Source organism: Luteolibacter arcticus (genome assembly GCF_025950235.1).
GTDB lineage: Bacteria > Verrucomicrobiota > Verrucomicrobiia > Verrucomicrobiales > Akkermansiaceae > Haloferula > Haloferula arctica.
Map to the genome: position 1 here is coordinate 1 of NZ_JAPDDT010000016.1, position 57,671 is coordinate 57,671.

Annotated in this window: 34 protein-coding genes and 3 pseudogenes (1 of these 37 running past the window's edge); 24 read left to right on the forward strand and 13 right to left on the reverse strand. The window is 61.0% G+C overall.

Going from position 1 to position 57,671, the window contains the following annotated elements:
* Window positions 1–97: pseudogene (locus OKA05_RS24135) on the forward strand (IS5/IS1182 family transposase); the annotation flags it as partial.
* Between the two features lie 299 nt (window positions 98–396).
* Here OKA05_RS24135 and OKA05_RS29485 read toward each other — a convergent pair.
* The 8 genes and pseudogenes from OKA05_RS29485 to OKA05_RS24170 form a co-directional block, all read right to left on the reverse strand.
* Window positions 397–651 (reverse strand): annotated as a pseudogene (locus tag OKA05_RS29485) (OmpA family protein); the annotation flags it as partial.
* Window positions 652–926: 275 nt separating this feature from the next.
* On the reverse strand, window positions 927–1,313 hold the full coding sequence (locus tag OKA05_RS24140; protein ID WP_264489774.1) for a hypothetical protein: 387 nt from the start codon (window positions 1,311–1,313) through the stop codon (window positions 927–929).
* 404 nt (window positions 1,314–1,717) lie between these two features.
* The gene (locus OKA05_RS24145; RefSeq protein ID WP_264489775.1) at window positions 1,718–7,135 is read right to left on the reverse strand and encodes an endonuclease/exonuclease/phosphatase family protein; all 5,418 of its coding nucleotides are present in this window, start codon (window positions 7,133–7,135) and stop codon (window positions 1,718–1,720) included.
* 201 nt (window positions 7,136–7,336) lie between these two features.
* Window positions 7,337–8,356 carry a S1C family serine protease gene (locus OKA05_RS24150; protein WP_264489776.1) on the reverse strand — a complete coding sequence of 340 codons (1,020 nt, stop codon included), beginning with the start codon at window positions 8,354–8,356 and terminating at the stop codon, window positions 7,337–7,339.
* Window positions 8,357–8,394: 38 nt separating this feature from the next.
* Window positions 8,395–8,958, reverse strand: a complete 564-nt coding sequence (locus OKA05_RS24155) for a hypothetical protein (protein ID WP_264489777.1) — start codon at window positions 8,956–8,958, stop codon at window positions 8,395–8,397.
* Window positions 8,959–8,979: 21 nt separating this feature from the next.
* Window positions 8,980–9,654: a hypothetical protein gene (locus OKA05_RS24160; RefSeq protein WP_264489778.1), complete on the reverse strand. Its 675-nt coding sequence runs from the start codon at window positions 9,652–9,654 to the stop codon at window positions 8,980–8,982.
* 156 nt (window positions 9,655–9,810) lie between these two features.
* Window positions 9,811–14,103 (reverse strand): Ig-like domain-containing protein, encoded by a 4,293-nt coding sequence (locus OKA05_RS24165; protein WP_264489779.1) that lies wholly within the window; start codon window positions 14,101–14,103, stop codon window positions 9,811–9,813.
* A gap of 39 nt (window positions 14,104–14,142) precedes the next feature.
* Complete coding sequence (locus tag OKA05_RS24170; RefSeq protein WP_264489780.1) at window positions 14,143–14,985, reverse strand: tetratricopeptide repeat protein; 843 nt, start codon at window positions 14,983–14,985, stop codon at window positions 14,143–14,145.
* Between the two features lie 817 nt (window positions 14,986–15,802).
* On the opposite strand from OKA05_RS24170, the gene OKA05_RS24175 reads away from it, so the two are divergent.
* Together OKA05_RS24175 and OKA05_RS29490 are read left to right on the forward strand one after the other, a co-directional pair.
* The gene (locus OKA05_RS24175) at window positions 15,803–16,219 is read left to right on the forward strand and encodes a hypothetical protein (RefSeq protein WP_264489781.1); all 417 of its coding nucleotides are present in this window, start codon (window positions 15,803–15,805) and stop codon (window positions 16,217–16,219) included.
* A 27-nt stretch (window positions 16,220–16,246) separates the two neighbouring features.
* Window positions 16,247–16,630 carry a DUF4259 domain-containing protein gene (locus OKA05_RS29490; protein WP_369335614.1) on the forward strand — a complete coding sequence of 128 codons (384 nt, stop codon included), beginning with the start codon at window positions 16,247–16,249 and terminating at the stop codon, window positions 16,628–16,630.
* Here the strand turns inward: OKA05_RS29490 and OKA05_RS24180 are convergent.
* Complete coding sequence (locus tag OKA05_RS24180; RefSeq protein ID WP_264489782.1) at window positions 16,609–17,676, reverse strand: integrase core domain-containing protein; 1,068 nt, start codon at window positions 17,674–17,676, stop codon at window positions 16,609–16,611. The genes OKA05_RS29490 and OKA05_RS24180 overlap by 22 nt on opposite strands.
* 455 nt (window positions 17,677–18,131) lie before the next feature.
* On the opposite strand from OKA05_RS24180, the gene OKA05_RS24185 reads away from it, so the two are divergent.
* On the forward strand, window positions 18,132–22,733 hold the full coding sequence (locus OKA05_RS24185) for an outer membrane protein assembly factor BamB family protein (protein ID WP_264489783.1): 4,602 nt from the start codon (window positions 18,132–18,134) through the stop codon (window positions 22,731–22,733).
* Window positions 22,734–22,749: 16 nt separating this feature from the next.
* Here the strand turns inward: OKA05_RS24185 and OKA05_RS24190 are convergent, their stop codons facing one another.
* Together OKA05_RS24190 and OKA05_RS24195 are read right to left on the reverse strand one after the other, a co-directional pair.
* Entirely contained in the window at window positions 22,750–24,774 is a 2,025-nt protein-coding gene (locus tag OKA05_RS24190) for a TIR domain-containing protein (RefSeq protein ID WP_264489784.1), read from the reverse strand.
* A 435-nt stretch (window positions 24,775–25,209) separates the two neighbouring features.
* Window positions 25,210–28,197: a protein kinase domain-containing protein gene (locus tag OKA05_RS24195; RefSeq protein ID WP_264489785.1), complete on the reverse strand. Its 2,988-nt coding sequence runs from the start codon at window positions 28,195–28,197 to the stop codon at window positions 25,210–25,212.
* Between the two features lie 354 nt (window positions 28,198–28,551).
* Between OKA05_RS24195 and OKA05_RS24200 the strand changes: the two genes are divergently transcribed.
* Both OKA05_RS24200 and OKA05_RS24205 read left to right on the forward strand, forming a co-directional pair.
* Window positions 28,552–29,913 carry a hypothetical protein gene (locus tag OKA05_RS24200; protein ID WP_264489786.1) on the forward strand — a complete coding sequence of 454 codons (1,362 nt, stop codon included), beginning with the start codon at window positions 28,552–28,554 and terminating at the stop codon, window positions 29,911–29,913.
* Window positions 29,914–29,922: 9 nt separating this feature from the next.
* On the forward strand, window positions 29,923–30,603 hold the full coding sequence (locus tag OKA05_RS24205) for an immune inhibitor A (RefSeq protein ID WP_264489787.1): 681 nt from the start codon (window positions 29,923–29,925) through the stop codon (window positions 30,601–30,603).
* Window positions 30,604–31,088: 485 nt separating this feature from the next.
* On the opposite strand, the gene OKA05_RS24210 is transcribed toward OKA05_RS24205, so the two are convergent.
* Window positions 31,089–34,220, reverse strand: a complete 3,132-nt coding sequence (locus tag OKA05_RS24210) for a DNA polymerase III subunit alpha (RefSeq protein ID WP_264489788.1) — start codon at window positions 34,218–34,220, stop codon at window positions 31,089–31,091.
* 64 nt (window positions 34,221–34,284) lie between these two features.
* The gene (locus OKA05_RS24215; protein ID WP_264489789.1) at window positions 34,285–34,893 is read right to left on the reverse strand and encodes an SOS response-associated peptidase family protein; all 609 of its coding nucleotides are present in this window, start codon (window positions 34,891–34,893) and stop codon (window positions 34,285–34,287) included.
* 345 nt (window positions 34,894–35,238) lie between these two features.
* Between OKA05_RS24215 and OKA05_RS24220 the strand changes: the two genes are divergently transcribed.
* From OKA05_RS24220 to OKA05_RS24300, 18 genes and pseudogenes are all read left to right on the forward strand, one after another.
* Window positions 35,239–37,440 carry a sensor histidine kinase gene (locus tag OKA05_RS24220; protein ID WP_264489790.1) on the forward strand — a complete coding sequence of 734 codons (2,202 nt, stop codon included), beginning with the start codon at window positions 35,239–35,241 and terminating at the stop codon, window positions 37,438–37,440.
* Window positions 37,437–38,105, forward strand: a complete 669-nt coding sequence (locus tag OKA05_RS24225; protein WP_264489791.1) for a response regulator — start codon at window positions 37,437–37,439, stop codon at window positions 38,103–38,105. Before OKA05_RS24220 ends, OKA05_RS24225 begins: the two co-directional genes overlap by 4 nt.
* A gap of 231 nt (window positions 38,106–38,336) precedes the next feature.
* Window positions 38,337–41,006 (forward strand): beta strand repeat-containing protein, encoded by a 2,670-nt coding sequence (locus tag OKA05_RS24230; RefSeq protein ID WP_264489792.1) that lies wholly within the window; start codon window positions 38,337–38,339, stop codon window positions 41,004–41,006.
* Between the two features lie 9 nt (window positions 41,007–41,015).
* Window positions 41,016–41,771 (forward strand): PEP-CTERM sorting domain-containing protein, encoded by a 756-nt coding sequence (locus tag OKA05_RS24235; protein ID WP_264489793.1) that lies wholly within the window; start codon window positions 41,016–41,018, stop codon window positions 41,769–41,771.
* Window positions 41,772–41,875: 104 nt separating this feature from the next.
* A complete protein-coding gene (locus OKA05_RS24240; RefSeq protein ID WP_264489794.1) occupies window positions 41,876–46,093 on the forward strand; it encodes a DUF5703 domain-containing protein in 4,218 nt (1,405 codons plus the stop codon).
* 43 nt (window positions 46,094–46,136) lie between these two features.
* A complete protein-coding gene (locus tag OKA05_RS24245) occupies window positions 46,137–47,960 on the forward strand; it encodes a DUF5703 domain-containing protein (protein WP_264489795.1) in 1,824 nt (607 codons plus the stop codon).
* 45 nt (window positions 47,961–48,005) lie between these two features.
* Window positions 48,006–48,761: a discoidin domain-containing protein gene (locus OKA05_RS24250; RefSeq protein ID WP_264489796.1), complete on the forward strand. Its 756-nt coding sequence runs from the start codon at window positions 48,006–48,008 to the stop codon at window positions 48,759–48,761.
* 513 nt (window positions 48,762–49,274) lie between these two features.
* A complete protein-coding gene (locus tag OKA05_RS24255) occupies window positions 49,275–50,753 on the forward strand; it encodes a DUF1254 domain-containing protein (RefSeq protein WP_264489797.1) in 1,479 nt (492 codons plus the stop codon).
* A 39-nt stretch (window positions 50,754–50,792) separates the two neighbouring features.
* On the forward strand, window positions 50,793–52,361 hold the full coding sequence (locus OKA05_RS24260) for a DUF1254 domain-containing protein (RefSeq protein ID WP_264489798.1): 1,569 nt from the start codon (window positions 50,793–50,795) through the stop codon (window positions 52,359–52,361).
* Between the two features lie 43 nt (window positions 52,362–52,404).
* Window positions 52,405–53,010: a GFA family protein gene (locus OKA05_RS24265; RefSeq protein ID WP_264489799.1), complete on the forward strand. Its 606-nt coding sequence runs from the start codon at window positions 52,405–52,407 to the stop codon at window positions 53,008–53,010.
* A gap of 48 nt (window positions 53,011–53,058) precedes the next feature.
* A complete protein-coding gene (locus OKA05_RS24270; RefSeq protein WP_264489800.1) occupies window positions 53,059–54,600 on the forward strand; it encodes a DUF1254 domain-containing protein in 1,542 nt (513 codons plus the stop codon).
* 195 nt (window positions 54,601–54,795) lie between these two features.
* On the forward strand, window positions 54,796–55,527 hold the full coding sequence (locus OKA05_RS24275; protein ID WP_264489801.1) for a hypothetical protein: 732 nt from the start codon (window positions 54,796–54,798) through the stop codon (window positions 55,525–55,527).
* 9 nt (window positions 55,528–55,536) lie between these two features.
* Window positions 55,537–55,725, forward strand: coding sequence for a hypothetical protein (locus tag OKA05_RS24280; RefSeq protein WP_264489802.1), 189 nt, complete (start codon window positions 55,537–55,539; stop codon window positions 55,723–55,725).
* A 23-nt stretch (window positions 55,726–55,748) separates the two neighbouring features.
* Window positions 55,749–56,087 carry an Ig-like domain-containing protein gene (locus OKA05_RS24285; protein ID WP_264489803.1) on the forward strand — a complete coding sequence of 113 codons (339 nt, stop codon included), beginning with the start codon at window positions 55,749–55,751 and terminating at the stop codon, window positions 56,085–56,087.
* A 298-nt stretch (window positions 56,088–56,385) separates the two neighbouring features.
* Window positions 56,386–56,484 (forward strand): annotated as a pseudogene (locus tag OKA05_RS29495) (autotransporter-associated beta strand repeat-containing protein); the annotation flags it as partial.
* 4 nt (window positions 56,485–56,488) lie between these two features.
* Window positions 56,489–57,157 carry a hypothetical protein gene (locus tag OKA05_RS24290; protein ID WP_264489804.1) on the forward strand — a complete coding sequence of 223 codons (669 nt, stop codon included), beginning with the start codon at window positions 56,489–56,491 and terminating at the stop codon, window positions 57,155–57,157.
* Between the two features lie 69 nt (window positions 57,158–57,226).
* Entirely contained in the window at window positions 57,227–57,499 is a 273-nt protein-coding gene (locus OKA05_RS24295; RefSeq protein ID WP_264489805.1) for a hypothetical protein, read from the forward strand.
* A 117-nt stretch (window positions 57,500–57,616) separates the two neighbouring features.
* Window positions 57,617–57,671, forward strand: partial view of a hypothetical protein gene (locus tag OKA05_RS24300; protein ID WP_264489806.1) — the beginning only. 383 nt of this gene lie beyond the right edge of the window; only the first 55 of its 438 coding nucleotides appear in the window; the start codon lies at window positions 57,617–57,619; the stop codon falls past the right edge of the window.

Below are 57,671 nucleotides of genomic sequence, written 5' to 3' on the forward strand. Positions count from 1 at the left end.
ACCCGGACTTCGTGGCTTTGATGCGGGTAAGAAAATTACAGGAAGAAAGAGACACGTCCTGGTAGACACGCTGGGCTCCATCCTCGCGCTGAAGGTTTCCGTAGTGCCATGGAGTGCAACTCCCCCATGGTCGGCAATTTACCACCCACCCATCCGCCCCTCAAGGCGACGAGAAGAATTCCTGCATGGGAAGCCGTGGGAAATGAGTTCTCCTTCAACCAGGCTTTCGCCGACATCCGATAGATCGGGTCCCACAAGGTATCGACGTCCAAGGTCGAACTTAGGCGGCTGATTTGTTTCAGCTCGTCCGATAGTTGGTGCCGCGCGGCTATCACGCACGCGATTCCAACCGCAGCGTAGGCACCGATAAGGAAGGGGATCATAGGATAATGGCGGCTAGGGAATCACAAGCCACACCTCAGAGCGACGGTTGCGTGCCTTTCCGGCATCATTGTCATTTGCGTCGATCGGGAACTGATCTTCCAGCCCCGCGGTCTTGGCATCCAATCCCGAGGGCCGCAGGGAAGCTGCTACTGTCTCGGCGCGCCGCCGAGACAAGGGGAGATTGATCTCTGCCCCACCCGTGTTGTCGGTGAATCCCAGGATGACGACCTTCGCGGAAGCAAAGTCCTTGGCAATCTGTTGGGGAACGCGTTCGAGGTCGCCAAGCGCATTGAGATCAAACGTGTCTACCTGTCCAAGCTATGGCAGCAGTCTCCCGGGAATCCTTCCGTTCCCGCTTACTTCTCGATCGATGAGGATGATTACTACTTTCGCATGCGAGATGGTGTGAGAGTCCCCGCCCGGAAACTCGAAGCGGAGTTCGAATAGAGGGGGCTGATTCTCACTCTCTCCATTTCTCAATGGAGAGGCAGTGGATGTCGTAGACTTCCCGCGGCGTTAGCCGCCGGCTTGATGACTACGCCTTACTGGATTGGCGTCTTCCACCGACGCTGTCTCCACGCCAGCCAGCCCGCCCAGATGATTAGCACGATGATCGCCATCACAAGATCCGGCATCACGCGGACCTCCCCGCCAGCCTGCCTCCATCGCGCTGCCATCTCACCGACAGTTAAGACGTAATCATTGGGGTCTCGGCCCACGGAAAGCCCTTCGAAGTGCTTTCCGGGCCATCGCGTCAAGATAGTATGATGGTCGCGCCGCATGAGGGTCCACTCGTGCCAAGTGCCGCCGGAAACAAGTCGGCCGGAATCCCACGATGCCCAGCCGATGAACGCTAGAGAGAGGATTCCCAGCCAGAAGGAGATCGACTTCCAGAGATTACGCGGGCGCAAGTGTAAATGCAGGTTCATGGCAAATGGAAGAGCATCAAGAGGGGAACTGGGCTCCAAGTCTGTGGCAGAAGTCGCCGCAACGCTTTGATGCTTCACTACCGCGCCGCGAACGCAGGAGAAAAGCGAGAAGAACCGCCACCGGGTTCGCGGACGTAAAGTCCTGGGGTGCCGGTGCGCTCCCTTGGGTAGCACCCTGTTTCAGGGCGTTGCAGAGCTTGGCAGCTTGTCGTGGGTATCAGCCAAGCGAAAGTCATAAACCTCAAGTAAGTCAGGACCAACTTTTTTGGGGGCACGCCGCTGAATGGCGCGATTCGGTAAAGAAGGAGGTATAAGCCAGCCGCTCGAACAAGCCATGCGGAAGAAAAAAGGTCCGGTGTCCCTAGGAGAGCACCGGACCTGAAGAAACCGAAGAGGCAGTCCGTTTATTCGTCGGCGGTTTGGCGAAGGAACGCCTTTCCGATCGGCGGATTGAGCAGGCGAATGCGCAGCGTCTGCTTGTTGAAGTCAGCCGGGTCGATCACAGAGGAAAGCACCTCGTAATCCACTCCTTCGACAAGCGGGGTCCATGGGTTCGCCAGCGTCTCCGAGATCTGGAATCCGAAGTCGAGGTTCGCCCCACGATTGCGGCGGAAGACATACTCCAGCCCGCCCGGGCCCTTTTCCACCAAGGAAGGTGCCCCGTCGGACTTGTTCGGATCTCCGGCAAAGGCGAACTCGAAGAAGTTGTCGCCGCTGTCCGCATCCGGGTTCGCACTCTGGGCACTGTTCGAATCGCCCGGCAGGAAGTAGCGGTAGCTCTTCCACCAGGCATCGTAGCTGGTGAGTTCCGGCGCTTGGCCCTCGAGGTTGAGGTCGAGGTCCAGCCACACCGAGCGGTGATCGGAGGCATCCAGCAGGTAGACCGTCGCATGGTCGGTGCGCGGCCAGTGCACGCCGGACTGGTTCAGGTCGAAGCCCCATGCCGAAGGCAACGCGAAGTCCGCCCGCAGGTTGAAGCTCGAGGTCTTCGTGGACTCGTTGTTGAACGAAGCAGGCACCTGTTGCAGCGCGCCGGTGCTTTCCGGCGTGAGCGAGGTGTCAACCAAGGCACTGCCGAGCAGCGCGTTCGATCCCTCGAAGGACGAGTCGCCATCCACCGGATCGGCATTCAGGTCGCCCAGGATCACGAAGCGCTTGTTCGCACCGAGGCCGCCCGAGGGGATGCCGGTGTAGAGCTCATTACCCGCGGCATCCGCGCCGGTGACGGTGATCTGCGAGTCATCGTAGATGTAGTCGTCGTTCGCCGGATTCACGTAGTCCGCCCAGAAGCGGATCTCGTCGTTGTTGCGAAGGCCGTTCCAGTCCGCGAAGGTGGCGGGGGAGCCGGTCTTCACCATGTGGGTCAGCGTCTCGCCGTCGTCGAAGACCGGCGGCGTCGGGTGGCTGCACAGGAGATGGAGCGGCTGGCCGCGGACGATGACCGGGACATCCCAATGGCTCTTCGAGGAGAGGCGGAAGACCTTCAACTCATCGGCATTGTAGAAGCTCGCCGTGTTGCCGTTGCCATCCGTATCCGCCGGATCTTCCGGCAGCAGCGCACCCGGCATGTCCTTCCAGAGGAATTTCTGGAAGGTGCGGGCATTCGCTGCATCGATCGGATACTTGGAAAGTACGACGAAGCCGTATTTGCCGGGGAATTGGCCGAAGCCGAACGAATCGTCGCCGTAGCCCTGGTCGCCCGGGGTCGTGTCCGTCACGCCATCATTGCGCAGGTCGTAGCCGGCCTTGAGGCCGGTATTGGTGCCGCCGATGAATTCATACGGATACTGGACGCTGGTCAGCCCGGCCACCTGGGGCACGCCGAGGTAGTTCGTGCGCAGCAAATTCACCCGCGCCAGCGTGCCGGCCGCGTCGAAGTTCTGGCCGCTGTAGACGAGGTCGATTTCATTCAGCAGGACGATGTCAGGCCTGACCCGCTGGATGACCTCCGCGACCTTCTTGATCGAGGGGTGCGTGCCACTTGCGAGTGCTGTGCCCAATGCATTGGCATCGCCGGCGTTGCCATTGATGTCATCCGAGTTCATCGCGGTGTTGAAGGTCGCCACACGGATGTCGCCGTCCTGCGCCGGGATCACAAATTGGCCGAAGTTCACCGGCACGTTTTTGCTCACATTGACCGCTCCGCTCGCGCCGTCGGTTACGGTCAGCGTGGCGGAGTAGGTCGCGCCGTTCGGGTAGATGTGCTTCGGGCTCTGCGACGTGGACACCGGCGTCGCATCGCCGAAGGTCCACGAGTAGGTGTAGGGCTCCACGCCTCCGGTCACCGTCGGCGTGAAGGAGGCTTCCGCACCGGTCTGCGCGAAGGTGAAGTCCGCCGCGAGCGCACCGCCACCCTGCTTGATGCTGATATTGTCGACGCCGACTTGCTTCGCCCCATTGCTGCCGGTGCCGCTGGACTGGTAGCGGAAGGCGATGTGGACATTCCAGTTCGTGCCGGTCAGGCCGAGCGGGATGTTCGCCACCGAGCGCCAGGCATTGTTCACCGAGCCATCCAAGCCCGTAGGCGTGATGTCCGTCCACGTGGCGGTCGCCGGGTCGGTACCGTCCACGTAGTTGGTGGAGACGAGCACCGCCAGCGGCTTGCCTTGCGGGATGCTGCCGGTGTCGGCGAAGCGCTCGTGGTAATCGAAGGCCAACGCCATGTTGTCGAACACCGTCGCGAAGGAAGGAGTGATCAACCAGTCATTGGCCGCAACGTCCGCACCGAAGTTGTTGGCACGGGCACCATTGCGGCCGGCCATGTTGGCAACGGCCCAGTTCAGGCTGGAGGCGCTGTTATACGGCACCAGCGGTGCGAGGCCGGCCTCGATGTCCAGCTTTGACTCGCCAGCCACCTGGAGGTCGGTGATTTCCCAGTGACGGGCTGCATTCGATACCGAACCCGAGGACCGGTAGCGGAAGGCCACCGTGACCGCACCACCCGCATAAGAGGAGATATCGACATTCCCGGATGGCACTCCGCTCCCGAAGGCCGCGAAGTCGGAGTCAAAGGTTGCCTGCGGATTGAGCAGGGACCAAGTCGCTGTACCGGGATCGGTGTGGACCGCCGGATTGTAGTTGGTGGACACGAGCACGTCCAAACCAGTGTTGGCAGTTGGCGGGCCGCTTGGAGGCGTGGTCAGGCCGGTGTCGCCGAAACGTGCATCGGTGACGAAGCTGAGCGTCTCACCTGTGGTGAAGTGAGTATTGATCGGCGGCAGCAGCAGCCAATCATCGGAGGGGGTTCCGGCCGGCGCGCTGCCGAAGCCGTTGCCGTTCGCCACCTTGCCCAGAGCGCCGAAGGGACCGGCCACATACCAGTTCCGGTTGGCGGAGACGCTGACCGTCTTGACACCGGCGGTGGTGGTGAAGAGACCTGTCTGAGAGGAGTTCGGCGTGGACGAGAAATCCTCGAAGAAGATCACTGGCAGAGCGGTGGAGGTCGTGGTGCCATTGGCTGGCGCGGTGGTCGCACTCGCGCCGTACTGGTTCACCGCCCACAGGCGATAGCTGTAGGCACCTCCCGAGACCAGGCCGGTGTCGGTGATGCCGGTGAAGCTGCCCGGGATCTCATCCGCGACCACCTGCCAGGTGAGGTCGGTGGAAAGCTTGCGCTCCAGGCGGAAGAACTTCACTCCGGCCTGTGCGGTCCACGCGACATTGAGCGTGGTATCCGTGGGAGTGGAGACGGCCAGTCCGGCCGGTGTGGTCGGAGCCGTGCCCGCATCCGGGGATTTCTTCCACGCGAACAACTCGAGGTCCATCCGCAGATCGGAGCTGCTATTGTTCTCCTGGTGGACGGACACCGCGATGACGTTGCCGGACGGCTGCAGGTTCAGGCTCTCCTTGGGAATCGAAATCCGCTTCCAATCGCGCTCGGCCGGATCGTTCACCGTGCCGAAGGTGGTATTGGTCACCGCGGTACCGCGGTTCATGTTCGCGCGGGCGACCTCCGTGCCATTCACGTAGATCACCGCGCCATCGTCGTAGCGCATGTAGAGATCCAGAAGCAGCACGTCCGCCGGATTGGCGATGTCGAATTCCTTGCGGAAGTAAGACGCCGCCGCGCGCGGGGTCGGCGGCTGCACCACATCCGTGGCCAGCACTCCCGCCGCCTCGCCATAGCCAATCGGCGTGGGGGAGGCACCGATCGCCGTGCCTGCGGTGCTCTTGTTCCAGCTCGCATCGATCGCGAAGCCAAGGTTCTTCCAAGTGGCACCCGGATCGACGCCATCGACACGGAAGTTCCAGTTGTCACCCGAGGCCACCACCCGCTCGCGCATCAGGTCACTATCGCGGTTGGCGATGTTCAGCAGCACCAGTTGGCCGTGCTCGACCAACTCGGTCGGGCTGGGCAAACCGGTGGCCACGTGGACCTGCACGGAAGAGGCGAACCAGCCCTCGCCGAGCACGTCGCGCAAGCTGACGATGCCGGAGGCTTCCTCGTTGGTGGTGAGGAAGGCGGAGCCGCCATTGTAGAACTTTGACCCATCGTGATCGACGATCTCCTCAAGCTGGCCGGTGGTGATGTCGTATTCCCAGATCTTGCTCAGGCGCGCGTCGTCGCCCAGGTCTTCCTGGATGTAGAGCTTCGGCTGGCCGCCGACGGTGTCGAAGCACATGTTGTCCAGGCTGCCGAGGCGGTTCTCCGGACCGTCGAGCAGTTTCGTCAACGTACCACCGAGCGCTGGATTGGTGATGTCATTGAACTCAAGCTTCCACAGGCGGGTGACTGCAGTCAGGCCGCCGGAGCTGGTGCCCTTTGTCACGAAGTAGAAGGTATCTTCAAAGCCCGGACGCGTGTCCCAGGCACCATCCTCCGGACCGCCCATCTTCAGGCTCTCGAAGGTCTGTAGCGGATCAAGGGGGGTGATGGTGTCGGTGCCGCGGTCGTGCACGTCATTGCCGTCCACCGGGTAGTTGCCCGGCTGGCCGATCAGCTTCAGCGTGAAGGTTTCTGATTCGCCCACGGCATTGGCGATGACGTCGGCTTCCTCGTAAGGCTTGCCCACCACCGCGAGCGCATAAAGCTTGCCGCCCACCATGCCGGCCTTCTCCACCTCGGTGCCGGTCGTGCCCTTGTCGCCGACGTAGATGTAAACCTCGCCGTCCACCGCGTCATCCATCATGAGTGCGACGGTCTTTTCCTGCTCGAAGGAATTGAGCAGCACGTTCTCGAATGCGGCGAAGCCGAGGTGCTCCAGATGGTAGCTCTTGCCGGCATCTGGTCCGGTCACCACGTGGCCATAGGCCCGGCCCCCGGTCGTTTCCTCGCCGTTGAAATAAATGATCTCCTGCGAGCCCTTGCCGCTGGCCGAGTGGTAGCGCGCGGTCGCGGGCGGCAGGTCGGCCGAGCACATGCGGTCGAAGCTGCCATCCAGCCCGGGCACATAGTTGCCCGATCCTTCGTTCCAGTCGAAGAAGCTATGGATGAGATCGCTGCCCTCCACCACCTGGTGGGTGGTCTTGTCGATCTTCCATTTCGACACGAAGGCACCCATGTCGCCGTGGGCCCGGGCGATGCCCTGCGTCGCGCCAAGCTCATGGTTGACCAGCAGATAGAAGTAGCCCGGCTCGGCCGGCGTCAGATCGTCGCCATCAATGACGCCGAGCCCGTCTGGGATGCCTGCCAGGCGGGTTGTGCCGCCGCCGGTCTTTGGCACCGTGCCATCGCCGGTGGTCAGGATCGATTTCACGGTTACGCCCGGGAGATGCGAGCGCAGGTAGGGAGGAGTGACGGTCGAGGGACCCTGCACATGGGACTGGCCCTGCGCCAGACCGGCAAAGCATGCCGAAAGTACGACGGATCTAGTAAATTTCATACAAGGAGGTTCGTTCAGTTATAGGCTCCTTCATCCAATCCAATCATGGCGCGGGGCAAATCGAATTAGCCTGCCGAATGCGTCACATGGTCACGGAACGGTCACCGTTATCTAACAGATCGCACAATCCCGGTGTCGTTTCCGACCCATTCCGGCCGCCCATGGGGCCCGTGCCTCGCGTTGCACAATCTCAAGCCGCCTTCACTTCGGCTTCGCCCACTCGGGACGTTCCTCGATCATGTAGTCGGAGACGAGATACTCGCCATCCCGGATCACCACCAGCTTCACCGGGTGGCCGACGCCATACATGTAGAGCCACTTCTGGAAGTCCCCCACCGACAGGATGCGGTTGTAGGAAAATTGCACCAGGATGTCCCCGGGAAGGATGCCCATCTTCTCCGCCGGGCTGCCGGGCCACACATACTCGATGCCGAGACCACCCTTGTGCCCCTTGGCCGTTGGAAACCTTTTCATCTCCTCGGTTGTCAATGGTCTCACGGAGAATCCTGTCCACGGGCTCTTGTGGCTCTTCTTGTGCTTGATGCTCTCGTAGATGTTCAAGGCCAGAGCGATCGGCAGCACGTGGGTCTCCGCCTCATTCTCGACATGCCCTTCCACGGCTTCAGGTTTGAATCCCGTGTAGATCGCGATCACCTCGCCATCGGAATTGTACACCGGACCGCCCGCGCCCGTTACGGGGATATCCAGCTTCGTGCGGAACATCGTCGAGGCGAGATTCTCCTGATAGCATTCACGGTTGTTGAGCCCCGCAACGGTGCCCTGGATTTCCTCCGCGGTGCCGCCCTTGATCGCGGCAATCGCCCTCACCGGCTGGTCCAACTGCACGATCTTGCTGCGGGAGAGATTCGACTTCGCCAGCTTCCGCCCGGCATCGATCTTCAGGAGGCCCAAGCCGATGGTGGGTTCCACGCCGATCACCGTTGCCTCGAAGGTCTCGCTCTTCTCTTCTTCCGGCACTACCACCCGGATCACCGGCAGTAGCAGGTGGCTCGCAGGGTCGATGAGGTTCTGGTAATTCGTCAGGAGAAAGCCATCTTCCTCCACCACGAAGCCCAGGCTCTCCCGCTGCGGCTTGTCGGCGTCTTCCTTCGCGAAGGACTGGATCGCGACGACATTCGGCCGGGGTTCATCGGCAGCTGTGGCGGATGTCACGCCGAGCACCAGTTTCAGGCCGGCCAGTAGCAAGCGGGGAATCTTCATGAACTCTCGGAATCGCTTGGAAGAAATTGAAGGCACTCTCAGGGCTTGAAGTCCTGGTTGAAGGGATTCGTCCCGGTCCCAGCGGTGATCTTGATGAAGCCATGCTGCGTCGCCACATGGCACTGGTTGCACGCGGCGATGACTCCGTTCAAGGGCTGCCGGAGATCCTCCGCAGTGGCACCCTCCTTGGACGATGCTTTTTCAAGCGCATCATACGCGGGCTTGGCCATGCGATCAATCAGCAGGGCCACCGGCTGGCCGCGGTATTCCGGCACCTCTTCCTGGATCGACTTGAACTGCTCCAGCGACTCGTAGAGGTAGAACCTCGCCAGCTCGGAATTTCCCGCGTCCGCTGAGAGTGCCAGCTTGTGGGTCAGCCGCTGCAGCTCACCCATGAACGGCGCCAGCTCGACCAAGGGCTCGGTGGCGGGCAGCGGCTGGAGCTCCGGCCCGCCGGCAGCAGGCTTGGCTTCCGTCACCTTGGCCTTCCCCTTCGCGGCATCACTGTCGGGGACCTCGCCTTGCAGTAAGGCCGCCAGCATCAGCGCGCTCGCCGACGACAGGAGCAGCATGCCTTTCACACCGGCGCGTGGGTGGTTCATCTTCCCCCTACTCCTCATCTTTCACTGCCGTCGCAAAGTTGCTGAGCGTGACGAAACTGCCAGACCCCGCCGACGGCGAAGCAGCCATGGCACGACGGCCGCGGTGAGAATGCCATGGCTCGCGGGTTCGGGAATGGCGCGCACGTTGTCGATTCCCAAGCCACCAACGACATTCGTGCCCATCGGGGAAATCGTGTCGCCGTGCAATACCCGAAGCGTCTTCACGTTCGACATCACTTCCCCGAAGCTTCCCTCCCCCTGCACCCGGGTGAACGACGACTCATCCAGCGACCACGCGAGCGGCTGCCATCCCGCCTGCGGGTCCAGCAGGATTCCGAACGTCGCCACCCACCACGTGCCGCTGCCGCCGAAGGGTGCCGTCGTATCGCCGAAAGCGATCCGCAGGCTCAATGGTTCCCCGCTGAAATTCACGGCATCCAGCGACAAACTCGAGACTCCCGCGGAGATATAGTTTCCCTCCCAGCGCCCGTCATTGAAGGTAATCAACTTGCCTCCCGGACCCGCGCCATCCGAGGTAAGCATCAGATAAGGATCGCCGGGAAATTGCGGCTCTTCGTTATTGATCGTGCCCCGCCTCCACTGTCCCCGGCCGGCACTGAAGTCATCGACCTGCAATACCGTCACCGCCGACGCCGCCACCGATGACAGCAGCCAAAGTGGGATCCCATGCATCATGTCTCTTTCGCCCGGTCCGATGGACCACGCAATCGGTGCCCGGTGCCAGTAAGGTCACCCGGCCTCAGAAGAAAATGGCCGGCGGACGCCCATGCGCGCCCGCCGGCCATGGACCGTCCCGGGAAATCGCTCCCTGGGACGAGTCAAATGTCCTGATCAATCCGCGCGCAGGCGGACGAAGACCTTCACCGCGGAGCCGGTGATGGTAGCGGTGGCCTCGACGGTTTCCGGATCGGCTTCCGGACCGGAAACGACTGCCTCGCTGAAGGCCACCGTGACATCGTCCTCGCTTTCACCGCTGGCATGCCAGGTGCCGTCCAAGGCGGCGGACCATTCCAGGGCGGCGGTGACGTCGGTGCGGTTCAAGGCGCGTGGGTAACGGATCTTGATCGTGCCGGACCCCGGTGCCTGGACTTCCAGCGTGCCGCGGCTACCGCCGTCACCGGGCAGGGTGCCCATGAAGTACTCGATCACGTTTGCGACACCATCGGCATCCGCATCTTCACCCGGGGCGCGCTTGCCGGGATCGGGGATGTTCTGGTGGTAGAAGCCTTGGGCGGGGCGGTCGGCAATGATTGCATTCGAACTGGCAGGACTGCCGGCGGTGAAGTCCGGGCTGCTGCCAAGGGTGATGATCACGGTCTCCTCACCCTCTGCCTCTGCGTCTGCCACGGCGGTCAGCGGCAGCACCACGCTGCTCTCGTTCGCCGGGATCGTGACACTGGCGGTGAAGCCGGTGTAGTCGCTGCCCGCCGTGGCAGTCCCGCTGGAGAGCAGCGGGACATTCAGCGCCGCCGTGGTGGAACCGCTGCGGGTGATGGTGAGTGCCAATTCCTGATCGGCACCGGACTCGCCCGCGCGCGCATCCGTGGCCGTGATGCTGACGGTCACCGCTGGCGGCGTCACCGCGCTGAAGCTGCGGATGGTGCTGCCGACCGGGGTCACGCCATCGGTGACACTGACATACCATTCGTAGTCCGTCCCGGTGGCGAGGCCGGTCCACTCCACCTGCGCGGCGCTGCCGCCCGCAGGGACTTCCACCGTGCCGAGCTGCGTCCAGGGCGCTGGGGCTTGCATGTTGTAGGCGAAGGTGAATTCGCTGTCCGCATCGGTCTCATACGCTCCGCTGGTCGTGCGGTAGGTCTTCGCGGTGATCGTGTTGGTCGCCGGGGAGAAGACGTAGTAACGCAACCATCCGTCACCGCCACCCAGGCCACCCGGATAGCCGGAGCGGCTCTGGTAGTCCTGCAGGATGGTGTGGACGGTGCGCCCTTGGAACGTGTCCTGGCGGCGGCCCTCGCCGTGGATATGGCCGCACAGCATCAGGAAGAGATTCGGGTTGTCCTTCAGGTTGTCATAGACCGCCTGTCCATGGCCACCCCATGGTGCCTGGTTACCCAAATCGATCAGCCAGTGGCTAGTGACGATTGCACGGCGCTGGGGATAGGCTTTCAACAGCGCGTCCGCCCAATCCATCACGGCCTGGTTGCCGTTGGTATTGGAGTTGTAGGCGAGGTTGATGACGATGAAGTCCATGCCGCTCGCGCTGAAGAACTGGTAGTTATTCACGTTGCTGCCTCCGAAGTTCCCCTGAAAGTAAGGGCGGCCGGCCCAGCGTGCGCTTCCGAAGTACTGGTTCCACTTGCTGCCGCCACCGTCATGATTACCCGGTGCACCGCCCCAGGGGATGCCATGGGTCAGCAGCGTTGTTGCAGGATCCTCGATGATGTCCATCGCCTGGTCGGCGCGTTGCCACTCGGCATCCACGCTGTCGCCGTTTTGCACCATGTCGCCCATGTGGGCCACGAAGGCGGTGTTCAGGGTGGTCTTGGAGGAGACGATCCAGTTCGTCTGCGAGAGGAACTGGGAGAAGCGGTTGTTATTGTTCTCCGAGTAGAACTGCGTGTCCGGCAGGGTGATTACGGTGAAGTCCGCTCCGGGAGTTGGGGATTTCGGACGACCGTAGAAGGTCACCGTCAGCGGCAGGTCTTCCGGGTCGTCCAGCAAAACCTGCAGCGTGGCGGCCGGGGCCGGCACCTCGGCGAGATCGACCGGCGCGAGCGGGGCGATCAGCGGCGGCTGGTTCGGGACCACGTGGACGGTGATCGCGGTGGAGATAGCCGTGGCGGTCATGTTGTCGGTGGCCTTTGCTGTCAGCGTGTAGTCTCCCTGCTGCACGCCGGTCCACGAGAAGGAGTAGGGTTCGCTGTCGTCCTCGCCGAGCTTGGTGACGCCATTGAAGAATTCCACCTTGGCGATCGTGCCGTCGCTGTCTTCCGCAGTCGCGGTGATCTCGATCACGGCCGGTGCCATGTAGCTGGCTTCATTGGCCGGTGCCGTGATGGAAACCGCGGGCGCAGCGGTTGCGGGTGCGGTGACCACGATATCCGCGGCTTCGCTGGTCTTGCCTAGGCCGAGGTTGTCGGTAGCCTTCGCGGTCAGCGTGTAGCTGCCCTGCGGGACCATCGTCCACTCGAAGGCGAAGGGCGCTTCGGTATCCTCGCCGATCTTGGTCGCGCCAGCGAAGAACTCCACCTTCGCGATGGTGCCGTCGCTATCGGTGGCATCCGCAATGAGGGTCACGCTGGCGGGGGCTTGGTAAGTGGCATCGTCCGCTGGAGAAGTGAGGGTCACTTCCGGTGCCTCGCCGGGCAGCGCGCGGGTGATCATTTCCAAGTCGAAGCCGAGATCGCTGCTGTTGCCATCGCGCTGGTGGACTTCCACCGCGATCACATTCGTGCCCTCCACCAGCGGCGGCAATGGCGAGGCGGTTGCCGGGAAATACGTGCTCTCGGCCGAACCATCGATGATGGCCGGGGTGTCCGTCAGATAATTGATCGGACCGGCCGGCAGGTTCTGGCGGGCCACCTCCACACCGTTGATGAAGACGACCACGCCATCGTCCCGCAGGATATTGAAATCGAGTGCCTGCACCGCGGCGGCGCCGGTCAGCTCGAAGGTGCGGCGGAAGTAGGTCGTGATGTAGCGGTTGCCGGAAGGGCCGATGTTGATGATCGTGTCGATGTGGCCGTCGCCGCCACCAAGCACGCCTTTGCCGGAAGCCCAGGCGCTGTCGTTGAAGGCGGGCTCTTTCCACGCGGTGCCCTGGTCGCTGCCATTGTCGAGGTAATTCCAGACGGACTCCTTCGCGATCACCGTGGCGGAGAGTGCCTGGACCACCTCGATGTCCACGGCGGTGGACGTGGTCGTACCGGAGTCATTGTCTGTGGCCACCGCGGTGAGCGTGTGGCTGCCGATCGCCGGGCTCGCCCAGGCAAAGACAAAGGGGGCGCTCGTGTCCTCGCCGAGCTTGGTCGCACCATCATAGAACTCAACCTTACTCACCGCACCGTCCGTATCGCTGGCGCTGGCCTCGATCGTGAAGCCGCCGCTGATGCGCGTGGAGGTATCCACCGGGGAAGTGATCGCCACGGTGGGCAGGACATTGTCCACATTCGTCACCGTGACACTCGCTGCCGCGGATGTAATCGCGCCGGAAACATTGTCGATGGCCTTCGCCGCGAGGGAGTAGCTGCCGGAAATCACGTTGCTCAAGACAAGCTCGTAGGGCTCGGTGGTGTCCTCGCCAAGCTTGGTGGCTCCGTTGTAGAATTCGACCTTCGAGATCGTTCCATCCGTATCGGACGCGGTGGCGGTCAGGGCGATGGTGGCGGGCGCGTCGTAGCTGGCGCCGGTGGACGGCGCGGTCAGTGCGACTTCCGGCAGCGTGTTGCCAGCGACCGCGGCGATGATCACGTTGTCGAGGCCGATGATCTGGTCGGGCGAGCTCTGCGCCGCGTTGTCATCGGCCCAGCGCAGAAGCAACACGGAGCCCGGTGTCCAGCCGCTGGAGAACGTGATGCTGGTCGCCGGCACGGTGGTCACGCCGACCATGGTTGGCACCACCACGCCGGTGGTGCCGCTGATTACCGGGTTGAGAGCCGCGACATTGGTCCAGGTGGAGCCGTTGTTCAGGCTGTAGAAGACCCGGTGGCCGGGCAGCTCGTTCGCATCGGACGGGGCGGTGAAGCGGCGCGTCAGGTAGCCCAGCTCGATCTCGCCGATGGCGGAGGTGCCGGTATTCGTGAGGGAAAGCTGCCACGCCACGCCGCGGCCGGAAGTGGGCGAACTGCCCAGGCAACGGTCTGCGGTCGAACTACTGGATGCATAGTTGTAGCCGGCTGTATTGCTGCTGGTGGAAGTGGAAGTGCTGGCGGTGAGCGTCGCATTCGCCGTGCCTAGCCCGGCATCCGCGGCGGGGATCGAGGAGCCCCAGGTTGAATTGCTGCCGCCCATGCCGCCGTAGAAGGTCCAGCCGGCGGGGGCCGCCGTGCCGGACGTGCCCATCGAGTCGAAGTTTTGCGAATAGCTGCCGCTGAAGTCCACCGCATGCACGGTGGTGAGAGACAGGCCGAGGAGCGTGGCGATCAGGTTGTGGGAAGGTCTCACGGGGATTTGGAGGAGTTGTTAGGGAAGGAGAGGAATCAATCAGGGAGAGGGGGATGGCGGGGCGACGACAGGCTCGGGCGCGGATTCGCCGAGGGCTTGCCGGGCTTCCTTGAGGAGCTGGAGATTCTGTGGCGTGCCGCGCTCGAGATTCGGCAAGGCGAGCAGGCGGTCTCGGAGCGCGGTCCACGCGGCGCGCGCATCGGCGACCCGGCCCGCGGTCGCGAACAATGCGGCACGCTTCGCCATCCACGGCTCGGGCCGGGGGGCGGACTTCTGCAGGGCGTCGATGCGGCTGAGCGCCGCGTCCCACGCCTTGGTCTGCGTTTCGACTTTCAAGGCCACAAGCAGCAGCGGAGGCATCGGGCCGAACCTGATGAGCCCGTCATCCAGCGCACGGATCGCGGCCACCGGATCCTGTGCCGCCACGCGGGCTTCGGCGACCTCCACGATAAAGTCCGATTCCGGATCGGGATGCTGTTGCAAGGCTTTGCCAAGGTCCGCGGCGGCGCCCTCGGTATCGCCCAGCTTCATCCGTACGCGTCCACGCACGGCCAGTGCCTGCGGATGATCGGGGGAATCCCTGAGGAAGGCGTCCAGCGCTTCCTTAGCCTCCTTTTCCTTGCCACCGATCTGCAAGGCCCAGCCGCGCAGGTAGCCGGTGGGATGTTCGCCCGGTGCGAGGCCTTCTACGGTCGCGATCTCATCGAGGCAGAGCAACCACTCCTCATGACCCGCATGCGCCTCGGCGAGGCGATAGTGCAATGCCGCGTCATCGGGAGTCACCGCCAGCTTCCCTTCGATCTCCTTCACCACGTCGTGGTAGGCACCGTGCGCGAAGAGACGCGAACCCGCGGCCATCACGAGCAGGGCACTCGCGATCACCGGCCGGATGCGGGAACGCCGGCGCGCAAATGCTGGAGGGGAGGTATCCGCAGGTGGCATCGGAAGAATCAAGGTGCCCGATTTCTCTCCCGGCTTGCCCGGGATTCCACCCTTCCAAGGTGAAGGTATTGTCGCGGTTACACTTTCTTCACCGGGATCGCATGTAACCGCGGAGAAGGTTACGGATCCGCCTCTTCCCGGCGCATCCCGCGGGGCCTTCTTAATTACTAGGATGGTAGTAATTAGAGCAGCCTAGGGGAAGCTCACCGGCTCGAGCGACATCGTCCCCGCCTCGTGGGGATTCCCCGAACTCGCCGCGGCACCTATCAATACCTCCGCGGACATCAGGAGGGTCGCGGAGCCCGCCCGCGAGCATCCGGTTCTTCTTGATTAGTGTCGTCGGCCAAATCGCGTCCTCGGTGGAATTGGTGTCCGCTTCGACCGGGACAACCTCCAGCCGGTGCCAGAGCCCGAGCACGTAGAGGATAGCGCGGCCGAGCAACCAATCTCGGCCCCGGTTCCCCCTGCAAGCCTGCTGTCGCCCTAGAAACCGCAACGGCACCGAAATGCTTCAAAGCTCTGAAAACAAGTTGGTTGCCCGCTTTTACGCGCTATCTCCCGCAAGCGAAGCCTTAGCCACAGGGACTCGCTTTGGGGAGATGAGCAGCATGAATCGATTATGAGCTGGGCGGGTTGCTAGTGGTGGAAAAATCTCGTCACTTGGCAGAATCTCCGTAGTTTTGAATTACGGCTGGCCGGTCAAACAAGCTTGTACAATGGCCTTGGAAACCTTCCGAACAGACTCAAATAAGGAGGCATGACCGGAGGCTATAAATACGGCAGAGGGGATCTTTTCGCGATCGCTCTGCCGAAGCGTGGTTGGGGTGTGGGCCAAGTATTGGGTATCGAAAAAAAATGTCTGAATTCCGTCGCTGTCTCCATCTCGAGTCAACTTCTTGAGGATGAGCTGGGGGAAATAGAGCCAATCACCAAAGCCAACTGCATTTCCTTGTTTCTCACCTTTCCTCGGGATCTTGCCTCCGGTCGCTGGAAGATCCTCAAAAGATCCAGGGTGAAAACTCCACTTCTATGGTATCCTCATTGGAGAAATCTGAGATTCAACAGTGGGGTGGGAGCGACCGTGGCTGATGAACGCACTGTGGAAGAATTCGTGGCAGCATTCCATGGGCAAGCGGAATGGGGTAATTTGAAAAGATTTCTCGTCAGCCAATAGGTGAGATCGTTGGGAGAATCAGTGACTATGGGTGCTTGGTCAGAACATACCTTTGGAAATGACGCCGCCTGCGATTGGGCATTTGGATTTATCGAACACCCCGACCTTGCAAGATTGGAGGTCGAAACTGATTCGTTCTTATCAAACGATGGTCATTTGGACAGCGGCCTCTCTTGTCAATGCCTTGCAGCATGTGAAGTGCTTGCCCGGTTGCGAGGCGACTGGGGGCGCCGCGACGCCTACTCTCAACGGCTCGACGAGTGGATTTCGCTGAATCCATCAGATGTGCCGTTAGAGCTTTTGGAGAAATCCCGAAAGGCGATCGAAATGATTCTGAGCGATTCATCGGAACTCAATGGCGTAGTGTCCAGAAATTCAAACTCCGCTCTTCATGCGGCCTCGCGGTGGTAATAGCGGAGCAGGCCTCCCAAGCGCTCCCGACACTTCAATTCGCCCGCTTCACCGGCAGCAAAGTTGGCTTCGATCAGCTTGTTCTCCAGCCCTTGGTGATTCCGTTCTTCGTGGTAGTGCGCGCTGAACTCATCAACCGCCCGCCGGAGCGATCGTTCTCCCACCAGGATCAATTGATCAAGACACTCGGACTTGACGGAGCGCACGAACCTCTCTGCGAACGCGTTCAGGTTGGGCGACCGGGCAGGAAGGCGGATTGACTGCACACCCGCGCACCCAAGGATCGATATGAACTCCCGGGTGAATACGGTCGCCCGGTCGTGGATGAGGAACCTGCATTCTCGCAGGAACCCCTCCTGGCAATCGGTTAGATTCCGGCCGACCTGCCTCATCCACCTCCCGTCCGGTTCCGGGATGATCCCTGCAATATGGACCTTCCGGGTCGCGAGACGGATCACGAAGAACACGTGATAGCGTGTAAGACGTCCCCAAGACCACAACTCCACGGTGAAGAAATCCGCGGCAGCGAGGACCTCCCAGTGGACGCGCAGGAACTCCGCCCAGCTTGTCTCCTTCCCTCGTCGCGGAGCGGGCTCCACTCCCGCCCCCTTCAGGATGCCGGCAATGGTTCCGCGACCGACTACATGCCTCAGGTTCGCCAGCGAGCCTTGGATTCGGGTATAGCCCCAGCTTCGATTCTCCTCCGCCATCCTCACCACCAGGTCTCGTAAATGCTCGTCCGTCGGAGGACGGCCAACCCCTCGACGGACACCACTCGAATCGTACTTTGACGCGATCAGCTTCCGATGCCAGGCCAAGAGCGTCTGCGGAGAGACGATCGCGGCCACCTCCTTGAGTCGGCTCAATCCAAGGCGCTTCGCCTTCTGAGCAAGCCGCCTTCGTTGATCATCGGAGAATCTCAGGCGCTTCTTCCCATGCAACTCCCTGAGCACACGAACCTCCTCCCGGAGATACTCGATGACGTCCTGCTGCTGTCGGTTGATCCAGCCAGCGAGAGTCACTAGGATGAGGGTTCCAATTCCCATCGCAAAAGGCTGGCAGAGTGACAGCCGTTGCAAAGCCAGAAACGAGCAAGATCCACTCCACAAAGTCCTCTAATGCAGTCGCTTCCGCTACATTTGAATTTCTGGACACTACGCGGTCGGGAGCATCAGCTTCAAGGAGGCATTGGACCTGACCACCTCGACCCACGAATCCTCCCGCACTTGTGTGGACAAGCCGCGCAAGCGGGCGGAGCACCTGCGGTTCCTCATCGAGATGATGGCGACCCGTCTGATCGACCACCGGCCTTTCCGGCGGGAGCCGAGAGCAGTCAAACGCCGCCCCAAACCTTTCCCCCTGCTCAACACACCGCGGCACGAATTCGTCGAGATTCCGCACCGCTCACGATATCGAAAAGTGGCTTAATCCCGTGCCATTCAGTACAGTCCCCATTCAGGTAAGTGATTTTTCATGGAAATCGTGCCGTCACGATGATGTCGTGGGAAAGACTGGTCTGGGAGTTCATCGTTGGCTGTCATTCCCGGCAGAAAAAATGCATCAGAAATTTAGGGCATTCATATCATATCGGCATGATGACAATCGTGGTACAGGACGCAATTGGGCTGAATGGCTTCAGAAGGAGCTGGAGGATTTCCAGATCCCTCATGAATTGCGCGGAAGGGCTGACGCCTCCGGTCAGCCGGTGCCGGATTCTCTGTTCCCGGTCTTCCGCGATGTAGCCGATCTCGCGGCCAGTTCAAGTCTTCCCAAGAGTATTCAGGACGGCCTCTTTCAAAGTGCATGCCTAATCGTTGTTTGCACGGACGGTATCAAGGATAGTATTCATGTGGCCGAGGAGATCCGCTTTTTCAAGAAAATCGGAAGGGCCGATCGGATCTTCCTCCTGAGAGTTGCTGGAGAAGGAGGCGTCGCGGATTTCGAATCTCTACCGGACAGTCTTCGGCTGGGTGATGTCGATTGTACCGGCTCATTGGATTGGAGCCTGCCATTCTCGCCTCTGGCTGCGGATATAGCAGTGGATGAGACAGGCAAAGAAGGCTGGACTACGGTTTCAGCTCATGTGGCCAGTCTCCGGAGCGAGGGCTTTACCGCTAGGGAGGCAAAGCTGCAGGCGAGGCGATACGCCGCCAAGTTGCAAGCCGCCAAGTGGAAGCTCGCCGCCGCCATCCTGAAAGTCGACCCTTACGAACTCACGCGACGCTTGCAAGAGCGGGAATTGGCGGCAGCCCGCCGCGCGACGCGTGTCTTTCGGCGCTGGCTTGCCGCCGTGGGAGTCTTTGCGCTCTTGGCCTCCGTTTTCGGTTTCATGGCATGGCGTCAGACCGATGCAGAGCGCTCACAACGCGAGCGCGGGGATCTCCTCCTGCAGAAGGCCAGCGACAACGAGCTGGCGATCTCCGCGCAGGAACTCGACGCCAACCACTGGCAGGTGGCTATGGCACGGGCGAGACAGGCGCTGGAATTGCGCGGTGACAATCTCCCGGCCGCCCAATGGGTGGAATCTCTGCTGATCGACCATACGCCCTTCCGCACCATCGGCGTGCTGGATGTGGAAGTCGCTGGTGGGCTGGAGTGCGAGGAGTCCATGTGCTTTTCTCCGGATGGAACGACAATCTATGTCGCCGGCGCTTATGGCGCGTCAAAGTCCCACGCCGTGCGGGCATACTCCACCGAGTCGGGTCGCCAGCTTTGGAGCACGGCTGTCGCGGGAGAGCCTGGTAGCCTATGCCGCTTGCATGATGGCAGGGCCCTCTCTTTGGCGGTGGAGGAAGGTGAAACCGGCTCCCTGCTGATTCTCGATGCTGCTACCGGCGAGCGCCTTCACACCTTGCCGGAGAAAGTCTTGGCTCTCGCGGCTTCTCCCGTAGCCCCTCTGCTGGCGCTAGCAGTGCCGGTCGATAAGTATAAGGCCGAGCTTCAGATCGTGGATCTAGCGACGATGTCCACGAGAAATGCACCGCTCCAGTCCCATACCGATCGAATCACCGGAATGCGGTTGAGTCCTGATGGTCGCACCGCAGCGATTTTCGGCAGCTATTTGCTCGAGACCATCGACATCAGCTCCGGAGGCCAAAAGGGCAAGACCTTCTTCGCAGGCGGCTTGTGGGACCTGCAGTTCTCACGCGACTCTGCCCGAATGGCGGTCTCGGGACGGGAGTTGGCGGGTGCAGTGGTTTCCGTGGCAGATGGATCCAAGTTGTGGGATCTCGACTTGAAAGAGAAAGGCGATCGGATTCACAATTTTCGCAGGATAGTTTATTCGCCTGAAGGAGGCAAAGTGGCTTCCTGCGGAGGTTCGCAATTTGTGGGTGCCGGAGATCCCGAAACAATGATTCGGATATTCAATGCCGAATCAGGAGAATTGATGGGCCATATTGCTACGGATCACGTTGGTGAAGCTTTGGCCATATCGGAAGATGGCAGCATCTTGGCATACGGGGACGGAGAAAGTATGTCCCTGGTGGATTTGGACAGGGGCAGGAAAATCGATACCGTCGAGTTTGCAAATTCTCCTGCATCAATCGCCTTCGCCCCTGGAAATCGCTGCATGGCCGTGGCTTGCTATCCAGCGGGCCTCTATCTTTTGGAAATGGCTACCTCACTTCATGCGTTCCAATCGAAACCGGGGCAGGTAGATGAGAATGCATCCCGTTCAGGAGAAAGAAGTGTGCAGTGGGGTGGCCTCGCAGACCGCCGTCGCCCGGGAAATCCTGCAAATCTGGCAATAGCGGCCGTGGCTCTACATCGAGGCACGGGGCGCTTGGCATATGGCGGAGACGACAAACGTCTGTGTTGCGCGGATTTTCCTTCAGGGAATCTCATTTGGTCCCGTGATTTCGAGGAGAGTATCCATCATGCGATGTATTCTGAAGACGGAAAGGTTCTTGCCTTCACTGTAAAGGGTGGATCTACAGGAGATCATCTCCTGGAAGGAATGGAGAACATCCTCATCAAGGGATCAAGCTCGCTCTATCTGAATCTGGTGGACGCTGATACTGGCTGCCACCGCTGGAGCCAACAACTGCGTTTTGAGGGAAAGCGCGACGCGTTTGCAGTTAAGCCACTCTTCTTGAATCAAGTCGTTGCGGTCGCTGGTGCCGGTGCCTGGCGCATTGACACGGGGGCACCGGATCCGGCTGCATCCGCTTTCTTCAAAAAGTTGGACACCGTTGCGATAGGCAGGGACGGGAAGCTTCTCGCGCGGACGGCTGGAACTGTCCAACTGCTGAAATGGCCTTCGCTGGAGCCGCTCTTCTCCTTTGAAGGGATAGAGAGCTCCAAGTTCACCGCGTGGTCGGTCGAAGGGAGTCGACTCTACTCTTGCAGTGGCGGCATGGTCAGAGCACTTCCTGCGGGCTCATCGGGATCCGGGTGGGAAGGCCGCTTCGATGAGGAAATCATCTTCTTGGCTGAATGTCCCGGCGATATCTGCCTCGTGGGTAGTAATGGGAAACTCTGGGCCTTGGAGGGCGCGTCAGGGGAAGAGATTTGGCGGAAAGATCTAGATGAAATCATTGACCTTCGTGTCGTCGCGGAGAGTGGGGTGATTATCGCTTGCGGCGGGCCGCATAGCTACGGCTTGGACATCCGCTCGGGAAGGGAAATGTTCCGCCGGAATCACGCCGACAAGCTGCTTCTGTCCAGCGAAGATTCGGATGGCTACAATTATGTCGTGGGACGCTTCGGCATAGCCTGTGACGTGGTGGAGAACTCTCGATTCGACCGCCCTGTGCCCTCTTGGTTCTCGAATCAACTGCTGCAATCACAGGGGTGGCATACCGTTAGGAGCGGGCTCGCGGAGCTGGATACCCCGAGCCAGACCTCTGCAGCCTTGGAAGTGTTGAGAAACGAATATAGCCTCCTGCCCTTGGCTGCTAGCACCGGACAGAGCGATGCTTATGGCCGGATGCTTGGCTGGTTGTTCAGGGCGCGGGAAGACAGATCGGTGTCCCCTTCGTCCTCGGTGAAGCTGGTGGACGTCGCGGAGCAGCTTTTCCAGAGTTCGGAGGAGACCAAGGTTTGGAATGCCTATCATGCCGCCCCGTGGCATCCATTGGCCGGATTCGGACTCGCCTCGATAAGCGAGAATGATGGGCGCGCCACCTGGCTCCGCGAGTGGGGTCTGTCCCGGCTCGCCGCGGCAGACGCCAAGGCCTATGATGAATCCACGCGTGCCAGACACTTTGGCTTGGCCGCGGCGATGGCGCTGGAAGCGAAGGATACCGCCATCGCCCGGAAGATCATCGCCACGAGCGAAGCTGAATCCCTCGTCCATGCCGATATCTTCTTGGCGAAGGCGCGCCTGCTGACAGACGCTGGTGAGAAACAAGCGGCTCGCGACTCACTGATCCGAGCGCATGAACTCGTGGAGAAAGATGATCACTCTGCTCCTGCGAAGGCCCGGGAGATCCGCACCGCTTTGGTCAAGGCGCTGGTGGAGGATAACCGGTCTCCCGAGGCTCGGGACATCCTACGTCAGCATCTTGCAGAATGCCGCACCAAGCCGGGACTACTTGCCGAGGACATCATGGAAACCCTGCAACCCCTGTGCAATCTGCTCATTGCGGAGGGAAAGCCGGATGAGGCCCTCGGCGAAATCGATCGTGTGCTTCCTGTCGTCCAGCGCTTCGATGGCACGGTCTCGAAGCTTGAAATCATGGTTCTGTGTCTGCGAGAGGCGTTGTTAACGGAATGCAATCGGCTGGAAGATGCGTTCAAGCAGGCCAAGGAATCCTTTCGACTCATCCAACAATTGCACGGAAGCGACAGCCGGGAGGCCTGCGATTTCGCATCCCAGATTGCCGGGAAGTATTTCCGCAACAAACAGTACAAGGAGGCCGCCGACCAATTGCGTTTCGTCGTCGATGCCCGGAAGAAGAACCTCCTGCCTAAGAATCCGCTTACCTTGCGCTCGATGCATGAGCTTTCCATCGTCCTCCGTGCTGGTGGGGAGCGTGCTGAGGGTTTGGCTCTCTTGAAGGAAACCCGCGATTTGGCGACGAAGTATCTCGGCGCGGAACACGACCTGACCGGTCGTATCACGAAGGATCTGGAAAGCGAAGAGGAGCCGCCAGAGTAAGGCAAAGCAGGGCAAGCTAGAGCTTCCCCAAGCCCGCAAGGATCAACTCGACGATGCGTGCGTAGCTCACAGTGTCGAATAGCTCGTGCTGCTCTTCTTCAGTTAGCAGCGGATTTATCCCTGCAATGCCCTTGGCGCGAATCGTCGCGACGATCTCCGGATAGTCCACCCACCCAATCCCGCGTCTTTCATAGAGTTCCCGCATTTTCACGGAATGGGGTGCATTCTTTTGATAGTCCCAAGTCGCTTCCATCCGGTCCTCGCCGCGGAGCAGGTCGATGACCAACTCAGCCACCCCGCCGAAGGCCCCGATGAGAAAGACCGGTTGCCCAAGCTTGATGGCGAGCAGGACCTCCTCCAACACTCCTGGAATCCGCCCGGAGTACCATTCCTCGCTTTTGTTGCCGTCCTTGTCGGTTCTCACCGTGGGACCGAATCGCCCTCCTAGGACGATCATGGCCGCAACCCCGCTCTTGGTGCGATCTGCTTGGAATTCCCTCATCTCGGTCATCCCCCGTGCCCAGGCGAATCGGTGTTCCGCGGAATCCGTCGCGGCGAAGGAGGGCGCTTGCTTGCAGATCTCAGGATGAAGCGATTCATCTACGTCCGCAGGGCGCGGGAGAAGCACGGTCTGACAGAGGGGCTTGAGCTCCGATCTTTGGGCCTCGGCTAGATCGAGCAGTGGCCAGCCCCGATAGTTGACAATCCTGTCCAAGGCCGCTGTGCCGTGTGCCCGGTTAGTGTTGTAAGTGCTGACTAGTTCGATCAAGCGCCGGGTGTATCCCTCGGACCCGAGATGCCCGCCGTAAGCAAGTGTCGCGCCTTTGATCAGCAGGTAGCGTGAGAGCTCCGCCATGCACTCTTCCAGATGCAGGTTGTCCATTCCATACAGCGCGATATCGGTGCTTTCAGACATCGAGAGGCCGATTTTCAATCCTTGGAGAGACCGGTCGCTGGCCAAGCGCTGCAGCGGAGTTTCGAAAAGCACGCCGGTTCTCTCGAGCCGCCTCTTCTCGCCTTCGCCGACCGGCGGGTCTGGATAGAGGATTCGGCTGCCGTGTGTCATGCCGGCTAGGGTAGCGAACTCCGGCGGTCTCGCGAAGATTATATCATCCGCTACCTTCCACCGCTCCAGCAGGGCATGGTCGTGCAAATGCCTCAGCGTCTCCTTCAGGACGAGATCGATTCCTTTCTGGGGGTCATCGTCCCAGCGGATGCGCGGGACATTGCCCAGATAAGGGAAGCTCCTGCTTTCATATTCCTTAAGTGCATCAATCACTGCCACGGGACGCTGATGCTCCTTCGCCAGCAGGATCTCCTCGCGGCACCACTCGCGCGTCGCGTAGGAGTCCGTGAGAAGCACAAGCAGCGAGGTGTTTTTGATCCCGCTTTCAATCTCCTGCCCGAACAAGGAGCCGACCAAGATGCTTCCGGAGTCGACCCACGCCTCGATCGGCTGATCCGCTTTGAGGCAGTCGAGCACTTTGTTGGTGATGTATGGATCGTGTCCCAGGTCGAGCTTGGTGTGGCTCAAGAAAATCTTGATGGGAACCGGTGACTTTTTTCCCGCCTCGTCCACCGGGTCCAGGTCGCTTAGATAGCGGCAGACCTCGACCACGATGCGCTGCACGATCCAAGGCCGTCGGGCTTGATCGTCGGCGAATGAATAAGCCCGGGCGAAGTTGACCTTCTCGAGCCGCGGATCTAGGGGCCAAGCCCCCTTCGCGAGCTGGAATGGCACGAACCGTGCCGAGGCTTTCAGGCAATGCTCCCAAACGTCGCCGATGAAGCTGCACCATTCGTCGTCCAGATTGATCACGTCATCCGCCAAGACCACGACGACCGTTCGCTCGGCATGCCCCAGGCGGAATTTCAGAGGCGGCTTGTTACCTTGTTGGCCTTCGCAAAAGATAGTTGGTACCCGCAAACCCGGTACCATGGGATCGACATTGAGCTGGCGATGAATATGCCGCGCCAGATCCCGGGCTCCGGCGGAGCCGGGATGGAATATTATGTGGACGATCAGAGGGAGGTTTTTCATCGGGATTACCTGCCGAGCTTGATCGGTCTCCCGCTGACAATCCATTTCAAAAGCGCCACCCCGAGTGAGTCTGGCCGCGCGAAGAAATCTGGCGACTTAACTTGAATGAGCGCCGTCAGACCTCCTCGGGCTCCGAAGAACACAGGACACGCTCCAAAGCTAGATTCAAAGTTCAAAGACTGACCCGAAAGGCACGAACTTAAGGTCGTTTTGGGATGAGTTCGGCCTCCGTGGCTATGGTGGGAGTGACTGCCGAGATCTCATTGGAGATCATAGCGGCATCGTACCCGTCACCGCCTCGGTGCTTGGGATCGCAAGTCGTTGATTTGGCGAGGTTCTCCCTGAGTTTGTGCCATTCAGAACTGACCTCTTGGGATTAAAATGCGAGAACTGAACCCATGCAATGGGAAAGAAGAAGGGATTTATTGAATCCGGCTACTCGTCCACGGTTATTTTGATGCGGTGGGCGAGTTTTGTGACGGCCTCGGTGACATACTCGTTCTGGAGGTCGAGCAGCCTGATTCCATCGTATGATAGAAGAGCTTTGACATGCTCGGGGTAGTCAAGGCTTATACTGCTTTCGCCGAAGCTCTCCTGCCGCACCGAGATCATCGGCTTGTTGTTGTTGTAGGCCATTTCAATCTCTTTCAGCACCCAATCTGAGGCGAATGTTTCGGAAGAGAGAAGGCAGACGAAAATATCACAGTTTTCGATCTCATAGGCAATCTTGTCGGTGACCATCATGGCGGCGTCCTGCTTTTGTGTGTCGAGGAAGACTCTGAATCCGTGCTCGCGCTCCAGTTCTCTTTGAAAGAAGGTGGCCCATCCGGAACTGTTCTGCCCTCTGCGGTAGCTCATGAAAACGGAAACGCGGGAGTCGGCTCTTTTCCCAGAAGCGGCGCGCACCAGTTCCCGATGATAGTCTTTTATAGTTGGAAAGCGGTCGTCCGGATTTTCGCAAAGGGCGCGGGTGAACACAGCGTTCAACGCGCGGGGGATTTTCACGTCGGCCCGGGCGGCGCACTTGGCGATGGGTTCAGGACCCATTTCAAAATTGCGTTTTCGAACCTCGGGGATCTCCTGCCCTTCAAAGGGGCGCCGGTGGGTAATCATCAGGTATGCAATGGCGGCCATGGAGTACTGATCGGTAGCCGGGGAAGTTTTTTCGCCCTTCCATTGTTCCGGTGCCAGAAAGGCGGGGGCACCCATGACGAAATCGGACTTGTCGGTCTGCGTGGCGGCAAAGGCAAAGTCTGTGAGGTAGGGGTTTCCCTTGTCATCGAAGACGATAGAGGCCGGCTTCAGCCCCGCGTGAAGGATGCCGTTTTCGTGCACAAATGAGAGCGCGTCGCAAATCGTTTTGTGCCAGCCGAGGATGACATCCAGCGGCATTGGCACTGGACGATTCATCCTATCGGAGAGGTCGCCGCCCCCCATGAACGCGTAGGCAATGTAGGCAAAGTTCGAGAGTTGTAGTCGATCATTGGCAGGGTCGAATATAGTAGCGGAACACCCAAAATCCATGATGGGACATATATTGGGATTTTGCAGCCCGGAAACCATACTGACTTCCCGACCGATTGCATCGAGGTAATGGGGTTGGTTACTGGTGTCGGGGGAAAGTAGCTTGATGGCGACGCGTTGAACTTGAGAGCCGGAGGGTCCGGTTTCGCGATGTCCCTCGTACCAATGCGAATTCGATTTCAGGGAGGTTTGCCGGGTGAGGATGTAGCGCCGGTCAAGGACGCCACCGGTGAGCTCAGGGAAAACGGAGGGAATGTTTCGGGTGAATGTCAGGGTGGTATTGGCAGTCAGGCGGATCTCATCGCCGTAAGCGAGTTGCCGGGGAGTGTTGGACGGGAGTTGGACTCCGTTGACATAGACTCCATTGGCGGATGCTGCATCGCTGATGTAGATACGATCGTCTCGACTATCAAAGACGGCGTGTGTGCGTGACATTCCGTCGTCAGAGGGGATCGAGAGGTCGGAATCTCGCACTCGCCCTACGGTGAAGGGATATCGATCGAGCACGACTCGCTGTCCGAGGCGTTCGGGAGACGGGCATTTTGTGATGATGAGGGCGGAAGAATCGGGCGAGCCGTAGTCCTCCCCAGGGGCGCCGCCGCCTCCGAGAATCCTCGTCTGATCGAGATCGGGAGAGGCCTCGAACTCATCTCGAAGCAATCGCGATTGGTTGGGTCGAGGTTGGAGGATGGTACGCTCGTCCCCGTCGATTTCTTCCGTGGGCGAAACGGAATCCGAGGGGTGCGAAGGGCTCCTGCGGATAATGCGCGTCTTCTGGCTGTCTTCGACGATTTCCCCGTTTTCGGGGCGTGACCAGCTTACAGTCTTGTCGTCTCCAAGCTTCGTCGCGTGGGAATCTTCGGTTTTCGGGAAGAATTGTGAATCGGGAAGTACACCGCGGACTACGGGCTCTCTCTCTCTCTTTGCGGATGTCGGTAGGAGCTTTCGAAAAAGAATGCCTAGTTGTGAGGCGAGGCTTTTCTTAGCTGATCCAGTCTCTTGTGAGTCTGCCACGATCATGGCCCGCCATTCCGCAGCGGATTGTGGTCGGCTGTCCGTCTCGACGGACATGGCTTTGTCAATAGATCTCAAAAGAGGAGCGCCGTACTCTTCGACAAGTGCGGGATCAGAGTGGAGAGGCACATAGGGATCGCTGTCTGATCTTTGGACGATGCGGCCCATTACGTCCGGCGGCGTTTCTCCCCGAATCGCGCGCACCATCACTCCGGCCAGAGAAAAGAGATCTGACCAAGGACCCTGGTCTCCAGATTCAGAATACTGCTCGAAGGGGGCGTAGCCTGGTGTGACTACGGCGGTCATAACTGCCCGGTTCTGTATGGAGCTTCGGGCGCTGCCAAAATCGATGAGGACAGGCTGGCCGTCGTATCCTATCATGATATTTGACGGCTTGATGTCCCGATGTAGGTAGCCGCTTGAGTGAACGGCTTTCAATCCGTCGAGAAGTGGCAGGAGCAGGGAAATAATTTCCCCGCGGTCAGGTCGTTTATTGAGATCCCGAAGGTAGGTTTCGAGTGTTCGCCCCTCTTCGAGTTTAGTGACGATATAGGCCGTCCCGTTTCCTTCGATAATTTCGTGTACCTGAGCGACTGCGGGGTGATTGAATCTGGCAAGTGCTATCCCTTCTTTAATAAATCGGGAGCGTGCCCGCTGGAAATCCTTTTCGAGTGATGCGTCACGGGGGAATATTGTCTTCTCGGATCGAACTACGAGATCGACCGGAAACAATTCCTTGAGGGCAACTTCCCGATGAAGTTGCTGATCGTATGCAAGGTAGGTAATCCCGAATCCACCCTGACCGAGGACATTCTGAATGGTGAATTTTCCTACTTTCTCTCCTGGAGGGAGGGCATGGCGATTACTGTTCGTGGGGGTTTCCATGGAGAATCACCGGATGTTTGCCAGACGCAAACGGACGAGGGCCAAGGCACCGATTGCGTTGCCTGTTGGTGCGTATTACAATCCTGATCGGTTGAGTCAAATCCCATCATGCGCAGCGTCTTGGGCGCCGGCGCGGGGCTTTTGACCTCGAAGCGCTCCGAGACGAGAGTGGTCTCGAGGTCGCGCACCTTGAGCTCGATCTCTCAGCTGGTGTCGTAGAATTAGGCAAGCTCGGCCCAATCGATCTCCGCAGCATCGGTCAGGGTGGTGACGAGCACCATTTCGCTGTTCTTGCCCTCGCGGTTTTCGAAGCGGAAGCGGATGTAGCGCACCTGCAGCGTGGCGGGCAGGGGCGTGCCGTCCCTCCCATGGAAAGTAGGCGGGCGGCAGGGGATTGCGCGGGCTTGTTCCAGGTCACGAGGCGTCCGGAACGTCGCCAAGATTCGGTTCGATACCAACGAGATCATCGCTACCAATCAGATCGATCCTCAGGACGCTTCCAAAGGCACCGATCCGTCCAAGGAGGCGCTGGTTACCTTGGACGATGGCCCGCCGACCGGTTCGGTGCTGCCGCTTCCCCCGAGCAGCGAGGAAACGCAAATCGACGTCCGCTGGGCCGGCGATGATCGCGGTGGCGTCGGCATCAATTCCTTCGACGTCTATGTGTCGGTGGATGGACAGGCGTTCACGCTGTGGCTGGATGACACGACCCTGACCCACGCAATTTACCCCGGCTACTTCGGCCAGCATCTGGCATTTCACGCGGTGGCCGTGGATTTCCTCGGCCAGCAGCAGTTGCAGGCGCTGGCACCGGGTGGGCAAACGAGCACGACGATCGTGAATGACGACTACCTCGGTTGGCGAGGCGGGAGCTTCGGTGGAGCGGTTGGCAATCCCGCGATGCGAAACTCCCTGTGGGGAGATGATGCCGACCCTGATGGTGACGGCGTGTCCAATCTCTTCGAGTTCCTCTCGGCCACCGATCCTCTTCAGGGCGACGCGGGACTTGCCGGATCGCTGCGTGTGCAAAACGGAAAGGCGATTTTCTCTCACCGCCAAACGCCGGTGACCAACCATCTCGTCGATCACTACGTTGAATGGTCGCCGGACCTGCATCGCTGGTACACGGGCGGGATCCTTTACAATCTCGTCCAGGATGGGGGCGATCACTTGAAGCTGGACGCCCACATCACGACCCACGGCATGAAGCGGGCCTTCTTCCGCAGGGTGGCCACGCGCAGGGTGATTTATGCGCACTGGATCTATGAGGAAGGCGCCACCTTTCAAGGTCGAGGAGGCGATGTGGATCCGAATGGCGATGGGATACCGAACGCCATCGCGTATGCTTTCGGCTTGCCAGGCATGGGTGCGGTTCCTGCCGCGGACTCGCAGCGTCTGCCGAAGGGGATTCTCACCCAAGCTATGGTAGGGGCTGAAGACGGGGCTGAAGTGCTGGAGAAGCGGGCCGGTCTCGAATTCTTGCTCCCGGCACCCGGCCCCGAGGATGTCGTTCTGATCGTGGAGTCGAGCCCATCGCTGCTATTGAATTCCTGGCGCGAGGCGGCGCGCAAGGTCGGCAGGCAGGGATGGACCATTGTCGACCCGCTGAAGACGAGGATCGCCAGTATTCCAAGCGGGACGACAACCCGCCACTCCGTCGCGGAACCGCTGGAAGCACGACGCTTCTACCGTGTGCGTGCCATCATCCAGGAATGATTTTCTCCCATGTCCTCCCCGATTCATCCCTGCACGCCGGATAGAAAGCAGGCCTGCGTCCGGCCTCCTCCGCTCCTCTTGGCGATCTTCGCGGCATGGTTGAGCATGTTAACGCTGCCGTCTTTGGGCGGGGTGTTATGGTCAGAGAAATTCGACGATGCCGGTGCCGCCGGTCGTTGGCAGGCCGGAGGTGATTGGGAGATCGGCCCGGTGACGGGTGGCCCGGGCAATGCGGTCTCTGCATCTGGCGTCGCGGCTACCGGTCTCGCGGCTGGGGCCATTCCGGCTATCACCCGCCGCATCGCCAGCGTTGGTTCGATCACCATTCCTGTCTCTTCGGTATCACCACGGCTACGCTTCAGACAATGGCATCGCTTTTCATCAGGAAGCATCGGACGGATCCAAGTGCGCCAGGTGGGGGCGGAGTGGATCAACTTGGAAGGAGCTTCGGTGAGTGGTCAAAGTACCGGGTGGGAGTGGGTATGCATGGCCCTCGACGATCACTCCGGACAATCCATCGAGATCGGATTCCTCTGCGAAACGGGAGCTGCGGCAGCTGCGCCGGGTTGGTATCTGGATGACGTGGAGGTGGTCGACGGTCCTGAGAGTGACTATGCTGCCTGGCGGGCGGGCTATTTTCCCGGAGCTTATCCAGACTTGACCAAGGAAGCTGCTGTATGGGGGGGATGACGATACGGACCGGGATGGCTGTGCGAATATTCTGGAATTCATCATGCAAAGGAACCCGCTGATGCCTGATGCCGCCCTCGGACCGGTAGCCCGGAACGACGCTGGGGACTTCGTGATTACGTTCCGGGCGACCACCTCTGCCGTTCACGACGTATCGTGGCTCGGCCATTGATCGAACAAGTTGAATTTATGGCTGCCTGGTGGAATTCGTTATGAGGAAGTGGGAAGGCGACCAGGCTACAGGGTCATGGAAGCGAGGATTTCGAAGAATCGAGAGGAGCGCATGTTCTTCTGGATCGGCGCGTGGCGAAATCCATAGGGTAGGATGGCAGCATGTGGATGAAACGTAAGGGGGGTTAGTAGCACCGTTGGTAGATCCTTGGATGTGCCGGATGGTAGGTGTCGGATATCCGACACCTATGGAGCGTCACACGGGATAGATCAGGACGGACCAGATCGAGCGGCTTCGGACCGGCCGCTTCTTCCTAATGGAAGTCGTGGGAGCCGCCGGTCAGGGCTGCATCACTGCCGGGCATCGGGCGGATCGAGGTGACGTAGACGGTCGCCTGGTCGCCTTCACCGATCTGAACCCTCCCCTCCGCGAGTAAGAACGATTCGGCCGTGATCACCAGCCGGTAGGTGTGGAAGGTCGTTTTCGGCACAAACAGGTTCGCGATACCCGTCTCGTCTTCAAGGGAGATGAAGCAGTGACCCTTGGCGGTGCCCGGTCGTTGGCGACAGATGACCATGCCGGCAATGCTCACGGGGAAGCCATGCGGCAACCTGATGAGATCGACGGAGCGCGGCAGCTTCAGCTCGGGATGTTGCTCACGCCATAAGCGCACAGGATGAGGCCCGGCTGAAGCGCTCTGCGTGGTGTAGTCCGCCGCGAGGCGCTCCGCCATCGCCATCGCAGGCAGAACATCCTCCCGAGGCTCCGGGGGCAGCAGGTCGCGGTAGAGCGGAAGCTCGACTTGCCAGAGGCCTGCACGCCGATGGCCGACTGAAGGAAGCTGGTTGAGCGCGCCCGCCTTCGCGAGCAGCCGGCGTTCCTTTTGGTTCGGTTGGCATCGGTCGAGAAAGTCGGCCAACGAGGTAAAGGGACGCCTGCATCGTTCGGTGGCGATGCGTACTGCGGTCTCGCGCCCCAAACCTTTGATACGAAGCAGGCCGAGGCGGACGCTGTCGTTAGAGACTACGGTGGTCCGGTCTTCGCTATGGACCACCGAGACCGGAAGGAATCGAATGCCCCGGCGCTTTCCGTCCTGGATCAGGGAATTCACCGAGTAGAATCCCATGGGCTGGTTGTTGAGCAGGCCGGTGTAGAACTCCGCGGCATGGTGGACCTTCAGGTAGCACGAGGCGTAGGCAATGAGGGCAAACGAGATGGCGTGGCTTTCCGGGAATCCATAAAGCGCAAACGCACCGATGCTTTGGACGATCCTATCCTGGGCAACCTCGTCCACTCCTCGCTCCGCCATCCCCCGGCGGAGCTTTTCGACAACACGCCCCATTTTCTCCTGCGAGCGTTTCGAGCCCATCGTCCGCCGCAGTTCATCGGCTTCAGCGCCGGAGAAGCCCGCCACATCCATCGCGATGCGGAGGATTTGCTCTTGGAAAAGGATAACGCCGAGCGTGCGCTTCAAGATGGGCTCGCAGAGCGGGTGGATGTGGTCGACCGATTCGATGCCGGTACGGCGATTGAGGTAGGGGTGCCGCATCTCGCCGACAATCGGGCCGGGTCTGATGATGGCCACTTCGACGGCCACGTCGTAGAAGCAGCGCGGCCGCAGGATGGGCAAGGTCGCCATCTGTGCCCGTGACTCGACCTGGAAGGTGCCGACCGTATCGGTGCGGCACATGAGATCGTAGACCGCTTCGTCGTCGTGCGGGATCTTCGCCAGATCGACCGGACGCCCCCGGCTGGAACAGATGGCAATCGCATCCTCCATCGCCGCGAGCATGCCGAGCCCGAGGAGATCGATCTTAACGATGCCGAGGTCTTCGCAGTCGTCCTTGTCCCATTGGACAACCGTTCGCCCCGGCATCGTCGCCCGCTGGAGTGGCACCACGGCATCGAGCCCCCGGTCGCAGACGATCATGCCGCCGGAGTGCTGGCCAAGGTGCCGCGGCATACCGAGGACCGCGTGGTAAAGGCGGGACAAGGCAGGGAGCCTGGGATGGCTCGGCGGCAGCAATGCTGAGACCCGGGCCTCGAACTCGCATTCCGGCTCGGGCTCCCGGTCGCCAAACTCGTCTGATCCATGCGCGCTCCCTTGGGAGAAGCGATCAGCGGTGGCCGGCGGGAAGCCGAGCACCTTGCTCATTTCCCGGAATGCCGACTTGGGACGATAGGTGATCACGTTGGCCGTCATCGCGGCACCACGTTCTCCATACTTCCTGAAGACGTGTTGGATGACCGCCTCGCGGTGGTCGCCGGAGGGAAAATCGATGTCGATGTCCGGCCAGCTCTCGCGGTTCTCGCTGAGGAACCGCTCGAAGAGCAGCCCGCTGGCCACCGGGTCGAACGCCGTGATGCCCAAGCAGAAGCACACGGCACTGTTTGCCGCGGAGCCCCGGCCTTGGCAGAGGATACCGCGGCCCCGCGCAAACTCGATGATCTCGCGGACGATCAGGAAGTAACCGGCAAAGCCGAGGCGGCCGATCAGGGCTAGCTCATGTTCAAGCTGAGTCTTCACCCGGCGAGGAACAAGGTTCGGCGCGTAGCGGCTACCTGATCCTTCGTAAGTGAATCGGCGGAGCATTGTTTGCTGCTCAGCTATCGAGAGCGGATTGCCACGTCCATCCGGGTAATCAGGGAAGCGGTAGCCGAGGTTCTCCAAGGTAAAATCAATGCGCTTCTCCAATCGGCGGCCGTTGTCGATCGCTTCCGGGATGTCCGCGAACAGCTCGACCATCTGGCGCGGGGATTTTAGATGGCGCTCACCATTCGGCTCGAGAAGGTGGCCAGCGGCATCCAGCGAGACATGGTGCCGGAGGCAGCTGAACGCGTCGGCCAGCATTCGGTCGGCACGTGTCGCGTGTAACGGGGCATTGCACGCCCCGAGCGGCAGCTTGAGGTAGCCCGCCAGATCGATCAGATGACGATTGAGCCGGCTATCGTCACGAAGGCCGTGGCGGTTGAGTTCCACGAAGACGTTCCCCGGGCCAAAGGTGCCGACGAGGCTCGTGGCGGAGGCTAGCGCACTGTCCTTGTCGTCGCGAAGGAGGTGGCGAACGACCGGGCCTTCGCGATCACCCGTCAACGCAATGAGGTCCCCGGTGCCCAACGCGGCTCGCTGTGGCGTTCCCAAGTGAACATCCGTGAGGTGCCGGCTGAGTATTTGGTATCCACGTCGCGTGGCGCAGAGGACGGGAACGAAGGCTCCGTCGGGCAACTTCAACGACGAGGCTACAATCGCCCGAATGGCGACCTCCTTGGCGGCGGCGTGTGCCCGGGCGGAGCCGTAGAAGCCCCCCACGTCGGGAAGAGCCAGGCTCCGGTACCCCAGTTCCGCGGCTCGGTGAACCAGCGTCTCTGGCTGGCTCGCCCCCCGGAGAAACGAGAAGGCCGACGTCCCGTGGAATTCCGAAAAGGTTGGCAGGGGGAGAGGCACGGCGGGTCACCGTGCCCAATCTTTTTAAATGTTCAAAAGAACAGTATTCCTCGAGCTCCAGAACTTAAAAAAGCTCGCCCTGGGAGGGACGATCTTGCGGCTTCGCCGCAGCCGGTTCTTTCTTTTTTCGGGTGAGAAAGTTTTCTGTCGGCACCCAATCGAGCATCACCTTCGATGGGCCGAACTCATTGAGTTCACCTTCCAGATAGGGGCGTAGCTGATCTTCCGCCAGGACCGCCGGCATTCGATCGTGGATAGCTCCTATTGAAGTCGTCGGGTCCGTCGTGATCATTGAAAAGCACTCACCGCGGCCCTCCTCTTCGCCCCAAACTCCGGCCATCAGGATACCCTTGTTGCCGGGTCGCGTGAAACGGAGTGGGACCATCTTGCCGTCCTCACCTTTCACCCACTCGAAGAAGGCGGACGCCGGTATCAGGCACCGGTTCGACTGGAACTTGTCCCGCCAGAGCCGAATCTTAAGCTGATCCTCACGTGAGTTCACAACTGTCCGCGGCTTCTTCTGGCCTCGGGGGGTGTAGCGGAAGCCCCACGACACGATCCGGAAGCTCCGGTCGGGAACGATCACGGGAGACATCAGTGTTGGCCGGACGATCTGATACACGCCCTCCTCGAACATTGATGCCTCAAGCGCTTCGGCAACCAGCCAGTCCACGTCGAAGTTCGTCTGCCCGATCTCGTAGGCGGTGCACATGGATCGACACTAGCGCCATGTCCTTGCGGAACTTGGCCATGCCATCTTCAGTGAGACTGGTGTTCGGCGAACGCTAGGAACAGCGGGCGAGGGAGTGCGAGATTGCATCGCATTGCCGGATGCATGGGATGCCTTTCTACGTGACCGAGCGCGAAGATGAGAACGGTGGTCCATAATTCCGCGTCTTGCCCGACAGCTAGGAATAGGTCAGCCTCGATTGATAGGCGGGATTGCTGCCGGGCACTTCCCAGATGGCCGATCGATTCTATGAGGCCTTCGCCTAACAACACCTTGCTACTTGATTCCATGAGGAAGCATCCGGGCGCGGTTTACGCGGCGCAGTCCCTTTTGGGCGCGGCGGGGTTCTGGTGCGTCCTCGGCGGCCCGCTGCCCCTGCACGCGGAGCATATCCCGCTCACATCCGCGAAGGCCACGTTTCACAGCGGTACTGCCGCCGAATTGGCTCATGTGATCGATGACATCGAATCCGGACCCTTTGGCTGGTCCGTCGCGCCGAAGTTTTCCGAGCCACAGTCGCTGGTCGTCCACTGTGCCAAACCGGTCGAGGCGACCGAACTGGATATCTCGCTGTTCTTTCTCTCCGGACGTCCCAACGCCTCGATCGCGGAGTTCGCGCTTTCCTATACGACGGATGACCAGCCGTCCCTGAATGGAAACTGGGAGTCACTGGTGATCCAGCGTTACGCGGCGGAAGTGGTCAACCTCACTCGCTTGGAGGACGGCCATTTGCGCTCAAGCGTGGGCCCCGCGGGTGTGAACGGGGTGATTCCGGACGATACCTATCGCCTCGTTGTCCAGGTGCCCCGAGGCCGGGCGACCGGGTTCCGCATCGAGGCTTTCCCATTGCTCGATGCCAAGGGCGCCCCGCGTGCCATGAGCTGGAGCCACGTTCGCGACTTCGTCCTCACCGAGTTCCGGGTTGCGGAACATGTGCGCGCCACCACCAACATCGCGCTGCATTGCCCGGTCAAAAGCTCCCACCCGCTCTATGGTGTGATGAAACCGGGGGCGCTCACCGACGGCCTGCCCGCGACCCTCGCCCACCCCTTGGACGAAGCGCTTGGTGCGGGCTTCCATTTCGACATCGATCTCGGCCGCTCCGCTGCATTCGATCATATCAATCTCCGGGGTCGCGGTGATGAATGGTTGGACCGCTTTTCGCGAGTCCTGATCCGGATCTACGAGGAGGATCCGGATACCGGAGCTCCTCCTGTGTGGGAAGGCCTCGATCGCGCCGATGGGAGCCATCCCGCGCCCGGCGAGCACGATGTCATTCGCGCCTCTCTGGGGAAGGGGAGCTTCCGCGGCCGCTACATGCGCCTCTCATCGGACAGCCCCGTCCCGCTCTCGCCGCAACTCGCGGAGGTGGAGGTCTACGAGTCGCGGGCTCCAGAAGTGGTTTCAGCTCTCGCCGATGGCCGGGAAATCCCCGTCAGCGGCGGTCTCGATCTTCCGCCCGGGGTCCGGCGGCTTTCCTTGCGCCTGAGGATTCCGCAAATCGGCAAGCCGACCGGCACCTTGTTACGCTGGCGGGTTCGCGGGGATTTGGAGGAATGGCAGACTTCCCAGTTGCTGACCATCGACATGCCCTGCCCGCCACCGGGGAAGATGGTATTCGAGGCTCAGGCCCTGCACAGCGACCGCGAATGGAACGCCACCGTCCTCAGCTTGCCCATCCACGCCCGGCAACATTTTTGGGAGTCCCACCTCGTCCAAGGTCTCGCCAGCGGCGCCACGCTGCTCGCCGCGGTGTGGCTGGCCCGCTTTCTCACCAAACGACGCGCGGCCCGCCAGTTGGACCTGATCCGGGCCCGCGCGTCCCTTGCCGAGGAGCGCACGCGCATCGCCCGCGATCTCCACGACGACCTCGGCGCGAATCTCGCCCGAATCGGCTTCCTCACCGAAATTGCCGGGCGCTCGATTGACGACCCGGAGCACGTCCGTCTCCAGTTGGAGAAAATCTACGGGACCGCACGCGATCTGACCCGTCAGCTCGGTACCGTGGTGTGGGCGGTGGATCCAGCGAACGACACCCTGGAAAGTTTCGCCCGCTATCTTCACGGTCACGCGGAGGAATACCTCGGCATCGCCGGAATCCGCTGCCATTTCACCAGCACCGAGGCCATGCCGGCGATGCGCCTGTCCTCCACCTTGCGCTACCATCTACTGATGATCGCGAAGGAGAGTTTGCACAACGTCGTCAAACACGCCGGGGCCAGTCTGGTTGCCTTCAGCATCGCGATCACCGATAAGGACCTCATCCTGGAAATCTCAGACAACGGCCGCGGCTTGCCGCCAGCGGATGCGATGAAACCCGGCAACGGCTTGGCGAACATGCAATCCCGCGCCGCAGCCATTGGTGGTCACTGCGTATTCCTCAGTCCCCCCGAAGGTACTGGATCCGTGATCCGATTGACTTTGCCGCTGAACCAGTTGGAATCCACCTCCACCATGGCGACGAGCCCCGACCTCCTCGCACACTCATGACCCGAGCAAGCAAACTTCCACGGGCCGCCGCTCCCATTCGTGTCGCCTTAGTCGAGGACCAGGCGGGACTGCGCGATTCGCTGCGGGAGATTCTGGATGGCAGCGAGGGCATCACTTGCGTCGCGGCTTGTGTGAATGCGGAGCAGGCCTTGGCCGAGCTGCCGGGCATCAAGCCTCAGGTCGTGTTCATGGATATCAACCTCCCCGGCATGGATGGCGTCTCGTGCGTCCGGCAACTGGCGGGGGTCCTAACAGAAACCTTGTTCGTGATGCTCACGGTTCACGACAACAGCGACGCCGTTTTCAGTTCGCTCGAAGCCGGGGCCTGCGGTTATCTCCAGAAGCCGGTTAGGGCAGCCGATCTCGTCGCCGCTGCCAGGGATGTGATGGCCGGCGACTCGCCGATGTCCGCGAAGATCGCCCGACTGGTCGTCCAGGCTTTCAAGAGGCCTGTGCCCGAGAAGCTCCCGAAGAGTGCCGAATTCGAATTGACCGTGCGGGAGCGCGAAGTGCTGGATCTCCTGGTTGAGGGTTTCCTCTACAAGGAGATCGGCGAGAAGCTCCAGATTAGCGATCACACGGTGCATTTCCACATCCGCCACATCTACAGCAAGCTGCAGGTCCGTTCCCGGGCGCAGGCGGTGGCCAAGGTGATGAAGCGTTAGGGCGCGGTGGGCCGGTGTCATCCCGGTAGGGGGGACCCGCCAGTTTTGGCGGGTAGTCGGGTCGCGCGATTTAGCCAATCATCCCGAGGTTCGCGCCCCTTTGCGAACCCTCCTTTTACGGCTTCCGCTTCGAAGCCGGACACACGCTGAGCCGCGCCGAACTTTAAAAAACAACCCGCCTCCATCGAGATGAATCCGTCGCCTTCCATCGCAACCAAGAGCATTCGCCCGTTGCCCAAACTTCTCGCGTTCTCCGCGCCCTTGATGCTGTCACCGTTGGCTGCGGCTGCGGCTCCAGTCGCCGGAGTGACCGCTACTGCCTCGACAAGCTATGTGCACGGCTCCATCAGCACGGCGAACCTTGTCAACAACTCGGGGCTGAGTGTCCCGAATGACGTGACTGCCACCCACGCCGGATTCGGTGAAGGTGGAGGCGGAAACGGATGGCACTCAAGCGGTGGCGTGGTGGACAACGAGTTCGTCACGTTGAATCTCAACGGCACCTACAATATTGCCCATATCCACCTCTGGCAGATGAGCCAAACGGGTAATCTCGGCCGGGGTGTGAAACAGATCGATCTACTGGTTTCGACCAACGGCACCGACTTCACCCCAGTTGCTTCCGACTTGCAGTTGACCCAGTCGGCGGGGGGTCCCGTCGCTGCCCAGACCTTCCCCATCAACCAAGCCGGAATCACTCATGTCCGGATCGGCATTGATTCGGCATGGTCAGGAGCCACCAATGAATACGTAGGTCTTTCTGAGGTGAAGTTCACAGAAGGGGTGTTGACGGAAACATTCGCTCCCACCTTCAGTTTGGCGGCGGGCACCTATCTGGGTGAGCGGGCCGTGACCGTCTCCTGTGGGACGCCGGGAGCCACCATCTATTACACCACGAACGGCAGTCCGCCGACCAACACCTCGTCGTCGGGGTCCACCGGCCTGACTGTGAATCTTCCGGTGGGCACCACCACCCTTCAGGCATACGGTCATTTGGATGGCAATACCGACAGCGGCATTGCCAGCGCCACCTACACGATTCAAGCCACATCCTCGGGCGTCTGGACCAATGCGGCCGGCGGTTCATGGAGCCAAGCCGCCAATTGGCAGGGCAATGTAATCCCCGTCGGGGCGACAGCCGATTTCGGCACCCTGAATCTGACCGCAGACACGCAAGTGACGCTTGATGGTCCGCGGACGATGTCGAATTTGATTTTCGGCGATACCACCCCCAGCAATGACTGGATTTTGAACGCTGGCACGGAAGGCCCGCTGACGCTGGACATCGCAGCCGGCACCCCCTCCATCGCGGTCAACAACCGAACCGCCACTCTCGACTTGGTGCTCGCGGGCAGCAAGGGCTTGAACAAGACGGGCAGCGGCACTCTCGCCCTCACTGGTGCCAACACCTACACGGGCGTTACCGCCCTTAATGAAGGCACCTTGAGATTGGCTGACTTGGCCAGCCACCGGAGTTCCGTCGTCATGGCCACCACAACGATTTGTGAAGCCAACTTGGCCACCAACGTCAGTGCCGCCCAGTCTTTCAATATCACCGGCACCGGCACTCTGGTCAAAACGGGAGCGGGAACCTGGTTTACCGGCAGTGCGGGCCGGGTCGGCATCAGTTTAGGAACTGGCGGCTTAGTCGATATCCAGGCAGGCACACTCAGCAACGGTGCTCACCAGCAGAGCTGGACTGGCAACCAAGGCTCGGTGCACATCGCCGCGGGGGCGACTCTGGACATCGTGGCGGAGAACGTTCCTATCGATGCCCTCACTGGCGCGGGTTCGTTGCTCAACAGCTACCCGCCGAGCGGAACGAGGACCACGACGGTTGGCATCGCCGACGGCTCCGGCACTTTCAGCGGCGTCATTTCCTCGGGCGTCCTGGCGCTCAACAAGGCTGGCAGCGGTAACCAGATTCTCACCGGGGCTAACACCTACACCGGTGCGACCACGATCAGCGGGGGCACGCTACAGTTGGGCAACGGCGGCACCAGCGGCTCCCTCTCCACGAGCAGCACCATCACCACCAACGGCACTCTGGCCTTCAACCGCAGTGATGATGTCGTCCAAGGCATCCACTTCAGCGGCAATGCCATCGGTGGCACCGGCGGCCTGACCCAGACTGGCCCCGGTATCCTCACTCTCACGGCCAGCAACGGGTACACCGGCCCGACCGCCGTGACCGGCGGCGGGCTCGTGGTGGACCTTAATCCGGGCACCACCTGGAATGTTGCCGACCTGGACCTTGCCAGCGGAACCTCGCTGTCCCTGCGCAACTTCGCCAGCGATTCGGGGAATCCGGCCCTCGACGCGACGGCCTCTCTGGCGGCCCACGGCACGGTGACCCTTTCGGTGGCCGGGACCTTCTCTGAAGGGACTTTCCCGCTGCTTTATTATCCCTCGGGCTCCGTGATCGGTGGCGAGGGCTTTGCCGCCTTTACCCTCGGCACATTGCCCAGCGGGGTCGAGGCTCACTTGGAGAACAACGAGGAGAACTTCTCCGTCGACTTGGTCGTTACAGAAGTAGCGGGCTATCAAGGTTGGATCGGCGGCTTCACCTTTGAGGATGGTGCCGACCTGACGGTCAGCGGGGACGCGGATCACGACGGCTTGGACAACGGGCTTGAATATGCGCTTGGCCTCGCGCCGAACCAGTCCAACGGCTCGCCCGGCACCTTCACAGGAAGCCAAGTCTCCTTCACCAAGGGTGCCGAAGCGATCGCCAACCGCGACGTCACCTACGTCATCGAAATCTCGAACGATCTCGGCCTGGCCGATCCATGGACGGCGGTGGTTACCCATGCACCGCCGGATGCTTCCGCGACGATTTCCTACACATTCACGGGCGGCGAAACCAAGGGATTCGCGCGTCTCAAGGTGACAAACCACTGATCCCACCCCGTGAAGAAAACCATTCTTCTGCTCATCTGCGCAGGCACCTGCCTGACCGCTCATTCGGCCGTCATCACCTTCAGTTCCCAGACGTTTCGACAGACCAACGAATCCACCCCGGCCGACACGACTTGGGTCACCACCGCGGGAACCCTCTATGGTGCCAAGAATATTGGCGGCGTCACTACAACGGTGAACGGCGTGACCTTCACGGGGGTCTCCGGATCCAGCGTCAATGGCGGGAATGGCGCCTTGTCCCAACCCAATGTCGCATGGTCGATTGCAGTAGGCAGCTCCTTCTTCAGCGAAGGCGGCGGCAATTCCGCCAACAACTTCCTGGATTCGGGAGGCTACAATAGTGGTGCTCAAGCCCTACAGTTCAGCTCGCTGACGGTCGGGAACACCTATGCTGTCGACATGGTTTTCGCCGACACGCGTGCCGCCCTCAATGGACGCTATGTGAATGTCAGTGGAACTGTCGTTTCCGGCGTCACGCTGACGGATTACGGCATTGGCATCACCAACCAGCAATATGCGTTCGGCACGGGTGACGCGGGCTTCTTGGTGATTAAAGCCACCTTCGTTGCCGACACGGTGACCCAGGATTTCAGCATCCGGGGGTTCAACGCAAATGCGACAAATTCCGGCGGTCAGTTGAATGCGTTCCAGATCCGGAACTTGGGTGTCGTTCCCGAGCCTTGCACCTCACTGCTTGGCGGATTCGGAATGCTCGCCCTGCTGCAGCGCCGCCGCCGCGACCGCTGAATCATTTTCCGGAGTTATTGGGTTTACTACGGAATCCAAGGGGCCGCCAACCGGGAGGACTGGCGGCCCCGTTTTTTCACGATCCCACGTCCCCCTATTTCCTGTTGAAAACCACCGTCATTGCCTGTTTCTTCGCCACCTTCGCGCTGCTGTCTTTGACGGCACCCGCAGCACCCGTCGCTTGGAATTCTCCGGGCACTATCACCGCGGATAGTGATGTCTCCACCGCCGGGGTCCCGGTGTTTGCCTATGACTGGAAAGGCGTGGCGCAATCGGTGAATGGCGTCGCTTTCACGGCTCCGGGAAGCGGCGCGACGCTCGGCTGGAGCAGTGGGACTACCAACGGCAGCTTCGTGACAGATGGGGGCACGGCGATGCCGGCCTACGGGCTGAGTGCCGCCTACAAGAACATCCTCAACGGCGGCCGCTACGCCAACACCGGCGGGGCCTGCACGGTGACCCTTAACAACTTGGTCGATGGCCGGGATTACCAGGTTCAAATCTGGGTCATTGATTCGCGCATTTACGGACCGGGCCGCACGGAGACCATCACCAGTGGCGGAGGCAACACGGTGACCTTGAGCTACAGCAACGCCGCTGCCAATACCGCCGGTGGGATGGGCCAATATGCCACCGGCACCTTCACCGCGGATGCCGCCACGCAGACCGTCACCCTCACCGGCAATTCCGGCGGCTCCACGCAGATCAACGCCCTCCAGCTCCGCGATGTCACGGCAGTGCTACCTTCCGCACCCGTCATCACCCAACAACCCGAATCACGAGCGGTCGCGCTCGGCGACACGACAAGCTTGAGCGTCATGGCCACTGGCACCGAGCCTCTGACTTACCAGTGGTCGTTGGATGGCGATCCGATCGGAAGCGCCACCGCCGCCACCCTCGACCTCCCGAATGTAACCAGCACTCACGCCGGCGATTACACGGTGACCGTCACCAACGCAGTCAACAGCGTGACCAGTGACCCGGCCCGGGTGAAAGCCGTGGATCCCCTGGACCCTGCGACTGCACTTGAGGTCTACAACCCGGTCTGGTCCACCCCGAGCCAGAACGATCGCGGTGCCATGCCGTTGGGGAATGGCGAGGTCGGCCTCACGCTCTGGGTCGAGGCCGATGGCGACCTTCAATTCTACATCTCCCGCACCGACAGCCGTACGGAATTGGATCGCCTGGTGAAGCTGGGGAAAGTCCGTCTCAACCTGTCCCCCAATCCCTTCGCAAGCGGCCAGGTCTTCCGCCAGGAGCTGCGGCTGCACGATGGCCATGCCGTGATTACGGCGGGCCCACCGGGGAATCGGGTTACCCTGCATGTCTTCGTGGATTCGGATAGCCCCACGATCCATGTGGCGGGCGCCTCGACGGCGCCGCTCACCGTACGTGCCAGCTACGAGACTTGGCGTACCCAGGATTATACCGGCAACGCTGGCGATTCACCGCTTGGCGGGTCGTCCTTTTCCAATCTCTACGAGTCCGCCGATGTGGTGGATGTCGCGGCTGGCAGCCGACTGGCTTTCTATCATCGCAATGCCTGGTCCTGCGTGGCGCGAACCGCCCAAATCCAGTTCATGTCTCCCTATCTGGCGGACATTCCCGAAACGCTCGCCAATCGCACTTTCGGCGGCTGGATGACCTTGACCGGAGCCACGACCAGCGGCGGCAACTCGCTTCTAACCGAAGCACCGGTCACGGGGTTCGATTTGAAGATCGCGACCCATACCGCCCAGACGCCGACCGCCGCCGACTGGCTCGCCGAAGTGGAGGAGATTCACGGCCAAGGCCCGGACGCGGCTGCCGCGATGCAGCGCACCAGCCAATGGTGGCATGACTACTGGAACCGCAGTTGGATCTTCGTGCAGGGCGACGGCCCGCCGGAGTCCATCGCGATGGGAAGAAACAGCTTGCCCCTCCGGCTCGGCGCGGACTCCACCGGCGGGAGCTTGTTCAGCGGCGCGATGGCGAGAGCCAGCTTCTACAACCGGGTGCTCTCCGCCGCTGAAATCGCGTCCCTCGCAACCGGTGCACCGGACACCGATGTCACCGTCACCGGGGGCTTGAAAGCGAGCTGGTTGTTAGGAAGCACGAGTGGCGGCGTTTGTCCGGGCAGACTCGGCACGGGGATCAGCCTCACCACATCTGGCACTATCAATACCTCCACCGCGGGTGGTGTCGGTCACGCCCGGTTTGATGGTGGTCATTTCCTCGCCGCCGATGACTCCCGCCTGGAACCGGCCGAAGGCGCGACCCTGGAAACGTGGGTCCGGCTGGACACCGGCGAACCCAACAGTGGCCGGTTGTTCGACAAAAACACCGCCAATCAGCAGGACGGCTATCTCTTCGATCTCTATCCGGGGCGGGCGCTTCGCTTCTACAACGGCTTTGATCACGTGGGCACTGCAGCCAATCTGCTCGCCACCGGTACCTGGATCCATGTCGTCACGACCTACGACAATCGCACCAAGGCTCGCGCCGTGTTCCTGAATGGCTCGCAGGCCGCCCAAGTGGCTGGCAGCACCGGTGACACTGCCAATCCGACGCCATCCCCCGTCACCCGGGCCTATGTCCTGACCAAGTGGATGACCGCCTGCGGCGCGCGCGGCAATTTCCCGATCATGTTCAACGGCTCGTTGTGGACCGTGAATCCCAACACCTCGCCGATCACTCTCGGCAACAATCCCGACTACCGCAACTGGGGCCACACCTATTTCTATCAGAATACCCGGCTTCACTACTCTTCGATGCCTGCCCGCGGCGAGGTCGATTTCATGCAGCCCTTCTTCGAGTACTACGATCGCTTCCAGGCGCTCAACCGCGGTCGCGCAGTCGCGTGGCATGGCGCTGGCACCGAAGGCCAGTTCAACAACGAGATGACCACCTCCTTCGGCCTGAGCCTGGGGGGCATCTACGGTTATAACCGGTCCGGCAAACCGAATTGGTATACCGACAACCAGTACGGCGGCGCGGTCACCATCTCCCCGGGTCTCGAGTTGATCGCCTTGATGCTGGAAGCCTACGACCACTCCGGCGACACCATCTTCTTGCAAAACAAGATCGTCCCGTACGCCGCGGACCTGTTTCGCTTCATCGAGACCCGTTACCCTGCCCGGGCGGACGGCAAGGTGGTGATGAGCCCGATCCACTCCGTGGAAACCTTTCACAACACCACCAACGCAATGCCCGTTGTCGCCGGCATGAACGCCGTGCTCGACCGCCTGCTCGGCTTGCCCTCCGATGTTCTAACACCTTCGCAGGCAGCCTCCTTCGCCGCGTCCAAGGCGCTCACTCCGACGCTGCCGATCCAGCAAATCCAGTCCACCACCGTATTCGCCCCGGCGCATGCATTTAGCACCTCCCGCATGAACGTGGAGGAACCCGAGCACTACGCCACCTTCCCTTTCCGCCTCTGCAATATCGGCCGTCCTAACCGCCAAGTGGGCATTGATACCTTCGAGCGGATCACTCTCGCCAACAACTACTTCAAACCCTTCACCATCGGCGGTCCCACCTACGTCAACAGCTTCTCAGGTTGGCAGCAGACGCCGATGGTCGCCGCCCTGTTGGGCCTCACCGGCGACGCGAAACTCGCCCTGACCACCAACTGCCGCCTCTACAGCTCGGGCTACCGCCTCCCCTCGATGTGGGGGCAGATCTACGACTCGGTGCCCGATGGCGATCACGGCGGCAACCTGCTGGACACCACCCAGCTGATGGCTTTCCAAACGCTGGGCGATAAGATGTTCCTGCTCCCGGCATGGCCCGCGGACTGGGATGCTTCCTTCAAGTTTCACGCCCCCCGCAATACCATGGTCTCCGGTCGCTATCGAAACGGTACGCTGGACCAACTCGAAGTCACCCCCGCTTCCCGCGCCAAAGATCTCGTCCTGATGGCCGATGTCCCGGTGGCCCTTTCGGGAAGTGTCACCGTTTCGGGATATGAGGCTTGGCGCTTGGTTCGCTTTCCGGGCCGGGACCTTGAATCGCCCTCGCTGTGGAATTCCGCCGCGAATCCCGACCACGACGAGCTGCCTAACAGCGTGGAATACGCGCTCGGCACCGACCCCCTGGTCTTCACTCCACTGCCAGGCTTGGTGCCTGCGGGGGATGACTTCACCCTCACCTTCACCAAAGGCGTGGAGGCCGCGGCAGACCCGAAGGTCGCGTATGGCATCGAGGTCTCGGACGACCTCGAGGAATGGACGCCGGTGGCTCCTGATCTGAACACCACAACCACGATTGGCCACACGCTTCCCGGGGGGGGCACACGACGGTTCGCCCGGCTCAGGGTGACCCTCACCCCATATGCGAACTGATTTCAGAATTACGATGCCTCCGAAATCCATTATCCGGATTGGAATGGCTGCCACCTTGGTAGCCGTTCTAGCACCTGCCTCCGCCACTCCGCCGGCTAACACCACTTGGGAAGAGGAACTCGCAGCCTACAATGTCGTCTGGGACAGCCCGAGCAAAAGCTCCGTGGATTCGATGCCGCTTGCCGGCGGGATCCTCGGCCTAAACGTGTGGGTGGAGAAGGGCGAGCTCTGCTTCCTGATGGGCAGCCCGAATTGCATGGATGAAAACGGCATGCAGCCCAAGCTCGGCTTGGTCCGCCTGCGTTTTTTCCCCGCGGTGTTTGAGCAGGACTTCCGGCAGGAATTGCGCCTCGCCCAAAGCGAAATTATCGTCAGCGGCAAGACTGCCTCCGGTACGCGGGTGTCGGTCAAACTCTGGTGCGCCGTGGACCAGCCTCTGGTGCATGCGGAGACCACCGCCAGCGAACCGGTGGAGGTGACGGCGAGTTATGAGACGTGGTCGAACTACGATGCCAAGGTGGACAAGGGTGCGATTCAATGGTCGCGCCGCTTGGCCCAGGTCAATGCCCGCCGCAAGAACGACCTCGAGGCACAAGGCATGGCGGAGTTCGAGGACAAGGTGCCTGATCCGCTGTCCGGCCTGATCTGTGGCGGACGCATGACCGCCCCCGGCATGGTGGAGGCCGGCAGCGGTGTCGGTTTGTTCAACGGGTTGAAAACCCAGACCTGCTCGCTGAAGACGGCCGCGCCGGTGAAGCAACTAGACCTGTGCATCACCCTGCGCATGGAACAGGAGAAGTCGTTGGCCACTTGGGAAGCGCAGTTGGACAAGCACGCCAGGCGAGCGGCGCAAAACGCCAAGTCCGACCGGTTCGCCACCCAAGCCTGGTGGAATGTCTTTTGGAGCCGCAGCCACATCACCATCAACCCGGGCGCACCGCCAACGGATGAAGCCTGGCAAGCCGGGCGCAACTACCAGCTCATTCGCTACATGTCGGCCTCCAATGTCAATGGCCGGGCCATGACCCTGTTCAATGGCGGGCAGTTCACCTGTACCGACAACCCCGACCGCCGCGCGTGGGAGGGCTGCCAGTTCATGGCGCAAAACCAGCGCCTCGTATACTGGCCGATGCTGCGCGCCGGCGATTTCGACCTCCTGCAAGTGGCGACGGATTTCTATCGCGACCGGACCGAAATGAGCCGCCTGCACGCCAGGAAATTCTGGGATGTGGATGGCGTGGCCTGGAGCGAAGCCTTCAGCATCTTCGGACTGGACTCCATAGGCACGACCGCTGACGGACGTTGCAGTGCCCGGCACTTGCCGCACCACTACACCTCCGGCATGGAGTTCGCGCTGATGATGCTAGAAATGGGGCGCTACACCGGCAAGGAGTTCAGGAACTACCGCGATGCGGCGATCGGCATCATTCGCTACTACGACCAGTTCCATCAAAAGTCGCTTGCCAAGAAAACCGGCAAGCCGCTGGACGCCAAGGGACACCTCGTCATCTATCCCAGCGATGCCTGCGAGCCGTACCACGGCTGCACCAACAATACCGATGTGATCGCCGGGCTGACGGCCCTGACCCGCGAACTGCTGGTGCTGCCGAAAGGCACTCTGTCGACCGGCGAGCGGGCCTACGTGGAGGGCTTCCAGAAGCGTATTCCGCCTTTTCCGATGAAGGAGCAGGAAGGGAGGAAATACTTCGCAGCTGCCGAGTCCTGGGAATGGGTGTTCGAAAACGGCAACATGGATTTTCCTCAGATGTACGTCTGCTTCCCATTTAGCATCCTGTCATTGGGCCGCAGCGACATGACACTTGCCAAGAACACCTGGGACCTCGCTCCTATAAAGCCAGCGATCTAGCGCCAAAACCAGTGCTGGTATCAAAGCGCCATCAATCTAGCCCGCATGGGCGACACAGCGCAGGCGGCTCGCTACACGGTGGACAAGCTGCGCCATCCGGGGGAGCGCTTCCCCGCCTTCTACCACGTGCACTACGGTGACGGTCGCGAAGGCTTTTGCCAAGCACCCGATGCCGACCATGGCGGGGTGGCGATGACCGCGTTACAGGAAATGATCATGCAGGTCGACGGCAGGCGCATCCTGTTAGGGGGGGCGTGGCCTGCAGACTGGACCGGAAATTTCAAACTCCACGCGCCTTACCAAACCGTTGTCGAGGGCCACGTGGCTGATGGCAAGGTGGTGGTGGACAAGGTGACGCCTGAAACACGTCGCAAGGACATCGAGATATTCCCGCTCAAGACACTCCCTCTGCCGGCACCGCCACCGCTTTCGGCTGGGAAAGCGGCCACCGCCTCCAGCGTCTATCGAGCCGGCCACGAGGCAGACAAGGCCTTCGACGGGAATCCTCAAACCCGCTGGGCGGCCCGTGAGACGAAGGCCGCTTGGATCGCAGTGGATCTGGGCCGGCCCATGGAAGTTTCCCGCGTGGTCATTCAGGAGACCAGCTATCCACGCGTGAGTCGGTTTGCCTTCGAGGCGCAGGAAGCCGACAGTTCCTGGAAGGCGCTTGCGACCGGCACCACCTTGGGGGCCGACATGGAACTAAGCTTTGCACCGGTTACGGCGCAGGTGTTCCGGCTGAATGTTCTCGATGCCTCGGATTCGCCCACGGTGGAGGAAGTGCTGCTGTACCCGCGATAGCGGCGCGTCGCTGCCCCGGGCGGGATGGAAGTGCGACGGGCGGGCGGCTCGCCGAGAAACGTCCTGAATGTCGACAAAAGAGGCTCCTTCGATGGCGGCTTTGAAGGGATCCGAAGTAGTCGACTGGAGGACGTTTGACCTCGCAAAGTAAAAGGACTCAGTCGAGATCGGCGTGGTCTAATGGAATCGGCAGAGGCGGTGGGATGGCGTTTTATGCGCACGGTGCCCCCTTGTTGTTGTTGTACTAAGGTACGATAGCCAATTCCGAAGCTCGGTGACAGATTCGACTCGGAAAAACGCAAGCCTCGAGCAGCCCTAGGCGGAACAGAGAAGCCTTTTCATCGTAACCCAGTGAACTGGATCAATTTGCTGTGGCGGATACCAGCTTCATCTCTCCCACCGTGAACATCAATGTTGTCACATAGGACGCTCCGTCGCCGTCGGGAAGGGAAGGGCGCGCTTGAGCCCGTTGATTTTCCCGAAGTGACTTCAAATGCCCCAAAAAGAGAGATAATGAAACCTAAACTCACCGCCGCCGCGCTCGCTGGCGCACTGACCCTCACGAGCGCCTATGCGCAAACCACCACGCCCCACAACGTGAAGACCCGCGCCGACGATCTCAATTTCGAGCTGGGTTTTCCCACGGAGGAGACGACCCGCAAGGTGTTTGACGAACTGGACTACCAGCGCGCGGTGCAAGCCTACCTGTGGGCCTATCCGGCGGTTTCGTTCGAATCGATTCGCATCGCGACCAAGCGCGACCTCGGTGCCGATCTCAATGACTTGGTCATCGCCGACAACTACGCCGACCCCAAGGGCCTCTGGCTCACCGCGAACGATACCACCATCTACGCGTTGGCCAATGTTGACCTTGGCAAGGCGGGACCGCTAGTCGTCGAGATCCCGCCCGGAGCGATCGTCGGATTGATCGACGACTTTTGGCAGAGATCCATCGCCGACGTCGGGCTGCCCGGACCCGATGGTGCCAAGGGCGGGAAGTTTCTGCTCCTCCCGCCCGGCTATCAGGGTGACGCTCCGCAGACCGGCTATCACGTCCTCCAGGGAACGAGCAACAATTACAACCTCATGGTCCGCGGCATCGTGCAAAACGACGACAAGGACGCCGCCGTCGCCAACGTCAAGCAGGTCAAAGTCTATCCGCTAAGCGAAAGCGCCAACCCGAAGCCGAACAAGTTCATCTCCATGTCGGGGAAGGTGGTGAATACGCTTCCTCCCCGGGGGATGGCGTTCTGGGAGCGTCTTTCCGCCTTCATCAACAACAACCCTGTCCAAGCGCGCGACCTGTTCTTTATGGGCATGCTCAAGCCGTTGGGCATCGAAAAAGGCAAGGAATTCAAGCCCGACGCCCGGCAGCGGGGGATCCTCGAAGAGGCGGCAAAGATGGGCGATGCCATAGGTCGGGTGATGCTATTTGAAGGACCCGATCGATTCCGCCAGGCCGAGCCGTTTGCCGGGTCGAAGTGGCACTGGGTATTTCAGGTCAATCCCGTCCAGCAGACCGATGCCTACGGCCAGCTTGATGAACGGCTGCATTACACCTTCGGGGCGATTTATACGACGCCCGCCTTGGGAGTCATGAAGGCCGGTCCCGGCGGCAATTATGTCCAGGCGTTCAAGGACAAGGACGGCAACCGCCTCGATGGCGGGAAGTCATATCGTCTGCACGTGCCCGCGAGCGCTCCGGCCGAGCAGTTCTGGTCGCTGACGCTCTACGACACGGCGACCCGCTCCATGATCCAGAACCCGGGCAACGACGCCGCCCGCTCGTCCCTCGACAAGCTCAAGACGAACTCGGACGGCTCCCTCGAGCTTTACTTCGGGCCCGCCGGTAGCGCCCCCGCGGGTTTGGAAGCCAACTGGATTGAGACCGTCCCCGGAAAAGGCTTCTACCCCATGATGCGGTTCTACACCCCCAAGGCGGGTTTGTTCGACGGGAGCTGGAAGCTGCCGGATATCGAAATCGTGAAGTGATCCGCAATAGAACCAACCCCGCGAAACGAAAGGACTGATATGAAAATCACACACCAACCCATACTCCTCGGCGCTGTGCTCGTGAGCGCACTCGCCACCCCCGGCGCTCACGCGCAGGAAAAGACTCCGGGCTTCAACAACAAGATCCCCGAGAAGATCATGACGCCCGACAAGGTGGAGTCCCGCCTCGGGACGCTCGACTTCGTCGATGGCATACCCACCGCGGAAACGACGCAAAAACTCTACGACAATCTCGACCACATGCGTGGAGTGGAGGTCTTCCTCAATTTCATCCCCGCCGCGTCCATGGAAGGGCTGCGTCTCGGTTCTCTCGAATACGGTGCGACCAAGAGCAATCAGGCCATCCTCTTTGACCAACTGATGGACTCCAACCCGCTTTACCTCACGGGCAATACGGACACGGTTTATTGCATGTCCTTCCTCGATCTGGAGAGGGATGGTCCCACCGTCGTCGAGATCCCGCCAAAGTGCGGCCCCGGCACCACGGACGATGCCTACTTCCGCTTCGTAATCGACATGGGCGGCCCCGGCCCCGACGCGGGCAAGGGCGGCAAATACCTGATCCTTCCGCCGGACTATAAGGGTGATCTCAAGCCCACCGCGGGCACGGACCAGGCCGAGGTCGACGGCGAGAAATATTACGTCGCACAATCCACCTCGTACGTGAATTGGGTTCCGCTGCGCGGTTTCCTCGAAGACGGCAAGCCCGATGCCGCCGTCAAGATGTTCAAGGACGGCTTCAAGGTCTATCCGCTCGCGCAGAAGGACAACCCGCCGAAGATGGAGTTCATCAGCGCTTCCAAGAAGCCGATCAACACCGTCCACGCCAACAACTTTGAGTTCTTCCATGAGCTGGACAACGTGATCCAGAAAGAGCCGCTCAACTTCCTCAATCCGGAACAGCGCGGCCTCCTCGCAGCCATCGGTATCGTCAAGGGCAAGAAGTTCGCGCCCGACGAGCGGATGAAGAGAATCCTCACCGACGCCGTCGCCGTCGGCAACGCCACCGCCCGCGCCATCTCCTTCCGTGATCGCGAAAAGAAAGCGCCGATCTACCCCGGCAGCGCATGGCATTCCTTCTTCGCCGTCAGCGATTACCAGTGGATCGACCGCGAAATGGAGGGCGCAATGAACCTCGATGCCCGCACCAAGTTCTTTTACGGCTACACCGTCAACACGCCCAAGATGATGATGAAGCTCGTCGGTGCTGGCTCACAATACGGCGTTGCTTTCGGCGACGCCGACGGGCAGCCGTTCGATGGCGCGAAGACTTATACCTTCAATGTTCCCGCCAATGTCCCCGCCCAGCGGTTCTGGTCGGTGGTTCTCTACGATCCGCAGACGCGCTCGGAACTCCAGACCAGCCAGCCGTTTCCCGGCAAGAACAACACGCGCGACAAGCTGATCACTAACGCCGACGGGTCGGTCGATTTCTACTTCGGCCCCAAAGCCCCGGAGGGCAAGGAAGCCAACTGGCTCGCCACCGTCCCCGGCAAGGGCTGGTTCATGGTCTTCCGCCTCTACAGCCCGCTGGAGCCGTTTTTCGACAAGTCCTGGCGGCTGGGCGAACCGAAATTGGTGAAGTGACACGACAGGGAACCAAACAAACATAACAGCGAAAGGACTGATGATGAAGACGACCTACTCAAGACGTGAGGCCCTCAGGGTCGCCGCACTCGGAATCATCGGGGGAGGCGGCGCGACGACGCAGGCGCAAGCACAGGAGCCCGACGCCATGAAGACTCCCGTCGCGGATCCCAAGGCCATCAAAACCCGTGTGGCTTCGTGCAATTGTGGACAGCTCAGCGTGACTTGTACCGGCCCCGACCCAGACCGGGTCGTCATGTGCAACTGCTTTTTGTGCCAGAAGCAGACGGGCAGCCCGTTTTCTCTCCAGGCGCGATTCCCCAACGAGCAGGTGAAGATCGAGGGCAAATCGACGGCGTGGAAGTTTCCCATCGAGGGCGCGGGGCGGACTAAGTATCGCACCTGCGCCGGCTCGGACGGGCTCAAAACGGATTCTGCCGCTGATCTGGTTACGTCTCATTTCTGCCCCGTGTGCGGGTCCACCGTTTACTATTACCGAAAATCCGATCCCGCCCGGACGGGCGTGAAAGTCGGGGCTTTTGCCGACCCGACGTTTCCGCCGCCGATGGGTTCCGGCTTCGAAGAGTACGCACATCCGTGGACGAAGAAGCTCGCGGACCTTCCGATGCCGTTGGGACATGGCAAGTAGCTACGGGCGAGCCCCTTCCGCAAACCACCCAAAACGAAAGGACTCATTTTGAGAACATCACACCTGCCAGAACTCATCGCCGCCGCGCTGATCGGCGCGCTGGGCAGCCCCACCGCAACGGCACAGGCCGCCCCGAAGATGAAGATGTCGACGGACATTCCTGCGTCCATCACCACGCCGGACTCGGTCGAGACTCGCCTCGGCACGCTCAAGTTCGACGACGGCTTCCCGGACGATGCCACCGTCCAGAAGGTCTATGACAACCTCGATTTCCAGCGCGGAGTGCAGGCGTTCCTCACCGGCATGCCGGGCGCTTCGCTGGTGGCCATGCGCCACGCCCTGCGGGAACTCGGCGCCGTGAATGGCAAGACGATCCTCGTCTCCGAGACGCTCCTGGATTCCAAGGCGATCTGGCTCACGCCAAACGCCGATACCGTTTACGCGGTGAACTGGATCGACCTGACGGACGGCCCGGTGGTGATCGAGAGTCCTCCCGAAGCCCTCGGCATCTTTGACGACGCCTGGTTCCACTACGTGGCCGACCTCGGATTGCTGGGGCCGGACCAGGGCAAGGGTGGCAAGTTCCTCTTCCTCCCGCCCGGCTACAAAGGCGAGGTGCCGAAAGACAAAAAGGATGGCGGCGAATACTACGTCTTCAAGTCCGCGACCTTCGGGAACTGGTATCTGTCGCGCGGATTCCTTGTCGATGGCTCACCGGAGAAGAGGGCGGATATTATCAAGAAGCACACGCGTATCTATCCTCTCTCACAAGCCGCTAATCCACCGGAGCAGAAGTTCACCAATTTTTCGGGCACTCCGCACAACACGGTTCACGCGAACGACTTCGGGTTCTACGGAGAACTCAACCAGCTTGTGCAGGATGAGCCGAGCGAGGCAATGGACCCCGAGACGATGGGTCTCCTCGCCTCGATCGGTATTGAGAAAGGCAAGCCGTTCGCGCCCGATGCGCGGATGAAGAAGATTCTCACCGAGTCGGCCGCGGTGGCCAACGCTACCGTCCGCGCCATGCTCATGAAGTCCCGGGACCCGGGGACCTTCTACTACCCGAACAGCGGGTGGAGCAACCCGCTCCTCATCGGTGGTTACGAATTTCTTCAGCAGCCCGGCGTGCGCGCCCTCGATTCGCGCAGCGCCTCCTATTATTATTTCACGGGGAGCACCCCGGGGATGTCCATGAAGATGATCGGCAAGGGTTCGCAGTACGCCTACACTTTCGTGGATTCCGAAGGAAACCGGCTCGACGGTGCCAAGAACTACAAGCTCCACCTGCCGCCCAATATCCCTGCACAGCGCTTCTGGGCGATCATCGTCTACGACACTCAGACCCGGTCGGACCTCCAGACCGACCAGACCTACCCGAGCTTGGGCAGCCAGACGAAAAGTCTCGTCGTCAACCCCGACACCTCGGTGGATATCTACTTCGGACCCGAGGCTCCGGCGGGCAAGGAAGCGAACTGGATTCAGACCATTCCCGGCAAAGGCTTCAACCCCATGCTGCGCCTCTACAGCCCGCTCGAGTCGTGGTTCGAGAAGACCTGGCGGCCGGGCGAGGTGGAGCTGGTGAAGTGAGCGAAGTTCCTACCCCTCACGCCCTCCTTGTGTGCAGGCGGTATCGAGGTGGCCTACTAGCTCCTTATGCTTCACCTCAGTCCGTTCCCTCGAATACCTCGCCACCGGCCACAGGGACGAGGGGTGCATCTTGCTAAAGTCCTGATCGGCCATCCCTCCCCGAACCTGCCACTGCCTCACTCCGATTATTCCACCATGAATCGTAGGCACGCATTAGCGGCCGTCGCTGCGCTCACCCTTTCGTCCTCGCTCCGGGCCGCCGGGGAAGATGTACTCGACCCCGAATCCTGGCCCCGCTCCTGCAAGGTCGGCGGAGCGGAGATCGCCATCTACATGCCGCAAATCCTTGAGTGGTCGGAATTCCGTCATCTCAAGGCGAATGCCGCGATCGGCGTGAAGCTGGAGGGCAGTGCCGAGGCGAGCTACGGTGCTGCGGCCATTGAAGCGGACACCATCACCGACTTCGATCGCGGCAGTGTCAGTATCGGTAAGCGCACCGTGAGCGGATTCCGCTTCCCGGAAATGGATGCCGCTACCGCTGCCCAGGCAGAGGCACTGGTCCGCTCCGTCCTCGCGCCGGACAGTTCGATGGAACTCCCGCTCGATGCCATGACCGCGGCTGTGGATCGTGCCGATGCCAGCACTGCCGACACCCCGGTAAGCTTGGAGCCGCCGCCGACCTTCTTCAGCGATTCGCCCGCCGTGCTCGTTGTTTTCATTGGCGAGCCGAAGCTGGAGCCGGTGAAGGGCGACGATCCCTCGCTGATGTTCGCCGCGAACACGAATTGGGACCTGTTGGTGGAGGGCACGGACTACTACCTCCTCGCCGGCAGCCAGTGGCTTGTCACCAAGGACCTCTCCAAGGGTCCGTGGACTCTCGCTGCGGGGATTCCCGATTCCTTCAAGAGGCTGCCTGACGACGGCTAATGGAGCGAGGTGAAGTCCAAGCTCTTCGTGCTGCCGGGTGCGACCACCGTGCCGAAGGTCTTCGTCTCGAACCGGCCCGCGGAAATTGTTCTCACCGAGGGCAAGCCGAAACTGGCGCCGATCTCCGGGACCTCGCTGATGTATGTCGCCAATAGCGAGAGCGACCCCTTTCTGGATACTCCGACAGCACGCCGTTGATCACTGCCTTCGACTCAATCGCCATGCGAAGTGGCAACCTGACTGCGGAATTCAGGGTGGACAACATCCCCGTGGAATACCTGCAGAACCTTGCGCCGGTCTTCGCCGGAGATCCCATCACCGCCTCTGGAGCGACCTCGGGCATTTTCTACAGTGATAGCATCGCAGCGGATGCAAGTGACGCGAACGCGGGCGATACGCTGACCTTCTCGAAGGTCAGCGGGCCGGGCTGGCTGACCCTTGCTTCGAACGGTGATATCTTCGGAGATCCCGCGGACAGCGATGGCGGGCTCAACAGCTTCAGCTTGCGCGTGACGGATGCCTCAGGTGCCACGCAACCACCAACCTGCAGATCGCGGTAGCGTTCATCGCATGGACCAATCCCTCGGGTGGATACTGGACCAACGTCGGCAACTGGAACGGCGGCACCATTGGCAGTGGCACCGGGTACACCGCCAACTTCGCCACGCTGAACCTGACCGCGGATGCTACCGTCACGCTCGATAGCGCGCGCACGATCGGCAGCCTGATCTTCGGTGATACAACGCCCAGCCACAACTGGGCGCTTAACACCGGCAGCGGCGGTCCGCTCACGCTCGACGTCGCAAGCGGCTCTCCGCTGATCACGGTCAACAATCAGACGCGCCATTGTGGCCGGCAGTGACGGACTCACCAAGGCCGGCGCTGGCACGCTGGTGGCTCAGTGGCAACAACACCTACTCGGGCGGCACGACCGTTTCCGGCGGCATCCTTGCCATCGGTCATGTCAACGGGCTGGGAAGCGGCATTGCGAGCATCGGCAACGCTGCGGGTCAACTACCTCTCCGCCACTCCGACGCTCGCCAACATGCTCTCGGTGGTGATAGGCAACAATGCGGTGCTCGACCTGATCGGCAGCGGCTCGGCGAACAATACGCTGAACCTCGGCACCGGCGGTCTCAACGTGAACGGCACCCTGCGGGTCACCCGGTCCTCCGGCAACACCGGAGGGACCAATTTTTCCACTGCACTTGCGGGTTCCGGAATCCTGGAAATCGGCAACACGCAGGCCGGCACGGAACCGGCTCCCGTCTCCGGCTCGCAAGGGCGCTGCACCTTCACCAGCCCTACGGCCTATGATGCCTTCACCGGCGACATCCATGTCCTCAGCGGGGGCAACTTGTGCCTCTTCAATGGGAACCTCAGCGGTCAGGATGTCACCCTTGAGGCCGGGGGGTATCTCAGCCTGCTGGGAACCGTCACCACGGTGATCGGCGACTTGAACGGGGGAGGATCGGTTACCAAGAACAACTCCGCGAACACAGCGACGCTGAGCGCCAGCAGCGGAAACTTCTCCGGCGTCATCGCGCAGAATCTGTTGCTCGCCTCCGGCACCGTCGCCGTTACCAAGACCAGTGCCGGAACGCTCACCTTGGGCGGAGCCAGCACCTAAACCGGAGCCACCACCGTCAGCGGCGGGATCCTGAGTATCACCGGTTCGCTCGGCGCGACCACCACCACCGTGCAAAGCGGGGGCACCCTCGCTGGCACCGGCACGCTCGGAGACGCGGTCACCGAGCAAAGCGGGGGCACCCTCGCCCTTGGAGTGAATGGCACCGGCACCCTGACTCTCGGCAGCAAGGCGCTCACCTTGTCCGGCACTACCGCGATGCAGATCGGCCGCACCGGCAGCGTGCTCTCCACCGACAAGGTGAGCGGCATCACCACCGTTACCTACGCTGACACGCTGTTAGTCACCGATGTCGGAGCAAACGCGCTGCAGAACGGCGATTAGTTCCAGCTCTTCAGCGCCACCACCCGTAGCGGTAGCTTCAGCACCATCACGCTTCCGTCGCTCACAGCAGGGCTGTATTGGAACACCAGCCAGCCCGCGGTGAATGGGACCATTGCGGTGACGGACCTAGCCCCCGCCGTCGTCGTGGATCCCTACGTCCTCTGGGCCTCGG

What these genes read in the sequence shown, in the direction of transcription:
- OKA05_RS24140 (WP_264489774.1), bottom strand. Translation starts at nt 1,313, where the DNA reads ATGAACCTGCATTTACACTTGCGCCCGCGTAATCTCTGGAAGTCGATC.
- OKA05_RS24145 (WP_264489775.1), bottom strand. Translation starts at nt 7,135, where the DNA reads ATGAAATTTACTAGATCCGTCGTACTTTCGGCATGCTTTGCCGGTCTG.
- OKA05_RS24150 (WP_264489776.1), bottom strand. Translation starts at nt 8,356, where the DNA reads ATGAAGATTCCCCGCTTGCTACTGGCCGGCCTGAAACTGGTGCTCGGC.
- OKA05_RS24155 (WP_264489777.1), bottom strand. Translation starts at nt 8,958, where the DNA reads ATGAACCACCCACGCGCCGGTGTGAAAGGCATGCTGCTCCTGTCGTCG.
- OKA05_RS24160 (WP_264489778.1), bottom strand. Translation starts at nt 9,654, where the DNA reads ATGATGCATGGGATCCCACTTTGGCTGCTGTCATCGGTGGCGGCGTCG.
- OKA05_RS24175 (WP_264489781.1), top strand. Translation starts at nt 15,803, where the DNA reads ATGACCGGAGGCTATAAATACGGCAGAGGGGATCTTTTCGCGATCGCT.
- OKA05_RS29490 (WP_369335614.1), top strand. Translation starts at nt 16,247, where the DNA reads ATGGGTGCTTGGTCAGAACATACCTTTGGAAATGACGCCGCCTGCGAT.
- OKA05_RS24180 (WP_264489782.1), bottom strand. Translation starts at nt 17,676, where the DNA reads ATGGGAATTGGAACCCTCATCCTAGTGACTCTCGCTGGCTGGATCAAC.
- OKA05_RS24190 (WP_264489784.1), bottom strand. Translation starts at nt 24,774, where the DNA reads ATGAAAAACCTCCCTCTGATCGTCCACATAATATTCCATCCCGGCTCC.
- OKA05_RS24195 (WP_264489785.1), bottom strand. Translation starts at nt 28,197, where the DNA reads ATGGAAACCCCCACGAACAGTAATCGCCATGCCCTCCCTCCAGGAGAG.
- OKA05_RS24205 (WP_264489787.1), top strand. Translation starts at nt 29,923, where the DNA reads ATGTCCTCCCCGATTCATCCCTGCACGCCGGATAGAAAGCAGGCCTGC.
- OKA05_RS24220 (WP_264489790.1), top strand. Translation starts at nt 35,239, where the DNA reads ATGAGGAAGCATCCGGGCGCGGTTTACGCGGCGCAGTCCCTTTTGGGC.
- OKA05_RS24225 (WP_264489791.1), top strand. Translation starts at nt 37,437, where the DNA reads ATGACCCGAGCAAGCAAACTTCCACGGGCCGCCGCTCCCATTCGTGTC.
- OKA05_RS24245 (WP_264489795.1), top strand. Translation starts at nt 46,137, where the DNA reads ATGGCTGCCACCTTGGTAGCCGTTCTAGCACCTGCCTCCGCCACTCCG.
- OKA05_RS24250 (WP_264489796.1), top strand. Translation starts at nt 48,006, where the DNA reads ATGGGCGACACAGCGCAGGCGGCTCGCTACACGGTGGACAAGCTGCGC.
- OKA05_RS24255 (WP_264489797.1), top strand. Translation starts at nt 49,275, where the DNA reads ATGAAACCTAAACTCACCGCCGCCGCGCTCGCTGGCGCACTGACCCTC.
- OKA05_RS24260 (WP_264489798.1), top strand. Translation starts at nt 50,793, where the DNA reads ATGAAAATCACACACCAACCCATACTCCTCGGCGCTGTGCTCGTGAGC.
- OKA05_RS24265 (WP_264489799.1), top strand. Translation starts at nt 52,405, where the DNA reads ATGAAGACGACCTACTCAAGACGTGAGGCCCTCAGGGTCGCCGCACTC.
- OKA05_RS24275 (WP_264489801.1), top strand. Translation starts at nt 54,796, where the DNA reads ATGAATCGTAGGCACGCATTAGCGGCCGTCGCTGCGCTCACCCTTTCG.
- OKA05_RS24285 (WP_264489803.1), top strand. Translation starts at nt 55,749, where the DNA reads ATGCGAAGTGGCAACCTGACTGCGGAATTCAGGGTGGACAACATCCCC.
- OKA05_RS24290 (WP_264489804.1), top strand. Translation starts at nt 56,489, where the DNA reads ATGTCAACGGGCTGGGAAGCGGCATTGCGAGCATCGGCAACGCTGCGG.